The 55,370-nt window shown below is 34.8% G+C and carries 49 protein-coding genes, 2 tRNA genes, 2 rRNA genes and 8 pseudogenes (2 of these 61 running past the window's edge); 33 read left to right on the forward strand and 28 right to left on the reverse strand.

Annotation, left to right across the window (positions count from 1 at the left end; translation table 11 throughout):
• From RRF69_RS08540 to RRF69_RS08560, 5 genes and pseudogenes are all read left to right on the forward strand, one after another.
• Nucleotides 1-179: the 3' portion of a tetratricopeptide repeat protein gene (locus RRF69_RS08540; RefSeq protein WP_316939399.1), read on the forward strand. Its footprint begins 1,192 nt before the window's first position; the window shows 179 of its 1,371 coding nt (coding positions 1,193-1,371); the start codon falls outside the window, past its left edge; its stop codon occupies nt 177-179.
• 96 nt (nt 180-275) lie between these two features.
• Nucleotides 276-1,199 carry a DUF368 domain-containing protein gene (locus tag RRF69_RS08545; protein ID WP_316939400.1) on the forward strand — a complete coding sequence of 308 codons (924 nt, stop codon included), beginning with the start codon at nt 276-278 and terminating at the stop codon, nt 1,197-1,199.
• A pseudogene (locus RRF69_RS08550) lies at nt 1,200-2,211 on the forward strand (DUF368 domain-containing protein).
• The gene (aroE, locus tag RRF69_RS08555) at nt 2,189-2,947 is read left to right on the forward strand and encodes a shikimate dehydrogenase (RefSeq protein WP_316939401.1); all 759 of its coding nucleotides are present in this window, start codon (nt 2,189-2,191) and stop codon (nt 2,945-2,947) included. Before RRF69_RS08550 ends, aroE begins: the two are co-directional and overlap by 23 nt.
• A gap of 129 nt (nt 2,948-3,076) precedes the next feature.
• Nucleotides 3,077-4,978, forward strand: a complete 1,902-nt coding sequence (locus RRF69_RS08560; protein WP_316939402.1) for a DUF349 domain-containing protein — start codon at nt 3,077-3,079, stop codon at nt 4,976-4,978.
• Nucleotides 4,979-5,049: 71 nt separating this feature from the next.
• On the opposite strand, the gene RRF69_RS08565 is transcribed toward RRF69_RS08560, so the two are convergent.
• The 4 genes from RRF69_RS08565 to RRF69_RS08580 are packed head-to-tail and all read right to left on the reverse strand — an operon-like array spanning nt 5,050 to nt 8,565.
• Nucleotides 5,050-5,952, reverse strand: a complete 903-nt coding sequence (locus tag RRF69_RS08565) for an exopolyphosphatase (RefSeq protein WP_316939403.1) — start codon at nt 5,950-5,952, stop codon at nt 5,050-5,052.
• Nucleotides 5,953-5,958: 6 nt separating this feature from the next.
• Complete coding sequence (locus RRF69_RS08570) at nt 5,959-6,447, reverse strand: histidine phosphatase family protein (RefSeq protein WP_316939404.1); 489 nt, start codon at nt 6,445-6,447, stop codon at nt 5,959-5,961.
• A 34-nt stretch (nt 6,448-6,481) separates the two neighbouring features.
• Entirely contained in the window at nt 6,482-7,129 is a 648-nt protein-coding gene (pdxH, locus tag RRF69_RS08575) for a pyridoxamine 5'-phosphate oxidase (protein ID WP_316939405.1), read from the reverse strand.
• Between the two features lie 2 nt (nt 7,130-7,131).
• Nucleotides 7,132-8,565: a sodium:solute symporter gene (locus RRF69_RS08580; RefSeq protein ID WP_316939406.1), complete on the reverse strand. Its 1,434-nt coding sequence runs from the start codon at nt 8,563-8,565 to the stop codon at nt 7,132-7,134.
• A 118-nt stretch (nt 8,566-8,683) separates the two neighbouring features.
• On the opposite strand from RRF69_RS08580, the gene recR reads away from it, so the two are divergent.
• On the forward strand, nt 8,684-9,301 hold the full coding sequence (gene recR / locus RRF69_RS08585; protein ID WP_316939407.1) for a recombination mediator RecR: 618 nt from the start codon (nt 8,684-8,686) through the stop codon (nt 9,299-9,301).
• Nucleotides 9,302-9,317: 16 nt separating this feature from the next.
• Here recR and RRF69_RS08590 read toward each other — a convergent pair whose 3' ends face one another.
• The 7 genes from RRF69_RS08590 to RRF69_RS08620 form a co-directional block, all read right to left on the reverse strand.
• Nucleotides 9,318-9,737: a hypothetical protein gene (locus RRF69_RS08590; RefSeq protein ID WP_316939408.1), complete on the reverse strand. Its 420-nt coding sequence runs from the start codon at nt 9,735-9,737 to the stop codon at nt 9,318-9,320.
• A gap of 112 nt (nt 9,738-9,849) precedes the next feature.
• The gene (locus RRF69_RS08595) at nt 9,850-10,164 is read right to left on the reverse strand and encodes a hypothetical protein (RefSeq protein ID WP_316939409.1); all 315 of its coding nucleotides are present in this window, start codon (nt 10,162-10,164) and stop codon (nt 9,850-9,852) included.
• A gap of 47 nt (nt 10,165-10,211) precedes the next feature.
• Entirely contained in the window at nt 10,212-11,000 is a 789-nt protein-coding gene (locus tag RRF69_RS08600; RefSeq protein ID WP_316939410.1) for a lectin-like protein, read from the reverse strand.
• Nucleotides 11,001-11,108: 108 nt separating this feature from the next.
• On the reverse strand, nt 11,109-11,690 hold the full coding sequence (locus RRF69_RS08605) for a CopD family protein (protein WP_316939411.1): 582 nt from the start codon (nt 11,688-11,690) through the stop codon (nt 11,109-11,111).
• Between the two features lie 140 nt (nt 11,691-11,830).
• Complete coding sequence (gene hemH / locus RRF69_RS08610; protein ID WP_316939412.1) at nt 11,831-12,847, reverse strand: ferrochelatase; 1,017 nt, start codon at nt 12,845-12,847, stop codon at nt 11,831-11,833.
• Nucleotides 12,848-12,907: 60 nt separating this feature from the next.
• Entirely contained in the window at nt 12,908-13,426 is a 519-nt protein-coding gene (locus tag RRF69_RS08615) for a TrmH family RNA methyltransferase (RefSeq protein WP_316939413.1), read from the reverse strand.
• Between the two features lie 18 nt (nt 13,427-13,444).
• A complete protein-coding gene (locus RRF69_RS08620) occupies nt 13,445-14,329 on the reverse strand; it encodes an AraC family transcriptional regulator (RefSeq protein ID WP_316939414.1) in 885 nt (294 codons plus the stop codon).
• Nucleotides 14,330-14,533: 204 nt separating this feature from the next.
• Between RRF69_RS08620 and hemA the strand changes: the two genes are divergently transcribed.
• From hemA to RRF69_RS08720, 20 genes and pseudogenes are all read left to right on the forward strand, one after another.
• Nucleotides 14,534-15,769, forward strand: coding sequence for a glutamyl-tRNA reductase (gene hemA / locus RRF69_RS08625; RefSeq protein WP_316939415.1), 1,236 nt, complete (start codon nt 14,534-14,536; stop codon nt 15,767-15,769).
• 9 nt (nt 15,770-15,778) lie between these two features.
• Nucleotides 15,779-17,367, forward strand: a pseudogene (gene hemC, locus RRF69_RS08630) (hydroxymethylbilane synthase).
• Nucleotides 17,368-17,415: 48 nt separating this feature from the next.
• Nucleotides 17,416-18,379 (forward strand): annotated as a pseudogene (gene hemB / locus RRF69_RS08635) (porphobilinogen synthase).
• Nucleotides 18,380-18,435: 56 nt separating this feature from the next.
• Nucleotides 18,436-19,731: a glutamate-1-semialdehyde 2,1-aminomutase gene (hemL, locus tag RRF69_RS08640; protein ID WP_316941125.1), complete on the forward strand. Its 1,296-nt coding sequence runs from the start codon at nt 18,436-18,438 to the stop codon at nt 19,729-19,731.
• Between the two features lie 4 nt (nt 19,732-19,735).
• Nucleotides 19,736-20,764, forward strand: a complete 1,029-nt coding sequence (gene hemE, locus RRF69_RS08645; RefSeq protein ID WP_316939416.1) for a uroporphyrinogen decarboxylase — start codon at nt 19,736-19,738, stop codon at nt 20,762-20,764.
• A 1-nt stretch (nt 20,765) separates the two neighbouring features.
• Nucleotides 20,766-21,110 (forward strand): 5-carboxymethyl-2-hydroxymuconate Delta-isomerase, encoded by a 345-nt coding sequence (locus RRF69_RS08650; protein ID WP_316939417.1) that lies wholly within the window; start codon nt 20,766-20,768, stop codon nt 21,108-21,110.
• 3 nt (nt 21,111-21,113) lie between these two features.
• Nucleotides 21,114-22,018 (forward strand): annotated as a pseudogene (gene hemF, locus RRF69_RS08655) (oxygen-dependent coproporphyrinogen oxidase).
• 333 nt (nt 22,019-22,351) lie between these two features.
• On the forward strand, nt 22,352-23,668 hold the full coding sequence (locus RRF69_RS08660; protein WP_316939418.1) for a dihydrolipoamide acetyltransferase family protein: 1,317 nt from the start codon (nt 22,352-22,354) through the stop codon (nt 23,666-23,668).
• Nucleotides 23,669-24,223: 555 nt separating this feature from the next.
• On the forward strand, nt 24,224-24,931 hold the full coding sequence (locus tag RRF69_RS08665) for an RHS repeat-associated core domain-containing protein (RefSeq protein ID WP_316941126.1): 708 nt from the start codon (nt 24,224-24,226) through the stop codon (nt 24,929-24,931).
• A 23-nt stretch (nt 24,932-24,954) separates the two neighbouring features.
• Nucleotides 24,955-25,287 carry a hypothetical protein gene (locus RRF69_RS08670; RefSeq protein WP_316939419.1) on the forward strand — a complete coding sequence of 111 codons (333 nt, stop codon included), beginning with the start codon at nt 24,955-24,957 and terminating at the stop codon, nt 25,285-25,287.
• A gap of 12 nt (nt 25,288-25,299) precedes the next feature.
• Nucleotides 25,300-25,752, forward strand: coding sequence for a hypothetical protein (locus tag RRF69_RS08675; RefSeq protein ID WP_316939420.1), 453 nt, complete (start codon nt 25,300-25,302; stop codon nt 25,750-25,752).
• Nucleotides 25,753-25,754: 2 nt separating this feature from the next.
• On the forward strand, nt 25,755-25,973 hold the full coding sequence (locus RRF69_RS08680) for a hypothetical protein (RefSeq protein ID WP_316939421.1): 219 nt from the start codon (nt 25,755-25,757) through the stop codon (nt 25,971-25,973).
• 27 nt (nt 25,974-26,000) lie between these two features.
• Nucleotides 26,001-26,567, forward strand: a complete 567-nt coding sequence (locus RRF69_RS08685) for an REP-associated tyrosine transposase (RefSeq protein WP_316939422.1) — start codon at nt 26,001-26,003, stop codon at nt 26,565-26,567.
• An 81-nt stretch (nt 26,568-26,648) separates the two neighbouring features.
• Complete coding sequence (locus tag RRF69_RS08690) at nt 26,649-27,725, forward strand: RHS repeat-associated core domain-containing protein (RefSeq protein WP_316941127.1); 1,077 nt, start codon at nt 26,649-26,651, stop codon at nt 27,723-27,725.
• A 3-nt stretch (nt 27,726-27,728) separates the two neighbouring features.
• Nucleotides 27,729-28,148 (forward strand): DUF3828 domain-containing protein, encoded by a 420-nt coding sequence (locus tag RRF69_RS08695; protein ID WP_316939423.1) that lies wholly within the window; start codon nt 27,729-27,731, stop codon nt 28,146-28,148.
• 4 nt (nt 28,149-28,152) lie between these two features.
• On the forward strand, nt 28,153-28,389 hold the full coding sequence (locus RRF69_RS08700; protein ID WP_316939424.1) for a hypothetical protein: 237 nt from the start codon (nt 28,153-28,155) through the stop codon (nt 28,387-28,389).
• A 49-nt stretch (nt 28,390-28,438) separates the two neighbouring features.
• On the forward strand, nt 28,439-29,005 hold the full coding sequence (locus RRF69_RS08705; RefSeq protein ID WP_316939425.1) for an REP-associated tyrosine transposase: 567 nt from the start codon (nt 28,439-28,441) through the stop codon (nt 29,003-29,005).
• Nucleotides 29,005-29,471, forward strand: a pseudogene (locus RRF69_RS11805) (M23 family metallopeptidase). Before RRF69_RS08705 ends, RRF69_RS11805 begins: the two are co-directional and overlap by 1 nt.
• A gap of 15 nt (nt 29,472-29,486) precedes the next feature.
• Nucleotides 29,487-29,729 (forward strand): hypothetical protein, encoded by a 243-nt coding sequence (locus tag RRF69_RS08715; protein ID WP_316939427.1) that lies wholly within the window; start codon nt 29,487-29,489, stop codon nt 29,727-29,729.
• Between the two features lie 374 nt (nt 29,730-30,103).
• Nucleotides 30,104-30,547 (forward strand): transposase, encoded by a 444-nt coding sequence (locus RRF69_RS08720; RefSeq protein ID WP_316939428.1) that lies wholly within the window; start codon nt 30,104-30,106, stop codon nt 30,545-30,547.
• A gap of 320 nt (nt 30,548-30,867) precedes the next feature.
• On the opposite strand, the gene RRF69_RS08725 is transcribed toward RRF69_RS08720, so the two are convergent.
• The 5 genes from RRF69_RS08725 to RRF69_RS08745 all read right to left on the reverse strand — a co-directional run bounded on the left by RRF69_RS08725 (nt 30,868) and on the right by RRF69_RS08745 (nt 35,781).
• The gene (locus RRF69_RS08725; RefSeq protein WP_316939429.1) at nt 30,868-31,554 is read right to left on the reverse strand and encodes a GNAT family N-acetyltransferase; all 687 of its coding nucleotides are present in this window, start codon (nt 31,552-31,554) and stop codon (nt 30,868-30,870) included.
• 131 nt (nt 31,555-31,685) lie between these two features.
• Nucleotides 31,686-33,317 (reverse strand): pyruvate dehydrogenase complex dihydrolipoamide acetyltransferase, encoded by a 1,632-nt coding sequence (locus RRF69_RS08730; protein ID WP_316939430.1) that lies wholly within the window; start codon nt 33,315-33,317, stop codon nt 31,686-31,688.
• Nucleotides 33,318-33,320: 3 nt separating this feature from the next.
• Nucleotides 33,321-34,310 carry a pyruvate dehydrogenase (acetyl-transferring) E1 component subunit alpha gene (gene pdhA, locus RRF69_RS08735; RefSeq protein ID WP_316939432.1) on the reverse strand — a complete coding sequence of 330 codons (990 nt, stop codon included), beginning with the start codon at nt 34,308-34,310 and terminating at the stop codon, nt 33,321-33,323.
• Between the two features lie 130 nt (nt 34,311-34,440).
• A complete protein-coding gene (locus RRF69_RS08740) occupies nt 34,441-35,109 on the reverse strand; it encodes a hypothetical protein (RefSeq protein ID WP_316939433.1) in 669 nt (222 codons plus the stop codon).
• Between the two features lie 78 nt (nt 35,110-35,187).
• Entirely contained in the window at nt 35,188-35,781 is a 594-nt protein-coding gene (locus tag RRF69_RS08745; RefSeq protein ID WP_316939434.1) for a M15 family metallopeptidase, read from the reverse strand.
• Nucleotides 35,782-35,904: 123 nt separating this feature from the next.
• On the opposite strand from RRF69_RS08745, the gene RRF69_RS08750 reads away from it, so the two are divergent.
• The gene (locus tag RRF69_RS08750) at nt 35,905-36,315 is read left to right on the forward strand and encodes a DUF2721 domain-containing protein (RefSeq protein ID WP_316939435.1); all 411 of its coding nucleotides are present in this window, start codon (nt 35,905-35,907) and stop codon (nt 36,313-36,315) included.
• 92 nt (nt 36,316-36,407) lie between these two features.
• Here RRF69_RS08750 and RRF69_RS08755 read toward each other — a convergent pair whose 3' ends face one another.
• Genes RRF69_RS08755 through RRF69_RS08765 form a run of 3 tightly spaced genes read right to left on the reverse strand, consistent with a single transcriptional unit; the run spans nt 36,408 to nt 38,876 of the window.
• Nucleotides 36,408-38,084, reverse strand: a complete 1,677-nt coding sequence (locus tag RRF69_RS08755) for a PspC domain-containing protein (protein ID WP_316939436.1) — start codon at nt 38,082-38,084, stop codon at nt 36,408-36,410.
• Nucleotides 38,077-38,421, reverse strand: coding sequence for a PadR family transcriptional regulator (locus RRF69_RS08760; RefSeq protein WP_316939437.1), 345 nt, complete (start codon nt 38,419-38,421; stop codon nt 38,077-38,079). The genes RRF69_RS08755 and RRF69_RS08760 overlap by 8 nt, the downstream gene beginning before the upstream one ends.
• Before the next feature lie 20 nt (nt 38,422-38,441).
• On the reverse strand, nt 38,442-38,876 hold the full coding sequence (locus tag RRF69_RS08765) for a DUF4870 domain-containing protein (protein WP_316939438.1): 435 nt from the start codon (nt 38,874-38,876) through the stop codon (nt 38,442-38,444).
• A gap of 250 nt (nt 38,877-39,126) precedes the next feature.
• Between RRF69_RS08765 and RRF69_RS08770 the strand changes: the two genes are divergently transcribed.
• Nucleotides 39,127-39,579: a DUF4442 domain-containing protein gene (locus RRF69_RS08770; protein WP_316939439.1), complete on the forward strand. Its 453-nt coding sequence runs from the start codon at nt 39,127-39,129 to the stop codon at nt 39,577-39,579.
• 158 nt (nt 39,580-39,737) lie between these two features.
• A complete protein-coding gene (gene prfA, locus RRF69_RS08775; protein WP_316939440.1) occupies nt 39,738-40,814 on the forward strand; it encodes a peptide chain release factor 1 in 1,077 nt (358 codons plus the stop codon).
• An 89-nt stretch (nt 40,815-40,903) separates the two neighbouring features.
• Here the strand turns inward: prfA and RRF69_RS08780 are convergent.
• The 9 genes and pseudogenes from RRF69_RS08780 to thrS all read right to left on the reverse strand — a co-directional run bounded on the left by RRF69_RS08780 (nt 40,904) and on the right by thrS (nt 52,284).
• Nucleotides 40,904-43,312: pseudogene (locus RRF69_RS08780) on the reverse strand (glycoside hydrolase family 31 protein).
• Nucleotides 43,313-43,558: 246 nt separating this feature from the next.
• Nucleotides 43,559-45,466, reverse strand: a pseudogene (gene glgB, locus RRF69_RS08785) (1,4-alpha-glucan branching protein GlgB).
• Between the two features lie 9 nt (nt 45,467-45,475).
• Entirely contained in the window at nt 45,476-46,738 is a 1,263-nt protein-coding gene (locus RRF69_RS08790; RefSeq protein WP_316939442.1) for a glucose-1-phosphate adenylyltransferase, read from the reverse strand.
• A gap of 3 nt (nt 46,739-46,741) precedes the next feature.
• Nucleotides 46,742-48,142 carry a glycogen/starch synthase gene (locus tag RRF69_RS08795; protein ID WP_316939443.1) on the reverse strand — a complete coding sequence of 467 codons (1,401 nt, stop codon included), beginning with the start codon at nt 48,140-48,142 and terminating at the stop codon, nt 46,742-46,744.
• A 109-nt stretch (nt 48,143-48,251) separates the two neighbouring features.
• Nucleotides 48,252-48,830: a hypothetical protein gene (locus RRF69_RS08800; protein WP_316939444.1), complete on the reverse strand. Its 579-nt coding sequence runs from the start codon at nt 48,828-48,830 to the stop codon at nt 48,252-48,254.
• 82 nt (nt 48,831-48,912) lie between these two features.
• Nucleotides 48,913-49,256, reverse strand: a pseudogene (rplT, locus tag RRF69_RS08805) (50S ribosomal protein L20).
• A 130-nt stretch (nt 49,257-49,386) separates the two neighbouring features.
• Nucleotides 49,387-49,581 (reverse strand): 50S ribosomal protein L35, encoded by a 195-nt coding sequence (gene rpmI / locus RRF69_RS08810; RefSeq protein WP_316939445.1) that lies wholly within the window; start codon nt 49,579-49,581, stop codon nt 49,387-49,389.
• A gap of 118 nt (nt 49,582-49,699) precedes the next feature.
• On the reverse strand, nt 49,700-50,197 hold the full coding sequence (infC, locus tag RRF69_RS08815; RefSeq protein WP_316941128.1) for a translation initiation factor IF-3: 498 nt from the start codon (nt 50,195-50,197) through the stop codon (nt 49,700-49,702).
• Between the two features lie 146 nt (nt 50,198-50,343).
• Nucleotides 50,344-52,284, reverse strand: coding sequence for a threonine--tRNA ligase (gene thrS / locus RRF69_RS08820; protein ID WP_316939446.1), 1,941 nt, complete (start codon nt 52,282-52,284; stop codon nt 50,344-50,346).
• Nucleotides 52,285-53,199: 915 nt separating this feature from the next.
• Here thrS and RRF69_RS08825 point away from each other — a divergent pair.
• The 4 genes from RRF69_RS08825 to RRF69_RS08840 all read left to right on the forward strand — a co-directional run.
• A 16S ribosomal RNA gene (locus tag RRF69_RS08825) occupies nt 53,200-54,718 on the forward strand.
• Between the two features lie 84 nt (nt 54,719-54,802).
• Nucleotides 54,803-54,876 (forward strand) — tRNA-Ile (locus RRF69_RS08830).
• Nucleotides 54,877-55,013: 137 nt separating this feature from the next.
• Nucleotides 55,014-55,087 (forward strand) — tRNA-Ala (locus tag RRF69_RS08835).
• A gap of 177 nt (nt 55,088-55,264) precedes the next feature.
• Nucleotides 55,265-55,370: ribosomal RNA gene (locus tag RRF69_RS08840) — 23S ribosomal RNA — on the forward strand; it runs 2,812 nt beyond the window's last position.
• The 16S and 23S rRNA genes sit together here with 2 tRNA genes alongside, the layout of an rRNA operon.

Consider the following 55,370-nt stretch of genomic DNA (forward strand, 5'->3'; position numbering starts at 1 on the left):
ATCGTTTTGCTGGTCTTTTCTTAATTTTAAACAAGCAAAATTACGGAATTACACACCTGATCAATGGAATGAAGATCGACTTCGAATACCACATCGTTTTAAAAGAATTGCATCCAACAGTCTATTTTAATGAGGGAATTCAAAAATTATTGTCCGATTTTGAAAAGGCAATGGAATAAGGAGTAACTACTTTTGGTACTGAATGCTTCTGGCTAAAAAACCGATTTTCTTCAAAATTATTTTATCTTCGTCTTCTCAAAAAAAGAAGCGTTCAAATGGATAGAAAACGAAAAGACTATTTTGTTATTGGTTTAAAAGGGCTGGCTATGGGTGCTGCAGATGTTGTGCCTGGAGTTTCAGGAGGAACCATAGCTTTTATTTCTGGCATCTATGAAGAGTTGTTGGGATCTATTAGTAACGTGAATATGAACTTATTCAAAACACTAAAATCTCAAGGAGTCAAAGCTGCATGGATTCAATTGAATGGCTCTTTTTTATTGGCTCTTTTTACAGGAATCTTTGTTAGTATTGTGTCCTTAGCGAAAATCATTAAATATTTATTAGAAAACGAACCTATTTTAGTGTGGTCCTTCTTTTTTGGATTGGTTTTAGCAAGTGTCATTTATATTGCAAAGCAAATTACAAAATGGAATTTGTTTGCATTTGTGATTTTAATTTTAGGAGCTATTTTAGCCTATTACATCACTACTTTAAATTCTTTGATTTCTGAAAATTCTTCTACCCCATTTATTTTCTTAGCAGGAGCTATTGCCATTTGTGCTATGATTTTGCCCGGAATTTCAGGTTCTTTTATTTTGGTGCTATTGGGTGCTTATAAACCCGTTTTAAACGCTTTGAATGATAGAGACATCACAACAATTTCTGTGTTTTTAGCAGGGGCAGTTGTTGGTTTACTTAGTTTTTCTAGAGTGTTGAAATGGTTGTTCAAACATTATAAAAATCAGACATTAGCAGTACTTACAGGTTTTATTGTAGGTTCCTTGAATAAAATTTGGCCATGGAAAGAAACCCTTACTTGGCGTATCAATTCTCATGGATTGAGTGTCCCTTTTCAACAACAAAGTGTTTCTCCTTTTTCATTCGGTGAAGACAGTCAGTTAGCAGTGGCAGTTATTTTGGCTTTGGTGGGTTTTGTACTTATTTTAGGAATGGAAAAATTGGCTATAAAAAAACAATAAATGTACCAAAAACGCACTTTGCTGGATAAACTCATCCTATTTTTAAAGGGGTTGGCAATGGGCGCGGCAAATAAAGTACCTTGGTGTCTCTGGGGGGACGGTTTCTTTTGTGTTGAATTTTTATGAAGAGCTCATTTATTCATTTCGGAAAATAAATTTAAAAGCCCTAAAGTTTCTACTTGGAGGTCGATTTAAAAGTTTCTTTCAGTACGTAAATGGTTCCTTTCTTTTACTCATTATGGGAGGAAGTATCTTTAGCTATTTTAGTATTTCATTAGTGTTGGATTACTTCTTAGTACATTATGAATTATATGTTTGGAGCTGGTTTTTTGGAATGATTATCGGTTCAGTTTATTATATTGGAAAAGGTTTTGGTGAATGGAATTCTAAGAATATGATCTCTTTAATTGTTGGAGTTTCAATAGGTCTTGGAATCAGTTTTTTAACTCCAGCAAAAGAAAACGATAATTTATGGTTTGTCTTTTTATGTGGAATAATTGGGGTTTCAGGAATGACTTTGCCAGGTTTATCGGGCTCTTTTATTTTAATTTTATTAGGAAATTATGTGCTTCTTTTGGTAGATGCGGTAAATGTTTTATTTGGTGTTGTTACAGATATTTTATCTGGAAATTTTTTGGTTTTAAAAGATGCTGTGAAAGTACGATATCTTAAAATTATAGCTGTTTTTACAGGTGGGTCATTATTTGGATTGGTTTCCATTTCACACGTTTTGGGCTATGTTTTAAAACGGTGGAATCATATTGTAATTTCCGTAATTATAGGTTTTATAACAGGTTCTTTGGGCATCGTTTGGCTCTGGAAGAACACAATTTTTTTAAAAGAAAATGGTGCATATGTTCTGGACAGTAAGCATCAAAAAATAGTTGAAAATTACGAGCGGTTTATTCCTGATTTTTCAAATCAAGAAACTTGGTTTGCCATTTTCTTCATTATACTAGGCCTCGGGCTGATTTTAGCAATAGATTTTTATGGAAGTATCAAAAAAAAATAAAGTATACGGACTTTTAGGAAGAGATATAGGATACTCTTTTTCGAGAGGATACTTTACAGAGAAGTTCGAGAAATTAGGAATTGAAGATTCGGAATATGTAAATTTTGATATTCCTTCCATTGAAGATTTTTCGGCATTGATAAAAAAGCAACAATTTCAATTGCATGGAATGAATGTCACCATTCCCTACAAGCAAGAAGTTATTCCTTTTTTAGATAAATTAGATAATACCGCTAAGAAAATTGGGGCTGTAAATACTATAAAATTCACTAAAAAAGGATTGCTTAAAGGCTACAATACGGATGTTGTTGGTTTTGAAAATTCACTAACTCCTTTTCTTAAGAAGCATCACAAACGGGCATTGATTTTAGGAACAGGTGGCGCTTCAAAAGCCATTGCTTTTTCACTAAAAAGATTGGGTATCCAATATCGTTTTGTCTCAAGAAGTCCATTAAAAAAGAAGGAAATTTCTTACGAATCTATTACACAGAAGGTGATGGAGCGTTATACCATTCTCATCAATTCATCTCCAGTAGGCACGTTTCCTAATGTGCATTTAATGCCTCAAATTCCTTATATTTGGATTACAAAACAACATCTTTTATTTGATCTAATCTATAATCCTTCTGAAACTTCATTTCTGAAAGAAGGAAAAATGAAGGGGGCTTCAATAAAAAATGGATTACAAATGCTTGAATTACAGGCAGAAGAGTCTTGGCGCATTTGGAATCAGTAATGCAATGAGGTGATATTGCAATTTAAAACCCCCTAATCTTTTTTGGAATAATTGAAAAATTACTTTGAAGATACTGTAAGATGTACCTATCTTTATGGACATTAATTTAGAACCTTAAACATTGTACATATGTTAGATAACAATCAAGAAGAAGTAGGAGAGAGCAATAATAATGAAATTCATGATGCTGCATCCTCTGCCTCTGAATTTAAGGAGGAAGTGCAAGAAGTATCTTCTTCACCTGAAAATGATGAGGTCTCTGATGCTGTAAATGAAATAGAAGAAAAGGTTGCTGAACAAGCTGAGGAAGTCAAAGAGGTTTCCGTAAAAAAAGAAGTCGATTATACGACTTTGGCCCTAGAAGATTTGGTTGCTGCCCTGGAAACGGTATTAAAAGAAAACCCTCCTAACAGAGTTAAAACTCAAGTTGATGCTATCAAAAATGCATTCAACCAAAAATTTGGTGCAGTTTTGGCTGAGAAAAAAGCTGCTTTTATAGAAGCAGGCGGTGATAGTATTGATTTTCAGTTTTCAAGCCCTGTAAAAACAGCATACAATTCGTTGTTATCTCAACACAAAAAGGAGAGAGACGTGTACTATCGAGAGCAAGAACAAACTCTAAAATTAAATTTAGAAAAGCGTTTTGAAGTTATTGAAGCGTTGAAAAATTTAATAGCAGATGCAGATACCAATACCATGTACAAGCAGTTCAAGGAGATTCAAGATTCTTGGCGTGCCATTGGACCCGTTTCAAAAACCAAATACAACGATACCTGGAAAACATATCACCACCATGTAGAGCGTTTTTATGATTTATTGCATTTGAGTAATGATTTTAGAGATCTCGATTTTAAAAATAATTTAGAAGAAAAATTAAAAATTATTGAAAAAGCGGAAGCTCTAGTAGAAAAAGAGGATATCAATACTTCTTTTAAGGAATTACAAGATTTACATAAAATTTGGAAAGAAGATATTGGACCTGTGGCGAGAGAGTTGCGTGAGGAAATTTGGGGGAAATTCAGTGATGTCACCAAGAAGATTCATGACAAACGTCACGAGCATTTCCGATCAATGAAATCGAAGTATGATGAAATTATTCAGGAAAAATTAGCAATAGTCTCACAAATATTTGCTCTTGATACTTCAAAAAATAAAAACCACAACGATTGGCAGCAAAGCATTAATGAAGTAGATAAGTTAAGACAAGCCTACTTCAATGCTGGGAAACTTCCCTATTCTAAAAGTGAAGAAATTTGGCAGCAATTTAAATTGGCTACCAAAAAATTCAACAAGGATAAAAACAATTTTTACAAGAGAGAGAAAGTTAGTCAGCAAGAAAATTTAAATAAAAAAAATGCACTTATCGAGCTAGCAGAGTCTTTAAAAGATAGTACGGATTGGGAAACTTCAACAGAAATCTTTAAGAAGCTTCAAGCAGATTGGAAAGAAATTGGACATGTGCCTCGAAAGTTTTCAGACGATGTTTGGAAGCGCTTTAAGAGTGCTTGTAATCACTATTTTGATCAATATCATAAGAGTAAAAATGCTATTAGTCCAGAAGATCAAGTAATTATCGATGCTAAAAAAGCTCTTTTAGAAAAAATTAAAACGATAGAAATATTTTCAAAGGAAGATGTTTTAGATGCAATTCAGGAATGGAAAAACATTGGGCATCTTCCAAGAAGTGTTCGTCATTTGGAGGGAAAATTTAACAAGCAAATAGATCGTTTAATTTCTACATTATCTATTGATAAGAATGAGATTGAAATGTTGAGATTTAAAAATAATATTGATGGTTTTGAAGCTAATAATGATACACGAAAGTTAGATTCTGAACTGATATTTGTTAGAAAGAAAGTTGATGAAATTGTAAAAGAAGTTCAACAATTGGAGAATAATTTAGGGTTCTTCTCGAATGCAAAAGATGACAATCCATTGGTTTTAAATGTAAAGGCTAGAGTAGAAGAGTTTAAAAAGGACTTGGCTCTGTGGAAAGAAAAACTGAATTATATTAAAAATATAGACTACTAAAATCGATTGATTTTTGAGATTAAGTTCCGTAATTTAAAAGGCAGCAATTTTGATTGCTGTTTTTTTTTGTTTTATGAGAGTTTGTTGTAAAACAAGCTTTTGATAATTCCGTCTGAAAGACCAATTTTTGGCACATAAATTTTTCTTGCCCCACTCCATTTCATTGCCGACAAATAAATTTTTGTTGCTGGGATGATAACATCTGCTCTATCTGGATTCAAGCTCAATTCAGAAATTCGATCGTCAAAACTCATGTGTTTTAAAAACTGGTATTGAGCATTTAAATAGATAAAGGAAATGGGTTTTCCTTCCGTTCTACCAGACATTTTAAAAAGTTTATTGATATTTCCTCCAGAGCCGATTAATGAAATTCTTTTTAGGTCTTTTGTTTTCTTTTTAATCCATTTTTCAACCTCAGCAAAAATTTCTTTGTTTACAGCCTTTTTATTATTCAGTAACCGGACAGTCCCCATCTTAAAGGATTTAGAATGTACGATTTCGCCTTTAGTAAAAAGTGTAAATTCGGTACTACCTCCACCTACATCAACATATAAATAGGACTCATCTCCTTCAATCAATTCATTGAGGTCGGTAAATGAAATAATGGCAGCTTCCTCTTCACCACTGATCATTGCGATTTCTACTCCTGTCTTTTTGAAAATTTCATCGATAACTTCTTTCCCATTGGCAGCTTCTCGCATTGCTGAAGTCGCACAGGCTTTGTAACGTTCTACTTTGTGAACCTTCATTAAAAGTTTAAAGGCTTCGATTGCGTCAATCATTCGTTGAATGTTGTCTTCACTAATTTTGCCTTCTCTTACAAAAGCATCTGCTCCTAAGCGAATGGGAACACGTACCAAAGATGATTTTCTGAATTGAGGCTGTTTATTATCAGAAAGAATAACATTGGCGATTAAAAGTCTAATTGCGTTGGAGCCAATATCTATAGCGCCAAATTTTTTAATTTCCATCAAAGTGATTTATTTGTGATTTTTTGGAAATTCAGCCATAAAAGTTTTTCCTTTTTTTAGATTTTTCCAATGCTTTTCTTCAAACTGAATTCCAATAACTCCACAAGTTGGAACATGCGCAATAGGCTTGTTGCCAAATTTATTTACAAAGGTATTAATGCCATGGTCGTGGCTAAAAATAATGGCTGCATCGAAGTTGTCATCCAAGGCATGAACTGTTTTTACCAAGTATCCGTCACTAAAACTATAGAGTTGTTTTCGGATATAAAGGTTGGAAAGTGGATATTTTAAATTGTCGCAAAAGATGACTGCAGTGTGTAAAGCTCTGTTTGCACTACTTGAAATAAACACATCGGGTTTGTCGATGTGTTCAGAGAGGAATTTAGAGATTAAATGGGCATCTTTGATTCCTCTCTTACTCAATGGTCTGTCGATGTCTTCAATCCCATTGTACTCCCATGAAGATTTTGCGTGACGAACAATGTATAGCGTTTTCATTCAATTTTTAGTATTGTCTAGTAAATATAAAAAATTATGGTGCTAATCGATCTAATTTCCATGAAAAATTTTCTAATAAAGTATACCGAATTCGATCATGCATTCGATTAGGTCTTCCTTGCCAGAATTCGATCGAAATAGGTTTGACGAGATAGCCTCCCCAATGTTTTGGTCTCGGAATTTCTTTTCCTTTATATTCTCTTTCTAGCGATGATAGTGTGTCTTCTAATTCTTTTTTTGAGGCGACTACTTTACTTTGTGGGGAAGCCCAGGCGCCTAGTTTGCTTCCATCGGGTCTGGATTCAAAATAGCCATCTGATAAATTCTCTGCCAATTTTTCTGCAACTCCTTTAATGATGATTTGCTGTTCTAGTCCGGGCCAAAAGAAAGACAAGCAAATTTGATTGTTTGCTGTAATTGCTTTTCCTTTTTCGGAGGTATAATTGGTGTAAAAAATAAAGCCTTCCCAAGTGTATTTTTTTAAGAGTACCACTCTGCTTTTAGGAAATCCATCATTCCCAATAGTCGCAATTGTCATGGCGTTGGTTTCTTCTACAGTCTCAGATGCATCAGCATTTAAAAACCAGTCTCTGAACAATTCCATCGGGTTTTCAGGACAATTACTCTCTAGGAGTTCTTTTTGTTCGTAGGATTTTCGATAATTACTTAAGTCTTTTGACATTTCTATTTTCTTTGAAACAAATATAATCCAACAAATGTTATAAACCCATTTAAAATGAGCAATGAAAATCCAAAATCAAAACCAGAGGTTGTGAGCGTGAAATAATTTACAACATAGGTAAGGAATGGAGCTGTGAGGCATATGAACGGAACTGCCTTGTCCTGAACTTTTAATTGGGTAAACAGACCAAAGGCATACAAACCCAATAGGGGACCATAGGTGTAGTTTGCAAAGGTGAATATTTTGGCAATGACACTTTCATCTGCAATAAAATATTTAAAGACCAAAATAGTAGCGATTAATATTAGTGAAAATAAAACGTGTATTTTTTTCCGAATGCGAACCTGTTCCGTAGTATTTTTCTTTTTGTCAATTTCTAAGATATCGATGCTAAAGGAAGTTGTCAAAGACGTAAGGGCTGAATCTGCGCTAGAATAGGCTGCTGCAATCAATCCTAGTATAAAAAACATTGCTGTCGCTAGTCCTAAAGTTCCTCTTGTGGCTATGATTGGAAATAACTGGTCTTTATGAGCATCAATTCCGTTTTTCTGGGCGTAGTCGGTTAGTAAAACTCCCAAAGCCAAAAAGAAAAAATTGACAATTACCAATACTAAAGTAAACCAAAACATATTCTTTTGTGCATCTTTCAGACTTTTGCAAGTCAAGTTTTTTTGCATCATATCTTGGTCTAATCCAGTCATTACGATTGCGATAAATACGCCTGCTAGAAAGCGTTTCCAGAAATAATTTCCACTATTTACATTGTCAAAAAAGAAGGTTTTAGATAATTCATTATCAGCCACATAGGTGAATAGGTTTGTAATTTGTAGTTCGTCAGAAATGGTATAAATACAAACTCCCACTGCGGTAAGCATAAAAAGTGTTTGCAGCGTATCTGTCCAAACTATCGTTTTGATTCCTCCTTTGAAGGTATATGCCCAAATCAATAGAATGGTAATCGAAACTGTTACCCAAAAGGGGATTCCGTAGGCGTCAAATAATAAAAGTTGCAGTACGTTGGCGACTAAAAACAAGCGAAATGCAGCACCAATAGTTCTAGAAAGTAAAAAGAAGCTAGCCCCTGTTTTGTAGGAATGCTCTCCAAAACGATCCTGCAAGTAAGTATAGATTGAGGTCAAATTGAGCCTGTAGTACAGCGGCAATAGTAGCAAGCCAATAACTGCATAACCGACGATGTATCCTAAGACCATTTGAAAATAACTCATTCCTTGTGCTTCTACCCACCCCGGCACAGAGATGAAGGTCACACCAGAGAGAGAAGCGCCTATCATTCCGAAAGCAACCAAATACCAAGGAGAAGAGTTGTTTGCTTTGAAAAAGGTTTTGTTGTCTGCTGATTTTCCAGTGAGGTAAGAAATGAAAATTAGAACACTAAAGTAGCCGACAATTAATAAGAGAATATATGCTGGATTCATAAAGTAAATGACAAATTGAAATCGATGTGTGTTGAGTTGGAAATAATCAATTACGAATATATGTTTTTCTGTTGTCTTTTTGTGTTTTCATGATTCATAATTCGTAATTTTGTTGCTTATGGATTTTTCATCAAAATTATTAGAAAATGCAGTAAACGAAGTTTCTCGTTTGCCCGGAATTGGAAAGCGAACTGCTTTGCGATTGGTTTTGCATTTATTGAAACAGCCCAAAGAAAATACAAGCTATTTATCTGAAGCTTTAGTGCATTTAAGAAATGATGTAGAATCTTGTCAAAAATGCCATAATATTTCCGATACTGTTTTGTGTGCTATTTGTAAAAATCCAAAAAGAAACCCAAGTATTATTTGTGTTGTAGAAGATATTAGAGATGTAATGGCTATTGAAAGTACTTCTCAGTACAACGGATTATACCATGTTTTAGGAGGAAAAATTTCTCCAATTGAAGGGATTGGTCCTCAAAATCTACAAATTGAATCTCTTGTGAATAAAGTCAAAAATGGCGATGCAAAAGAATTGATTTTTGCGTTGAGTTCGACCATGGAAGGAGATACTACCAATTTCTATATTTTTAAACAAATAGAGAAATATGAAGTTACGACTTCTACCATTGCCCGTGGAATTTCAGTAGGTGATGAATTGGAATATGCAGATGAAGTGACTCTTGGTAGGTCAATCGTAAATCGAATCCCTTTCGAACAGAGTATTCGGAGCTAAGGGTGTCTTTTGACAATTAGGATTCTATGTATTTTTGTAAAATATGTTTGAGTTCCATTCTTTTTATGGAATAGGTTTTAGATTTGTCATTTAGACTATTTATTAATAAAACACCTTTTTTTGCTAATTCTATCTGGTTATATTTTTTTGCTATTTCAGGAGTATTCATTTTCTTAATGATTTCACTTAATAATTCTGCTAACTTTTCAATGTGAATTTCATTCAGTTCTTTTAATTTGTTCATGAAATTAAATTCTGAAAAAGTGACTATTTCTTTTAATGAGAGATCCCATTCTTTACGGATAAAATCATCAGTTTCTCTAATACCATTTTCTAGCTCATTCTTGTTTGAGGTAGAGATGTTACTGATAAGATTCGTTATGAAATTCGTCAACCTTTTTACTTCTCGTAAATTAAAATCTGATTCTTGTTCCATATTGATTGTGGATATTCTGAAAAAGCTTCGCTTATTGAACTATTATTGTAGCAACCTTGTTGTTTTTTGAGGTAGGATTTCAGCTACTGCAAATGGCTATTGGCATTGTAAACTATTCCACATCCTCCTCTAAAATTTCTTTTTCAGCTTTTTCCCAGCTTTTCTTTTCTCGAATTGATTTGTACAATTTGATACCTAGCATTAGTAAAATTCCAAAAAGCAGAATTCCTACGACGCCCCAAACCCAACTGACGGCATTTTTTACAGTTACCAAAAAAACAATGGCAAACAAAAGAATGGTTGACACTTCATTGAAGATTCGCAGGGTGAATGCAGAGTGTTTTATGCTGTCTTTTTGAAGATGTCGTGACAAAATCCATGGTAAAAATATAAGGCAAAAACAAAGGCCAATTTGACCAGCATCCATCGTTTTTGTATATCAAATGGATCTAATATTGACGAAACAAAATTTGTTTAAAATTCAATAAGAAAATAAAGTGTGTTATCCTTGTTTAAATCATTCCATTCACCTGAAGAACCATTTGGCCAATTGGTCAAAGCCAATCCTAGAGCATCCTGATTATTTAAGTAATCGTCTGGTTCCAAAAGGCGAATACTGTCTTTTCCCCAGTTATTATAGAGTCCTCCAATGGCATTTCCATCAAATCTTCCATACCAAAAAAGTGTGTAAGTGCTGTTATTATCACCGTTCCAAGCCCAACTACTTTCAGTAAGCATGTCATTTCCACCAATCCAAACATAAGCAGCGTTACCACCATCTGGAGCAGTAGTGTTGCTTGTAGTTATAGTTGCATTATTAGAAAGTTCATTGAAAATTGCATTTTGTTCTGAAATATCATTAATTTCGGATAGATAACCTCCTCTTGCTACTGCGCAAGCAGCAGCCTCTTCCCAAGTTTTATTCTCTTTCACTAGTTCGTAATTCTTATTATTGTAAGTAAAAGAGTAAATATTAGAGCTATTCGCACATTGACTTACTGGCGCATTATTACTCTTACAGCCCGACCACGCATTGTTTTCGTAAAAGTTAAAACAGTTTAATGAAATATCATATACGATCATTCCATTTATTGGGTTTCCTATTGTTTGAAGTGACACATTTGCTACCCGTGGTACAATAAAACCATTATTTGTAGAGAATACATCCAGAGCCCCTTTTGGGTCATTTGTTCCAATACCAACTTGCGCAAAACTTTTAAAGTAAACACAAATTACTATTAAAGTTGTTCCAAATTTTTTCATTTTTATTTTTTTTATTTTTAAAGCATTGTGATGACAATTTTTAAGTGTTGCTTTAGTTTTTTTTTCAAATATAAAAAATAAAAGTAGATGTATTAATATTTTTATTAATTATTTATGCTTCTCCTCTAAAATTTCTTTTTCAGCTTTTTCCCAGCTTTTCTTTTCTCGAATTGATTTGTACAATTTGATGCCTAGCATTAGTAAAATTCCAAAAAGCAGAATTCCTACGACGCCCCAAACCCAACTGACGGCATTTTTTACAGTTACCAAAAAAACAATGGCAAACAAAAGAATGGTTGACACTTCATTGAAGATTCGCAGGGTGAATGCAGAGTGTTTTATGCTGTCTTTTTGAAGTTTTTTGAAGATGTTGTGACAAAATCCATGGTAAAAATATAAGGCAAAAACAAAGGCCAATTTGACCAGCATCCATCGTTCTTGTAAGTAATACGGGTTTTTATACAGCATCCAAAATGCAAAGACACTTGCTAAAATTGCTGAAGGCCATGTGATGATGTACCACAGTCTTTTACTCATTAATTTGTATTGGGTCTGTAAAATTTCTTTGGCTGGTTCTGATTTTTTTTCAGCCTCTGTTTGATAAATAAATAAACGAACAATATAGAATAAGCCAGCAAACCAAGTGACAACGAAAATTATGTGCAACGATTTTACGTATAAAAAATCCATTTTTTTAATATTTAATGTTTGTTAGATTCTAGGTTGAACGTATTATACCTCACTTACAAGAACCTTCAATTTTCTCTGTAGATAGTTATTTTTAGAAATTTAAAGATTCAATGATTTTTTCACTATGGATTGATAAAGGGTTACTTGTTTTTCCATTCATTTATCCAAGAAACCATCACGTCTACCCAATCGTCATTGTCGTTCATACAAGGAATGTGTTTGTAATGTGTTCCTCCAGCTTCCAGAAATTCCTCCTTACCTTCCATTGCAATTTCTTCTAAAGTTTCCAAACAATCAGAAACAAAAGCAGGGGTGATTACGGCTAATTTTTTCTTACCTTCATTTGGAAATTTTTCCAATTCAAAATCGGTGTAAGGTTTCAACCACGGATCTTTTAACAGTCGCGATTGAAACGAATTACTATAGCTTCCTTCTTCTAATTGTAAGTATTTTGCAATTTCTTTTGTTGTTTCAAAACATTGATGTCTATAGCAGGTGTAATGTGCTACCGAATTTCGTTCACAGCATGAACCATCAAGTTTACAGTGACTTTTTGTTGGATCTGATTTTTTGATATGACGTTCTGGAATTCCGTGGTAGGAGAACAGGATATGATCATAATCAAAGTCCTTTAAATGATTTGCAATATTATCGCTCATCGCTTTGATGTATTCCGGTCTGTTGTAGAACGGAGGCAAGGTATCTAAGGTTATTTGTGGGAACTTTTTGGCTAAAATTTCCTCGGCTTGCACCACTACGGTCTCGTAAGAAGACATGGCATAGTGAGGGTACAAAGGAGCGAGAAATATTTCTGTAACCCCTTTATCGACTAGGTTTTGAATTCCTTTTTCCATACTCATAGAGCCATAGCGCATTGCCAATTCAACAGGGATATCAGTTTTTTCGATTACTTTTTTGGTAAATCGTTCAGAGATCACTACTAAAGGAGAACCTTCTTTCCACCATATCTTCTTGTAGGCAGCTCCCGATTTTTTGGGACGAATCTTTAGAATGATTCCTTTAATCAATATCCAACGTTTCCAAAATGGAATGTCGATGACCCGTTCGTCCATTAAAAATTCACCCAAATATCTTTTAACATCTTTGGTTTCTGTACTGTCTGGTGATCCTAAATTATTTAATAATATTCCTTTCATTTAAAAGAGTTTCAAATTTTTATTTTAACTGCTCACTGCTTACTGCTCACTGCCTACTATTTATTGTTCACTGCTACCTCTAGAAATCTGATTCGTAACTTCATACAAGGTAATTGCAAGACTATGAATTACATTCATTGAAGAATTTCTTCCGTACATTGGGATTGCAATGGTGTGATCGACCAGGTCGATGTTATTAATTCCATTTCTTTCACTTCCCAAAAGTAGAACGATTTTCTCATGATTTTTAAATTTAAAATCTTGAATTTTGATACTTTGATCAGTAATTTCTATTCCGATGATGGTGTTTCCTGCTGCTTTTAATTTGTGAATGATTTCTGTAAAATCACTATATACTTCCTGTGCTATTTGTTCTTGAGTATTCCTTGCTGTTTTTAGAACAATTCTATTCTCTGTTGTTGGAGAACTCTCGTGAAAATATATTTTTTGAACACCAAAACTTTCTGAAATTCGAAAGCACATTCCAATATTTTCTGGAGTTCTTATCGCATCACATACAATAGTAATGGGAAAGTCTTTCTGACTGTTTTGGATGTCGTAATGAGTTAATTGCTTCATAGGTATTGAATTGGATCTCTAATTGTTAAGACTCATCACATATTTCTTGGGAGTGGTTCCAAATTTCTTTTTAAATGCTGCAATAAAATGACTTGCAGTACTATAACCGACTTGAAGTCCAACTTCATTGACGTTGAATTGATTGCTTTCCAATAGTTTTCGTGCTTGCTCCATTTTGTAGTCAAACAAAAAACTATAGACGGTATCACCATAAATTTGTTTAAAACCCTCTTTGAGTTTTTTTAAATTCAGTCCAATTTCAGTAGCCAATTCCTGTAAGCTGGGCGGCTCTGCCATTCTAGAAATAATAATTTCTTTTGCTTTTCGAATTTTTAAGACATTTTGTTCATCTACTAAAAATGGACAATATTCCCCTGTGGCACTTTCTTCTTTTTGAAAATGCAAACTCAAGAGTTCATAAACCTTTCCTTTTACATATAATTCTCTAACAGAGCTGTTGATGTTTGAATTGATAATTTGTTGCAAAACCATCGCAACCGTGGGTTTTATTTCGGTATCGTCATAGTATTTTTTATTGCTATTTTCATTACTTAAAAAAGGAATATATCCCGATTCCTTTGAAAACAAAGAATGAAATTTCTCAATAGAAATCATCAATGATACTAGGGTAGTTTTGGGTTGAATTTCTAAATTGATGGGCAAAACTCGTTGGGGATTGTAGAGGAGTATTGACCTGTTGTCCAGAACATCAAAAGTGTAAGAACCGTTGTTGAATAGAAATTTAGAATTTCCGCGCAAACAAAAATGAATTTGAATAAAAGTACTGTCAATTTCCCTTTCAAAATGGTCAATTTGATCACTTTCATTCTGAAAATGAAGCACATAAAACCCTTTTTCTAAAGTAATTTCATCTAAAGAACTTTCTCCGACATTTTTAAACATTTAAATTGCTTTAATAATTTTCTTTTTATTTAGAATCATTCTAATTAAATAAATTCTAAATCCCTAATTGTATAGCAAAAATAAGCCTTTTCAGATGTATGGCAAAAAAAAAGTCCTAAAAAACATTCAACGGTATTAAAAGTACTTTGAGCGACATTTTTATCTTTCTGAAGTTTCTATTTTTGACCCATCTTTAAAAGAAGTATGCAGCAAGACATTCAGAAGCACTTTTACAATATTGGAGTTAGTTATAAAAAAGCGGACGCAAAAACACGTGGGAAATTTTCTTTGTCAAAAGAGAACCAAATTGCACTGTTAGAAGCGGCAAAGGAGCAAAGCTTCGAAGGTGTTTTTATTCTTTCTACTTGCAACAGGACTGAAATTTCAGGTTTTGCAGAACATCCTTACCAATTGATTCAATTGTTGTGCCATTTTTCAGAAGGAACTGTTGAAGAGTTTGCCGATATTTCTAATGTGTACAAAGATCAGGAGGCCATCAGTCAGCTTTTCCGAATTGGTACAGGTTTAGAAAGTCAGATTCTAGGAGATTACGAAATTGTGGGGCAGCTTAGACAGTCTTTTAAGATGGCAAAAATACACAAAACCACCAATGCTTATATTGAACGTTTGTTAAATTGCATCATGCAAGCCAGTAAAAAGGTCAAGAATGAAACCAAATTGAGTTCTGGAACCACTTCGGTTTCCTATGCTGCAGTTCAATATATAATTGAAAACTTACCCGATTTCAATTCTAAAAATATTTTAGTGTTTGGTTTGGGGAAAATGGGAAAACATACCTGTAAAAATCTCGCAGAATACACCCAGAATAAATCAGTCTGTTTGATCAATCGAACTGAAGAGAAAGCAGCTGATTTTGTAAAGGAGCATCCTTCAATCCGAAAGTCAGAAATAGAGCATTTATCGTTAGAAATAGCAAAAGCAGATGTATTAATTGTTTCTACAGGTGCAGACAAACCCACTGTGATCCAAGAACATATTTCTAAAGACAAAACCTTACTGATTTTAGATTTGTCGATGCCAGAAAATGTGGCAAAAGACGTTTCTGATCTCAAGGGAGTTACTCTCGTAAATGTAGATGAACTCTCCAAAATTACTGATGAAACATTAGCTGTTCGTCAACAAGAAATTCCAACTGCAGAAGCAATAATAGAGACACATAAAAAAGAATTCAACGATTGGTTAAATCACAGAAGGTTTACTCCAGCAATAGCTGCTTTAAAAAAGTCTTTAGAAATCATCAAGAAAGATGAAATCAACTTTCAGAAGAAAAAAATATCTAATTTCGATGAGGATCAAGCGGAAATCTTAACTTCTCGATTTATTCAGAAAATCACGACTCAATTCGTCAAGCACTTAAAAGAAGAGGATACTTCAGTTTCTCAAAGTTTACAAGTTATTCAAAAGGTATTTCAACCCTAACAACAAAGCATGCACAAAATAATTAGAATAGGAACACGTGAGAGTCAATTAGCTCTTTGGCAAGCAAACAAAGTCCGCAAAGAATTAGCTGAATTGGGTTATGAATCCGTTTTAGTTCCTATAAAATCTATGGGAGATATTGTCTTAGACAAGCCGCTATATGAGTTAGGTGTCACTGGTGTTTTTACCAAAAACCTTGACATTGCAATGCTTAATGGTGATATTGATATTGCCGTTCATTCATTAAAAGACGTGCCTACTTTATTGCCAGAAGGAATTGTTCAAGCTGCAGTTTTGAAAAGAGCCAATTACAACGATATTCTAGTTTTAAATGGAACCGAGGAGTTCTTCGGTGAACCCGAGGGAATTATTGCAACGGGTAGTCTTCGAAGAAAAGCCATGTGGTTGAACCGTTATCCAACACATCAAGTAGTGGAGCTAAGGGGGAATGTCAATACCCGTTTGGAAAAGGTTGAAAACAACAATTGGAACGGAGCTGTTTTTGCAGCTGCAGGGTTGGAGCGAATCGGGAAACGTCCAGCAGGAGCTGTGAACCTTCCTGGATGATTCCTGCACCAGCACAAGGGGCAATTATGATAGCTGCTTTAGAAAATGATGAATATACCAGAGATGCTTGCGAGCAATTAAATCATCCTGATACACAAATCTGTGTAGGGATTGAACGTGAATTTTTACGATTGTTGGAAGGTGGTTGTTCTGCGCCTATTGGCGCATTAGCTTATATAGATGATAAAACGGAAGAAATTAATTTTAAAGGAGTCTTGCTGAAAAGTGATGGTTCTAAAAAAATAACCGTAGCAAAAACGGCTAAAAAAGGAAGTCACGAGTATTTGGCAAAAGACTGTGTCGATTATATCATCAATCGAGGTGGAAAAGAATTGATGATTTCCGATGGAGCGGTTTCGCAAACAAAACATGAAATCTATTCTACTAAAAAACTTTCGGAGTCACAAAAGAAAATAATTGACGATTCTATTGGTATCAAAGACAGTGATTTTATTAAAATCCGGTTCAATAGAATTCCTGCCAAAGTGATGAAAAACACACATGAAAATGTCGTGATTACCAGTCAGAATGGTGTAGAAGCGATTTTAAATTCATTTACAAAAGACGAAATCAATTTTAAGAATATTTACTGTGTAGGTCGAAGAACCAAAAAGCTCATAGAAAATAGAATAGGAAAAGTGACTCATGTTGCTAAAAATGCTACAAAATTAGCGGATTATATTTCAAAAGAAACTTCCATTAAAAGGCTAACGTATTTCTGTAGTGACTTACGACTTGACGATTTGCCCACTATATTACAGGCACATGGCATCGTAGTAGAAGAAGTTGAAGCTTATAAGACAATGTTGAGTTCTGTGAAAATAGATACTGATGTTTCTGGAGTTTTATTTTACAGTCCTTCGGGAATTGACAGTTATTTACGAGAAAACAGTACGGATAAAATTGCATTTTGTATTGGTGAAACCACAGCTGTAGCTGCAAGGAAACATTTTACAAATGTACAAGTAGCTTATATGCCAGATGTAGAGAGTGTTTTAGAAATGGTAAACCAGCACTTTTTAGAAGAATAATTGTATTGACAAGCAACGTACAATTTCTAACTTTTTAACTAAATAATTATGTTTAGAACAAGAAGATTGCGAAAATCAGAGGGAATCAGAAGGTTGGTAAAAGAAACCAAACTTTCTGTTGAAGATTTTGTATACCCTCTTTTTATAGAAGAAGGAGAAAATATTGAAACTGAAATTGTTTCGATGCTTAGGAATCAAACGTTTTTCATTGGATCGAATTTCCAAAGAATTGGACGAAGTAGTTTCTTTAAAAATTCCTGCAGTTTTACTCTTCGGAATACCTTCAAATAAAGATGAAGAAGGAACAGAAACTTGGAACGACAATGGAATCATTCAACAGGCCATTCGTTTTATTAAAAAGAACTATCCAGATCTGTACGTTATTACCGATGTATGTTTTTGTGAATATACTTCTCATGGGCATTGCGGAATTATCCATGACAATGATGTCGACAATGATTCTACTCTAGTGAATATTGCCAAACAAGTTATTTCACATGCAAAAGCAGGTGTAGATATGGTAGCTCCTTCGGGAATGATGGACGGAACCATTGCGATGGTTCGAGAATCGCTAGACAATTCAGGCTTTGCAAACCTACCCATCATGGCATATGCCGTAAAATATGCTTCTGCATTTTATGGTCCTTTTAGGGATGCTGCAGATTCTGCACCTACTTTTGGTGACCGAAGAACCTATCAAATGGACCCTTCTAATAGAGATGAAGCACTTCGCGAAGCAACTTTTGATGATCAAGAAGGAGCCGATATTTTGATGGTAAAACCTGCCTTATCGTATTTGGATATTATCAGAGATTTAAAAAATAATTTTGACAGACCCATTGCATGTTATAATGTAAGTGGTGAATATGCAATGGTAAAAGCAGCAGCAGAAAAAGGTTGGATAGATGGAGAAAAAGTGATGATGGAAAGTTTACTCTCGATGAAAAGAGCCGGTGCAGACATTATCATCACCTATTTTGCCAAAGAAGCAGCATTGGTGTTGAAGCGATAAAAAGTTAAAAGGTTAGACTGTTTAATTGTTACAATTAAGCATATCCACAATTTCATATTATGTTTAAAAAATCAGAAGAATTATATAAGAAAGGATTGGTTCATCTTGTTGGAGCAGTTAATTCCCCGGTAAGAGCATTTTCTTCCGTTGGCGGAAATCCATTGTTTATCAAAAAAGCAAAGGGAAGTAAGATCACGGACGTAGATGGCAACGAATATATCGATTTGGTATTGTCATACGGTCCGATGATTATTGGGCATCGTCACAGAAAAGTACAGCGAGGTGTAGCCAAAGCATTGAGAAATGGATATTCTTTTGGAGCTTCCACGGAAAATGAAATTATACTAGCCAAAATTGTTTGTGATGCTTTTCCAGAAATGGACAAAGTCCGTTTTGTGAATTCAGGAACAGAAGCTGTTTTAAGTGGTGTTCGATTGGCAAGAGCATTTACAGGAAAGGACAAAATCATCAAATTTTCAGGCTGTTATCATGGGCATCAAGATGCTTTATTGGTTGCTGCAGGATCAGGGTTAGTTACTCTCAGTATGCCAGGATCTAAAGGTGTTCCAGAAGGAGCAGTCAAGAATACATTGGTTGCAGAATACAATAATTTAGAAAGTGTAAAAAAGCATTTTGAAACTCACGATGACATTGCTGCGGTAATTATTGAGCCTATTGGAGGAAATATGGGGGTTGTGATTCCGCAAAATAATTTCCTTAAAGAGCTGAAAGATTATCTAGAAACAAAAGGAGCCTTATTAATTGCTGATGAAGTAATGACGGGTTTTCGTTCTAAATTTGGAGGGGCACAAGAACTTTTAGGCGTCACTGCAGATATTACTTGCTTAGGAAAGGTTATTGGAGGTGGTTTTCCTGTAGGAGCGTACGGAGCTAGAAATGAAATCATGGAGCAGGTTGCACCATTGGGTGGAATGTATCAGGCAGGAACCCTTAGTGGAAATCCAATTGCAATGGCTGGAGGAATAGCAACATTGACGGAGTTAAAGCGACAAAATCCTTATCAGAATTTCGAATCTGTTGGAAAGAAGATTGAGGATATCTTAGTAGGAGCAGCTAAAAAGTATCAGGTAGATATCGTGGTGAACAGATTTGGTTCCATGATGAATCCATTTTTTACAAAATCGAAGGTGACCAATTTTGAAGAAGCACAAACATCAGACACGAAAAAATTTGCAATATTCTTTTGGGAGATGATTCGAAATGGAGTGTTTTTACCTCCCTCTCAATTTGAAGCATGGTTTTTATCTTCAGCAATAACAAAGAAGGATATTCAAAAAATAGCAATAGCAGTAGATCGCGCCATGCAAAAAGTAGCGGTTAGCAAAAAGTAATAAAATGATAAAAAACGATTTATTTTTACGAGCCTTAAAAGGAGAAACGGTAGACAGACCCCCTGTTTGGATGATGCGTCAGGCAGGAAGGTATTTGCCAGAATTTCAAGAGATCAAAAAAAAGTATGATTTCTTTACCCGCTGTAGAACTCCTGAATTGGCCTCAGAAATCACAGTACAACCCATTCGTAGATACGGAATGGATGCTGCAATTTTGTTTTCAGATATCTTAGTGGTTCCACAAGCAATGAATGTAGAGGTGCAAATGAAGCCTGATTTTGGACCTTATTTGCCCAATCCAATTCGGACACAGAACGATGTAGATCGAGTTGTTGTTCCTGATGTAAAGGTCGAATTGGACTACGTCTATCAAGCCATCAAAGCGACCAAAGAAAAATTGAATGATGAAATTCCTTTAATTGGTTTTGCTGGTTCCCCATGGACAATTTTATGTTATATGGTGCAGGGGCAGGGTTCTAAAAATTTTGACAAAGCCAAAGAACTTTGTTTTACAAAACCTGTGGCAGCACATCAACTATTACAAAAAATTACAGATACCACTATTGCCTATTTAAAGGCGAAAGTAGCGGCAGGTGTTAATGCTGTACAGGTTTTTGATTCTTGGGGCGGTATGTTGTCTCCAGTAGACTATCAAGAATTTTCATGGCAATACATTCAGCAAATAATTAATGCCTTAAAAGAAGAAGCACCAGTCATTGCTTTTGGAAAAGGATGTTGGTTTGCTTTGAATGAGATGTCAAAATCGGGTGCAGCTGCTCTTGGGGTTGATTGGACTTGTTCTGCAAGAAACGCACGTTATTTATCTGGTGGAAATATCACATTGCAAGGTAATTTCGATCCTTCAAGATTGTTGTCGCCTCCTGCAGAAATAAAGAAAATGGTTCACCAAATGATAAACGATTTTGGGAAAGACAAATACATTGTAAATTTAGGACATGGGATTTTGCCAAACATTCCACTAGAAAACGCAAAGGCCTTTGTAGATGCTGTGAAAGAATATAAAGTAAATTAGAATGCCACATTTTATTTTAGACTGTTCAGAAAATATTTTAACATTAAAAGAACCTAAAAAAATCCTTCAAGCTGTTTTTGAAACTGCGTTTTCAACTGGTTTGTTCAAGGAAATGGATATTAAGGTACGATTAAATCCGTTCAAATATTCTTTGGTTCAATCTGGTGAGGCTGATTTTATTCATGTTTTTGGATATATTATGGAGGGAAGAACAGTCGAGCAAAAAGCAATGCTTTCTAAAATGATTGTTGCTAAATTAAAGTCAATGTTTCAAGAAGTCCCCGTTATTTCTATGAACATTAGCGACTTTGAAAAAAAATCTTATTGTAATCAAAAAATGGTTTAAGTTATGAAAGATCAATTTTATCAATACATTCAAAAGCTACAAGATCAAATCACTTCTAAGCTAGCTACTGTTGATGGAGAAGCTACATTTCAAGAAGATTTATGGACCCGTTCAGAAGGCGGTGGAGGAAGAACACGCGTGATTGAAAATGGAGCAATTTTTGAAAAAGGAGGCGTTAATATTTCAAAAGTTTTTGGAGAATTGCCAGAAGCGTTAAGAAAGCAATTTGGTGTGGAAGAGGGTAATTTTTTTGCCTGTGGCTTGAGTCTGGTTTTGCATCCCGTAAGTCCTTTTGTGCCGACTGTTCACGCAAATTGGCGTTATTTTGAAATGTACAACGATAACGGTGAGGTGGTGAATCAGTGGTTTGGAGGTGGTCAAGATTTAACTCCATATTATCTGTTTGATGAGGATGCGGAGCATTTTCATAGGGTTTGTAAAGCAGCTTGTGATGAGCATAATTTTTTTTTTATCCACAATTTAAACAAACTTGTGATGATTATTTTTGGAATGCCCACCGAAATGAAGCTCGTGGAATTGGAGGTTTGTTCTTCGATTATTTAAAAGAAACAAAAGAGTTTACGATTCAAGATCGTTTTGATTTTGTTACAGAAGTGGGGAATAGTTTCTTGGAAAGCTATGTACCTATCATTCAGAAGAGAAAAGACATTTCGTATACAAGAGCTCATAAAGACTGGCAAGAAATCCGAAGAGGTCGCTATGTAGAGTTTAATTTAGTACATGATCGGGGGACTTTGTTTGGACTCAAGACTAATGGACGGATTGAAAGTATATTGATGAGTTTGCCGCCAATAGTCCAGTGGAAGTATGACCATCATCCCGAAGAAAATTCAGATGAAGAACGGTTGCTGAAGGTTTTGAAAAGTCCTAAAGCGTGGGTGTCATAAAATCTTCAATTCTCCTTTAGATATTTCAATATAGATTGTAGCGAATTAAAAATGACTAAAAGGGTAGGCAAGTAGATTGCAATCTTTGTTGAGATATCTGCTGATACTCTGTAGGAAATCAAAGAAATTTTTAAATCATGATTTTGAGAGTTAATTATTAAATAATCTATAAATAGGTTTTTAAAGTGTGTTTTATTTAATTATGTTGTATTTTTAAGCTTAAAAATTACGAATAATTTAAATAAATAGAATATCCCTAATTTTTTTCTATTGGAATTAGTAGTAGAAAACCATCCCTTTTTAGTACTTTTGCAATCTATATAAAAGACAGTAATGGCAAGATTCGAATTGAAATTACCTAAAATGGGAGAAAGTGTTGCGGAAGCGACCATCACCTCTTGGTTAAAAGAAGTAGGAGATACCATTGAATTGGACGAAGCTATTGTTGAAATTGCTACGGACAAAGTGGATTCTGAAGTACCTTCTGAAGTAGAAGGAACCTTGGTTGAAATCTTATTTTCAAAAGACGAGGTGGTTGCTGTTGGCGCTACCATTGCTATTATAGAAACAGAAGCTGTTGAAGGTTCAGAAGTCGAAGTTGAACCTGTACCTAAAGTCGAAGATAAAATTGTGGCTGCAGCGAGTGAGATTGAAAAAGCAATCGAATCAGTAGCAGTGCCTATTTCTAAAACTTCTGAGAGTGGTAAATTTTATTCACCATTGGTTCGAAACATTGCCAAAACAGAAGGTGTTTCCATGGATGAATTAGAAACCATTAAAGGTTCTGGAAAAGATGGGAGAGTGGCAAAAAATGATATTTTAGCCTATATAGAAAACAGAGCAACTGCTTCAAAACATATTTCAAAAGTACAACCAGCAGAAAATGAAATTGCATCTGTTCCAAAACATGCACAAAAAGCAGCTCCAGTTTCTGTAAACGGAGAAGACGAAGTGATTGAAATGACCCGAATGGGAAAATTAATTTCAAAACACATGGTCGATTCTGTGCAAACTGCGGCTCATGTTCAATCGTTTATTGAAATAGATGTAACCAATATTGTAAAATGGCGTGAGAAAGTAAAAGATGCTTTCTTTAAACGTGAAGGTGAGAAGTTAACTTTTACTCCAATTTTTATGCAGGCTGTAGCATCGACTATAAAAAAATATCCATTAATTAATATTGCTGTTGATGGTGACTTTATTGTCAAAAAGAAAAACATCAATCTAGGTATGGCAGCAGCTTTGGCAGATGGAAACTTAATTGTACCCGTTATCAAAAATGCAGATCAATTGAACTTGGTAGGAATGACAAAATCTGTAAATGATTTGGCAAACCGTGCAAGAAATAATGCCTTAAAACCCGATGATATTCAAGACGGAACCTACACCGTCACAAATGTTGGTGGATTTGGATCTGTGATGGGAACCCCAATCATCAACCAGCCACAAGTTGCTATTCTAGCCCTAGGAGCAATTCGTAAAGTACCAGCTGTGATTGAAACTTCTGAAGGTGACTTTATCGGAATCAGACAAAAAATGTTTGTCTCTCATTCCTATGATCACAGGGTGGTCAATGGAGCTCTTGGAGGAATGTTTATCAAAACCTTAAAAGAGATTTTAGAGGCCTGGGACTTGAATCAAGAATTTTAGAACCGTTTCTTTTAGGTGATCTATGTTTGTTATTTTTTCTACAATTTTTTTATTTTTAATAATTTTTTAATAATTTCACGAACAGATTGAAGTCGTGAAAATCAAAATCTAAGTACATTTAGGTGCATTTTTTTTATATATATCTTCTTAAGCAAGATTTATTTTTAAAAAATACTGCTAGTATTTCACGTCACTTATATCGTGAATTATGAACCATAGTATGGTGTTCTGCAAGAGTTTGTGTCACGCATTCTATAGGTTTATTTAATGAAAATTATTTTTGGCAATGCTTTCTCTTTTTTGAAAAGTAATATTGTGTTGGTGAAAAGAAATCTAATTAGTTATTACTATATATTTAATATAAAAACGAAAGTATTTTTTAATTTTATCCAGAAGAAGAAAATAAAATTACTTTTTTAAGACATCCCGATTCCTATTCAAAATTCCCCGATTTTATTATTAAAACGGGGAATTTGTGTTTTGTAGTTTTATTTGTCAACAATTAACCGAGGCTATACAGGGCATGAGCATTTTATATCCGTAGGCTTGATACACATGAATGGCAGGATGTACGATGCCAAACTAGGTCGTTTTCTCAGCCCTGACAACTACATCCAAGAGCCGTTTAGTACTCAAAGTTTTAATAGATACGGATATGTTTGGAATAATCCATTAAAATTTACTGATCCCAGTGGAGAGTTCTTTTGGGTAGCTGTAATTATTGGAGCAGTTATTGGAGGCACAACAGCAGCAATTAAAGGAGGAAACTTTGGAGAAATATTATTAGGTGCCCTGATAGGAGGTGTTGCTGCAGGTGTTGGTGCAGGTGTCGCCAATTTAGTAGCAGGAGGGGCTTTCTTTGGGTCTCAAGCCTTAACAGTCGTCGGTTTTTGGAGTGGAGCTGCTGTAGGAGCGGCAAGTGGCTTTGCTGCTGGTTTTACTGGAGCTGCTCTTAATACATGGACTGGTGGTGGGAGTTTTATGGATGGCATAACTAATGGTTTTAAATCGGGTATCCAAGGTGCTTTAATAGGAGCAGCAATAGGTGGGATTACCGCAGGAATTAAAGCTAATAAATATGATGGAGATTTTTGGTTGGGTAAAACAGAATTGGACTTATCAAAAGGTTTTGGTGCTCATGGTATTGAAAACACAGATCAAAAGATATTTGGTAAGTATGCAGGTAAATTTGAAGGGGTAGACGTTTTTGAATCTGCTGATTTAGGTAATGGTTATAGTAGTGGTGGAATTACTTTACTATAAAAGGAATTGTTGTAGGAACAAACGTGATTAAAGGAGCTAAACAAAATGCATGGTTATTAGAGCATGAATTTGGTCATATTCTACAAGCTAGAAAAGTTGGAAACCTAAGATTCTATTCTATAATAGGAAAAGAAAGTTTATGGAGTGCTTCTGTAAACACTCCCCAAGGTCATGGTAAATTTTGGACAGAAACTTGGGCAAATTATTTATCAGCTGACCACTTTGGGCAGAATAATTGGCTTAATGGTTTGTCATTACACAATAACCTATTTGGTTATCCTTTACTTAAAGAGCCTTTAAGTACTTGGAATTGGTTGAAGTTTAGAGCTCATGCCCCATGGACACCTTTGAAATAAAATAAATAAATTATGAAAAAACTAATTAATATTTTAATAGTAGTCATATTAGTATCTTGTGTTTATGATCCACAAAAGAAAATGAAGAAGTTGAAAGTCATAAATAAAACCAATCAAACTTACTATGTTTATACAAACTGTTCGGACAGTTTAAAAAAGATCCCTGCCTTAAAGTATTTTATTTATGGAGGGGAAGAAAAAAATACAGTTGTTGTGGGAGAAAAAATAGTAAAAGGGTTTAAATCTGAATCAAATTCAGAAAATGGTTCAACTTATATTTATGATTATAATATTATTTCTTTTTTTAAAAATTGTAAGAATAATAAATTGAATATTTTTCTTATAGAAGAACAAGTTTTAAAAGAAAATACTTGGGAAAATATATATAAAAAACAAATGTATAATATAAAATTTTCTTTAGATGAGAATTATTTTAAGGAGAAAAAATATATTTTAATTGATTAAATATGAGAAAAGTAATACTTATATTAAGTACAATATTTTTTTCCTGTAGTTCAGGAAATAATAATATTGTAGAACCACAAGAAGAACAATTTGTAGTAGAGTTGGTTGCTACAAGCACAAACGTAAATATAGATGAAGTAACTACCTTTGAAATAAAAACAAATAACCCCGCTGCCGCACGAATCCTTTCGTGTGGTAAAGTGGCAAAAGTTTTAAGATAAAAGAGAAGAATGAAAAAAGAATAAAAAATGAGTAGAAACTATAAATTTCATAATCCAGAAGGTTTATATTTTGTAAGTTTTGCAGTGGTAGATTGGTTAGATGTATTTACAAGAACTCAATACAAAGACATTTTGATAGAGAGTTTAGCATTTTGTCAAACCAAGAAAGGAATGGAAATTATAGCATGGTGTATTATGACAAATCATGTGCATTTGATATTTAGAAGTATAAAGGGAGAAAAACCAGAACAATTATTAGGCGATTTTAAAAGATTTACGAGTAATAAAATTGTAAAAGCAATACAAGAAAATTTGCAAGAAAGCAGAAGAGAGTTTTTGTTGGAGCAGTTTAAAAAAGCAGCAAAAAAGTCTTCTAATGTTGAGCATCATCAGTTTTGGAGACACGATAATAAACCAATAGAATTATGGAGTAATGAAGTAATAACAGAAAAGATAAATTATATACATCAAAATCCTGTCGAATCAGGATTGGTATACAAAGCAGAAGAATATGTGTATAGTAGTGCAAAAGATTATGCAGGAGAGCAAGGCTTATTGGAAGATATAGTAGTCTTTAATCTGTTTAAAGTATGATGGATAATAAACAAAAACCACACGAAAGGATTCGTGCGGCAGCGGGGGCATGAGCATTTTATATCCGTAGGCTTGATACACATGAATGGCAGGATGTACGATGCCAAACTAGGTCGTTTTCTCAGCCCTGACAACTACATCCAAGAGCCGTTTAGTACTCAAAGTTTTAATCGGTATGGGTATGTTTGGAATAATCCATTAAAATTTACTGATCCCAGTGGAGAGTTCTTTTGGGTAGCTGTAATTATTGGAGCAGTTATTGGAGGCACAACAGCAGCAATTAAAGGAGGAAACTTTGGAGAAATATTATTAGGTGCCCTGATAGGAGGTGTTGCTGCAGGTGTTGGTGCAGGTGTCGCCAATTTAGTAGCAGGAGGGGCTTTCTTTGGGTCTCAAGCCTTAACAGTCGTCGGTTTTTGGAGTGGAGCTGCTGTAGGAGCGGCAAGTGGCTTTGCTGCTGGTTTTACTGGAGCAGCTATTACTTCTTGGGCCAGCGGACATCACTTTATGACTGGATTTATGAGAGGATTAAGGGGCGGTATACAAGGAGCTTTTATTGGCGCGGCTATCGGTGGTGTTACCGCAGGTATAAAAGCTAATAATAATGGTAGAGATTTCTGGAGTGGAGATGTTAAAAACCCACCACAACCTATTAGGTTAACTCCAGTTGGTATCAAATCACTAAATCCAAAAATTGAAATGAGTACCGATATTATTGATGCTAAACCAACTCTTAATAAAACATCTTCTGTTAGTAGTATAAAAAGTAGTGCAACTAAAGCGGGGCTGAATATAGATGATGCTATTGATACTTTGAATAATAACGGATTATCTAAATCTTCTGGGTACTGTGCTAGATATGTAAGAAAGGCATTAGAAGGAGGTGGATTAGATACGTCTGGAAGACCTGTTTATGCTAAAAATTATGGAAATTTATTGCTTAAAAAAGGATTTGATAAAATAAGTATAGATAATTATATTCCTTTAAGAGGAGATATAGCTGTATTTGAGTCTTTTAAGGGACTAAGAAACCATATTTATGGTCACATACAAATGTTTAATGGTAAACAATGGGTGTCTGATTTTTTTCAAAAAGGTTTTTGGGCTGGATCAGATTATAGTAAATTTAAACCTAGTTATTCAATCTTTAGATGGTAAAATATGAATATTAAAAAAATAATTTATTTAGCAAACATTTTTCTAATTTGTGGTTGTTTACAGTCACAAAATAAGTTTTCAGAATTAAAAGCCAAAGAAACTTTAGAAATATTTTATTCAAAATATATTGAAGAAGCTTCTAAATGGCCTTCAAATAAAGATAAGTTAGATGAAATTATTAAGGAGTTTTGTACAGAAAATTTTATTAATAATAATAAAAACTTGAGTTATGATCCTTTTATCAAAGCTCAGGATATTGATTCTAGTTGGATAAATAGTTTAAAGGTTATAAAAGACACTGTTAGATGTAAAACTTTTACAGTCTCTTTTTATGACAAATCTAGCGATACTTTTATTTCAATTAAATTATCTTTAGTTTTAGATTTGAATAAGAACTATAAAATAAATAATATCATAGACTGATTTTATGAGAAAAATATTTTTATTTATTTTATTAGCTTTTACTATTAAAGCTTATAATCAAGAAATCGAAAAACAAAATGATGCAATTACTTTTTTGAATTGTAAGCAAAAAGAAAAAACAAACTCGTTATTTTTTTTAAGAGATTTAAATAATGATAATATTCTTGAGGTTGTTGAGATAACAAATCAGATAGAAATAGAATGTAAGCCCCGCTGCCGCACGAATCCTTTCTTGTGGTAAAGTGGCAAAAGTTTTAAGATAAAAGAGAAGAATGAAAAAAGAATAAAAAATGAGTAGAAACTATAAATTTCATAATCCAGAAGGTTTATATTTTGTAAGTTTTGCAGTGGTAGATTGGTTAGATGTATTTACAAGAACTCAATACAAAGACATTTTGATAGAGAGTTTAGCATTTTGTCAAACCAAGAAAGGAATGGAAATTATAGCATGGTGTATTATGACAAATCATGTGCATTTGATATTTAGAAGTATAAAGGGAGAAAAACCAGAACAATTATTAGGCGATTTTAAAAGATTTACGAGTAATAAAATTGTAAAAGCAATACAAGAAAATTTGCAAGAAAGCAGAAGAGAGTTTTTGTTGGAGCAGTTTAAAAAAGCAGCAAAAAAGTCTTCTAATGTTAAGCATCATCAGTTTTGGAGACACGATAATAAACCAATAGAATTATGGAGTAATGAAGTAATAACAGAAAAGATAAATTATATACATCAAAATCCTGTCGAATCAGGATTGGTATACAAAGCAGAAGAATATGTGTATAGTAGTGCAAAAGATTATGCAGGAGAGCAAGGCTTATTGGAAGATATAGTAGTCTTTAATCTGTTTAAAGTATGATGGATAATAAACAAAAACCACACGAAAGGATTCGTGCGGCAGCGGGGGAAAGGATTCGTGCGGCAGCGTCGGGTTCAAGTCCTCATAAAGGAGTAGACTATGCAGTTCCAGTAGGTACTGAAGTAAGGGCTACTGCTGATGGGATTGTTTCTAAAGCGTATTTTTCAAGAACTTATGGAAAACTGTTATTATTAATCATGGACTATCACCTAATGGAGGAGGTAATGTTTACACCTTATATGCTCATGGTAATAAATTAAATGTTTCTGCTGGTCAACCTGTTAGTTTTGGGGATGTAATTTTTAATTCAGGTGCGACTGGTTCCGCAGCAAATGGTGCCCATCTACATTACGAAGTTATTAGAACTTTATTTTCTCCCACTAATAGTAGTACAGCTAATGCTTTTTATAATACTTTTAGCATACGTCATTCACCAGAATCTTTAGGAGGATTATTAGGTTTTTAATTTTAAAAAATGATTATGAAATATATTACAATTTTTATTATTACATTTTGGTCTCAATTTGTTTTTGGACAGTTTGAAAAAACAAACAAAGCTTTAATCTTTATAGATAGCCTAAAAACAGAAAAAAATAAAAAATCAAAGCAATATCATTTACCTTCTAATAGGTATCTTTTAACGGATTTAGATAATGATAGTATTGTTGAAATTATTGAAATAGTAAATAAAATTGAGGATGATATTCCTATTTTTTACCAATAGAACTGTCATTTGCTTTTGATTATCACATATTATATTCTTTTGACAATAGATTAAATAAATTTGTATTAAAAAATACTTCTGATTTTAAAATTTATCAAAAAGAAAGAGAGTATTTTTATAAAGCTTGGTATAATTTGATTTCCAATAATCCTAAGAGTTTAAACCAAAATTTAAGAAATTTGATAAACGAAAACAAAAAGTATTTCTTGAATGAATTAAATAAACTCTTGATAGAAGTGAAAAATTAATGATTTAAAACAATAATTTATTATGAAATATAAAATAATACTATCCCCGCTGCCGCACGAATCCTTTCGTGTAGTAAAGTGGCTAAAGTGTTAAGATAAAAGAGAAGAATGAAAAAAGAATAAAAAATGAGTAGAAACTATAAATTTCATAATCCAGAAGGTTTATATTTTGTAAGTTTTGCAGTGGTAGATTGGTTAGATGTATTTACAAGAACTCAATACAAAGACATTTTGATAGAGAGTTTAGCATTTTGTCAAACCAAGAAAGGAATGGAAATTATAGCGTGGTGTATTATGACAAATCATGTGCATTTGATATTTAGAAGTATAAAGGGAGAAAAACCAGAACAATTATTAGGCGATTTTAAAAGATTTACGAGTAATAAAATTGTAAAAGCAATACAAGAAAATTTGCAAGAAAGCAGAAGAGAGTTTTTGTTGGAGCAGTTTAAAAAAGCAGCAAAAAAGTCTTCTAATGTTGAGCATCATCAGTTTTGGAGACACGATAATAAACCAATAGAATTATGGAGTAATGAAGTAATAAAAGAAAAGATAAATTATATACATTAAAATCCTGTCGAATCAGGATTGGTATACAAAGCAGAAGAATATGTGTATAGTAGTGCAAAAGATTATGCAGGAGAGCAAGGCTTATTGGAAGATATCGTAGTCTTTAATCTGTTTAAAGTATGATGGATAGTAAACAAAAACCACACGAAAGGATTCGTGCGGCAGCGGGGGGATGGTACGTTTAAAGGAAAAGCCTTGCCAGCAGATGATTATTGGTTTTATATAGAATTACTTGATAATAGAAACAATTTTAGATCAAGATCGGGAAATTTCAGTTTATTGAGATAGTATTTTTGTCATAAAGTAACCACTTCACCTCATTACACTCTTCTGTAGAGCCACCAATTCATGTCTCTAGTGAGTTTGTATCCTAATTTTTCATAAAGAGGGATGGCGGTATTCCCTTTGTTGGTATGTAGAATTGGGAGCTTATGTTCTTTTAAGATTTCTTTTGTGGTGTATGCAATAAGTTGTTTTGCGTAGCCTTTTCGAGTGTATTCTGGATGGGTAACTACAGAGCTAATTTCTATAAAGTCATTCGTTTGCATGCGTTGTCCACAAATTGCAATGAGTTTTTTATTTTTAAAGATGCCAAAAAAGTCGCCCATTTCAAAACCTCTTTTTCGATAGAAGTAAGGCATTACCAACCAAATTAAATTGTAAACTTCGTCTAGGTGTTTTTCTGTGAGGGGTACAATATTTTCAGTAATTTTAACATCGGCCAATTTTTCTAAGACCATCTGGCAGCCTTCAATCTTTTTTTCTAAAACAATTTTATCTGAATCGATAATTGGGGTTTGATTTTCAGAAACTAAGAAAAATTTATCAACTCTTTTTGCATACTCATTTAGGGCAATAGGAGTTTTATTGACATCGTAAAAAGCGCCAAAAATGCAAACCTCTGGATGGTAAAATTGCACTCCATTGAGCTCGATGAGGAACTTTTTGTGAGTTTCACGTAAGGAATACCAAACAGGGTTTTTTAATTTTTCTTCTATTGGGGTCATTTAGAATTATGGGTAACAAAAAGGCTGTCTAAAATAAATTGAAAATTAAGCCTCTTAGATGCTGAAATAAATTCAGAGAGACAGTTTTTCTACTTTTAGACAGCCTTTTAATATCAAGTACTATGAGAATACTAGGCTAGCATTGTAACCGGATTTTCAATAAAGGTCTTTAAGGTTTGTAAAAATTGTGCACCTACGGCTCCGTCGACTGTTCTGTGATCGCAGGCTAAGGTTAGCATCATGGTGTTTCCAACTACAATTTGTCCATTTTTAACAACTGGTTTTTCAACAATGGCACCTACTGATAAGATCGCAGAGTTCGGTTGATTGATAATCGACGTAAAGCTTTCGATACCAAACATCCCTAAATTAGAAACAGTAAAAGTACTTCCTTGCATTTCATCCACTTTGATTTTTTTCTGTCTTGCTTTTCCAGCCAAATCTCTAACAGCAGCTCCAATTTGAGTTAAACTCATTTGGTTGGTGTGCTTTACAACAGGAACCACTAGGCCCTCATCTACTGCAACTGCAACACCTACATGAATATGACTATGGAACAAGGTATTGTTATCGGTCCAAGAAGTATTCACTTGAGGATGTTTTTGTAATGCCATTGCACAAGCTCTGACTACCATATCATTAAATGATACTTTGGTATCTGGGATTGCATTGATGGTTTTTCTAGAAGCCATGGCATTGCTCATGTCTACTTCAATATTTAAGTAGAAGTGAGGTGCTGTGAATTTAGAATTCCCTAAAGACTTCGCTATTGCTTTCCGCATTTGAGAGTTCTTTTCGTCTCTTGTGTGTTCTTCTCCAGCAATTGCAAAGTTTGTTACTACTGCTGTTGCGGTCGATTGTGACGGGCTGTCCGCTACTTGAACAGTTGCAGGAGTATAATTTTCTACATCTTTTTTGATAATACGACCGTTTTCCCCAGAACCTTTAATTTCTGAAAGTGCATACCCTTTATCAGAGGCAATTTTTTTGGCTAATGGAGAGGCAAATATGCGTCCATTAGTAGTGTTTGAAGCTGCCACTGTTTTTGGCTCTTCAATAATTTCTTCTTTCTTTGCTGCTGGTGCTTCTGCATTATCAGAAGTTACATTTGCAGTTGGAACTCCTCCAGCAACAATTGCGGACACATCCGTTCCAGCAGGGCCAATAATCGCTAATAAGCTATCTACAGGAGCAGTTTCACCTTCTTGCACTCCTATGTGTAAGATGGTTCCTTCATAGAAACATTCAAATTCCATAGTTGCCTTGTCCGTTTCAATTTCAGCTAAAATATCGCCTTCTTCTACGGTTTCGCCAACTTTTTTAAGCCAAGTAGCAACGGTACCATCAGTCATGGTATCACTCAAACGGGGCATAGTAATTACTTGTACGCCATCAGGAACACTAGCTGCTTCTGAATTATTTGTTGCTACAGCAGATTCTTCTACTTTACTTGAAGTTTCTTCTACTTTTGGTGCTTCTTTAGCTGCTTCAGCATTCCCACTAATGAGGGCAGAAATATCTTCACCTTCTTCACCAATTATTGCCAATAAAACATCCACAGGAGAAGTTTCACCTTCCTGCACTCCGATATATAATAAAGTCCCTTCATGGAAAGACTCGAATTCCATGGTTGCTTTATCTGTTTCAATTTCAGCTAAAATATCGCCTTCCTCAATTTTATCTCCAACACTCTTTAACCATTTTGCCACAACACCTTCTTCCATGGTGTCGCTTAAACGCGGCATATTTACAATTGTAGCCATATTTTAACTTATAAAAGGATAATCTTCTTGTTCGTATACCATGTCATACATTTGTTGAGGTTCTGGATATGGAGAATCTTCTGCAAATTTTTCACATTCACTCACTCGTTCTTTTACTGCTTTATCGATAGCAGCAATTTCTTCTAATGTAGCGTAATTCTTCTCTAAAATAATATCTTTTACTTGCGTAATAGGATCTATTTTTTTGTATTCTTCTACCTCATCTTTTGTTCTGTAATGTTGAGCATCAGACATTGAGTGCCCTCTGTATCGGTAGGTTTTCATTTCTAAGAAGGTAGGTCCATCTCCACGTCTAGCTCTCTGAATTGCTTCGTCAATTGCTTCAGCAACTTTAATAGGATTCATTGCATCTACAGGACCACAAGGCATTTCATAACCTAAACCAAGTTTCCAAATATCGGTATGGTTCGCAGTTCTTTCAACAGAAGTTCCCATGGCATAACCATTATTTTCAACAATAAAAATAACTGGTAATTTCCAAAGCATTGCCATGTTGAAAGCTTCATGCAAAGAACCTTGTCTTGCAGCACCATCCCCAAAACAGGTTAGAGTTACCGCATCACTTCCTTTGTACTTGTCTCCAAAAGCAATTCCAGCTCCTAATGGAATTTGACCACCCACAATTCCGTGACCACCATAAAAACCAAATTCTTTAGAAAAAATATGCATAGAGCCCCCCATTCCTTTCGAGGTACCAGTAACTTTTCCATACAATTCTGCCATCACTTTTTTAGGATCTTCTCCCATACCAATCGGTTGTACGTGATTTCGATATGCGGTAATCATTTTATCTTTAGATAAATCCATTGCATGTAGGGCACCTGCCAAGATAGCTTCCTGGCCGTTGTATAAATGCAAGAAACCTCTTACTTTTTGTTGTATGTAAACTGAAGCTAATTTGTCTTCAAACTTTCGCCAAAATAGCATGTCCCTGTACCAATCTAAGTAGGTTTGCTTAGTGATTTTTTTCATTCTGAATTATCGGTGTTTATTTTTTTAGGATGATTGTGATCTTCAATAATCGAAGAACAAAAATAACTGTTTTAAATAGAATAAAAAAACAGTAATTTTTGAATTCAACTTAAACGATTTCGTGTCTGTTTTACTGCTCTTTAGCGATGAGTAGCGTGGCTTTAGCACCCGTTGCCAAATTCCATTCATTTGAAGAAAGTAACATTCCAGCATCATTAAAGACTTTAAATGCAGCTGTGTTTGGTCCAGAGGTACCTTGATTCAAGGCTAAAATTATAATTTTATTCATCCCTTTTTCCAAGGGGATATTAAATTTTTGGTACTGTTGGCGCAATACAATATTGACTACCACAGGAATTTCGTTGACAAAAATGGTCACTCGATCTCCATCGGGATACTGAAAATCTCTACAAATGATATTGACACTTTTGGAATCTGTTCTAAAACTTCCCAAATCTTGATCAATAACCGGATATTGGTACATCCCATTTATTTTTTTAAAGGATTTTAAAAATCGTTCTTCACTGAGTTTTGCTGCGCTAATAATCCCTTTGTTATTGAAGTCGGTTTCTTTCTCTTTCTCTTTGATGTCTTTCTGTTCTTTTTCAAAAGCTTTTTGAAACCCGCTTGTAGCATCTATTTTAATAGGGTTGGGGCGCTCAATTTCTGACGCATTGGTAGAAATAATAGTGCTGATTTTTCCTGTTGTATTACCGCTATTTGAATTCTCGAATTGCGCTTGCGCTTCTTTTGAATAAAGGAGAAGGAGAAAGGGAATGTATATGATGATAGATTTCATGAAGTGGGTTTAACGAGCAACTTGCAACAAATATAATGCCGATTTTAGACTTTGCTGTTTAGAATTTGTTAAATCGTATTATTTTACTGGAAAATTAAAATAGGTAGTGGGAAAGGGTTCTTTCAGCAAGGTAAAATGCCACCACTCATTTTCGTAGGGTTTGAACCCGTTTTCGAGCATTACTTTTCTTAAAAAAAGTCTGTTGGCAAGCTGCGCTCTTGAATTTTTTTTATAATGGGGATGAGATTCATTCCCAAAGAAATCATAGGGACTTCCCATATCTAGTTCTTGGTTTGTTTCAATATTGACTAATGTCAGATCTACTGTACTCCCTCTACTATGTCCCGATTTAGAAGCGATGTACCCAAGCTGAAATAATTTACTTTTAGGGATTCTGGGGTAGTATTTCTGTTTCATCAAGGTGTCCTCGAGTACCGATGCCCATTTTACAAAATGATCGACTGCTTGTTGGGGCCTGTAAGCATCAAAAATTTTCAGGCTATACCCTTCTTTGAGGACTATTTGTTGAATTCTATGAAGTGCTAATGCAGCCTTTTCAGTTACGATCAAAACATTTTTTTGATAGCCATTTATGGGTTTTCCAATAAAATTTTGATGGCTGAAATATTTAAGCTCTTTTTTAATACTTGTGTCGATTGTTTCTAAATACACAAATCCTTTTGGTAAGTTCTGAAAACTTGTCAAAAATGAAAAACAAAAAAGCAAAAGGATGCCAGTAACTTTCATAGATCAAAAGTACGAAAAAATAAAAGTATTCCTTAATTTTGCCGCCATATGGAAGAACTATCACTTACTACCCCAGCATTATTGTTTTCTGCAATTTCGTTAATTATGTTAGCTTATACCAATCGTTTTTTAGCCTATGCTTCTGTGATTAGAAATTTGCATGACAAGTTTTTAAAAGAAAAAGATGAATCATTATTACGTCAGATAAAAAACATAAAATTACGACTCAACCTTACAAGATGGATGCAGATTTTTGGCATTACAAGTTTATTGTTTTGCGTACTGACCATGTTTTTAATTTATGTTGGAAAGATGTACGTCGCTGTGTGGGTTTTTGGTTTTGCCCTTATTTTATTAATTTTTTCGCTAGCACTTTTGATTAAAGAAATTCAAATTTCTACTCAAGCATTGCAATATCATATTTCAGATATCGAAGAGTATTTAGAGAATAAAAAATAAGTCGCCGTTTTTTACAAAAACGACGACATCCCTATAGCACTATAAAAACCAAGTATTAGTGCTCCTACATAGAAGTTAGCTTTCCAATTAGGTTATTCATTCGGTGTGATGTCTAAATTTCCAAGTGCTTTTAGCTCTTTGCTATGTAGTCCTTTTGCTGTCATTAAAAAATAATGTCCTGCCATCTTTTTATCATAAGTGTCTGTCGTATTGTCTATGCGATGTAAAAAGTTTGTAGATGAACGATCGAAGTATACGGTAACTCCTTCGGCCAGAAAAACAGTTATTTTGACTTCTTCATCTTTAAACATATTTTGGTAGTCTGAAAGAAAAAAGGCATCCAATACAATTGTATTTCCTTTTTGATTGAAATGATATTGTATGGCTTCTGCATCCCTTTTGGCCGTGATTTTATTTCGACCAAAGGATAATTTCTCAATCGTAAAATAACTTTCATTTGAATTGCTTGTCTCAACGTCAATACTAATGTTTGTACTATAAAGTTTTACTTTACCATGGACTTCAACTTGTTCTTTTTCATTGCGATTTCTGCGTAAAGTCTTAGTATAGAAAAGGGTATCATCGTTGATAACTTTTATATTGAGGGTGTCATTTTTGACAAGATCTAAGGTGGTTTTCTCAATATTTATTCCTTCTACTGCATGCGAAGTTCCAAATTCAATTCCTGCGAAACCAATGCCCAATAGAGCAATGATCCAAATTCCAAGAAGAGTCAATGAGGTCGCTTTATTCATTTTTTGTACACTGCTTGACAAGATTCGAAGACCTAAAATAAATAAGATTAAAAACGGAATTCCGATAAGAATAAAAAGGAATGCGGTCAATAGCCACATAGGTAAAAGAGATCCATAAAAGAATGGAGGGTAGCTAAGTAATTGGCTGTCTATATTTAAGAATTCTAGGCTCCCAATCGAGAGTCCTCCAATAATGATTCCTATTAGGCTAACCGCAGAAATGATGATTAAAAGTACTCCGATACATTTACCAACAACTTTAAATATTGCCAATATAATATTACCAAGAGCGTTTATAAAATCCTGAAAGCCATCATTTTTGTTGCTCGATCGTTTCCATTTTTGGTTGATTTTTTCTGAAATTTCATTTGCACCATCTTTTATTTTATCAGATGCTTGATGGGCTGCATTTTTTACACTTTCAGACACGTTGTGAAACTCCTCACGAATTTTTTTTTCAATATTATCGATATTGACTGGTTCGCCTTCCATTTGTAATTTTTCTGCAGTTGTTTTGGCTTCTGAGAGTAAAACCCAAAGAACGATATAAACCAAAACTCCAGTTCCAAAGCCAGCCAAAGTGGTTACTAAAAACGCCAAACGAATCCAGATCGCATCAGTATCGAAGTAATGTGCAATACCCGCTGCAACTCCTCCTAGAAATTTGTCATCACCATCTCTAAATAACTTTTTTCCTTTACTGTGGTTTCTTTGATGCGAATAACTTGCGTTGTTATAGTTTTCTTCTGCTTCCGCATAATCTTCGGGTTGTCCCATGATAGTGATGATTTCATCGATATCTGCCTCGTTGACAACCTGTCTTGCATCTGTAATTCTTTCCGATAGCAACTCACTTATTCGTGCTTCGATATCAGCAATAATTTCATTTTTACCTTGTGGATCGTCGCTCAACGATTTTGAAATTGCATCTAAATACCTTCTTAGTTTTTGATACGCACTTTCATCGATATGGAAAAAGAATCCGCCTAAATTAATATTTATTGTCTTATTCATGTGTGGTTTTTTTTGTACTTGTTACTAGGGTGACTGCAGCTACTAAATTGCTCCATGTTTTACTCAATTCTTTTAAAAACATACTACCGTTTTCTGTTAAAACGTAATATTTTCTTGGGGGGCCAGAGGTCGACTCTTCCCATCGATAGGTGAGTAGTCCTGAATTTTTAAGTCGTGTTAATAAAGGATAAATGGTGCCTTCAACGACGATGATTTCAGCTTTCTTCAAACTGGATAAGATCTCAGAAGTATAAGCATCTCCATTTTTTAAAATGGATAAAATGCAAAATTCCAATACACCTTTTCGCATTTGTGCTTTTGCGTTTTCTATCTTCATTTATTGGGATTTAGAGTTCATTACTTAATAAATTTTATCGTAAAAGGATACTGATAGTTTTCTCCATCTTTTGCTTTTAGGGCTGCAATGATTACAAGAGCAACTCCAAGTAATGTTACAATTCCTGTGAGGGTTCCAATTCCTATAAAGCTAAAAATAGTTCCCGAATGAAAACTAAAATCAAGCAAATTAAAATCGTTCCATGATTGAAGGTTTTTAAAGATGTTTCCAATAAAAAAACCTCCTACCACCAAACTGATGATCCCAGCATATAAGGTATAGCTTAAATTAAAATTGACAGCCTCTTTTCCTTGAGCATCTAAAAAAGGACTTCGGTCTTTTAATGTCTGCCAAGCAATAAGCGGGGTGATAATTTGTCCAAACGGAAAAATAAACCCTGCGAATGCTGAAATATGGATCAGAAAAGCATTGGTATTTGTCGGATTTTGTTTCATGTTTATTTTTTAATTACTACTTTCTTATGCAAATATATGTCTTTAAAAAGGTATTATGCAATACATAGTACTAAATTTAACATTTTTTAACATTTTTTAACGCTATTTAACAGTTGTACCTTTGAAATTAATTCTGAGAAAAAACCTGAAAACAATGATTCATATTGACTTTGTATGTTTTTTTAAGTATCTTGTGTGCCAATCTTGAATAATTCAATTTTTTCTTGATTTAAACGTTGAATTTGAAAAAATGAAATTTACACCAACTAAAGTGAACCTTTTTACCCTTGTGAAATTGCCATTGGCATATTTTGGTGGGGTACGAGTACAATCCATATCAGATGAAGAAGTGACTGTTGCGATTACCCATCGATGGAAAAACCAAAACCCTTTTAAGAGTATGTTTTGGGCAGCGCAAGGAATGGCAGCAGAATTACCTACAGGTGTTTTGGTTATGAAAGCGATTCGAGATTCAGGAAGAAAGATTTCGATGTTAGTGACCCATCAAGAAGCTGATTTTTATAAAAAAGCAACGGGAAAAATCATATTTTCCTGTAAGGGAGGTGATGTTATCCGCACTGCTATAGAAAGGTCTATTCAAACTGGAGAAGGTCAGGAAATCATCCTTACATCAAAAGGTGTAAATTCGGAAGGACTGATAGTTTCTAAATTTGATTTTCACTGGAGTCTTCGCGTAAAATAGTTCGTAAGCGCTCTTCTCTTATCGCGACTCCTTTTCGCACAAGGTAAATTTTAGATTCATTCTTGAATTATGGAGATTGATTGGTAAATTTACTTAAAACGAACGAATTAACTTTCCGATAAAAATTGTAAATTCGCAACCCAAGAAAAGAACAACAGATGTTAGATAAAATAAGAATTGTAAAGCAGCGTTATGATGAGGTTTCTGATTTAATCATTCAGCCAGAAATTATCATGGATCAAAAGCGGTATGCGCTATTGAGCAAAGAATACAAAGACCTAGGAGATGTTGTTAGAAAGGGAGAGGAATATCAAACGTTATTGGATAATATTGTTGAAGCAAAAGAGATTCTTTCTGACGGGTCTGACGCTGAGATGAATGAAATGGCTAAATTGGAGATTGATGAAGCCAATTTGAGAATTCCTCAATTGGAAGAAGAAATCAAGTTGTTATTAATTCCGAAAGACCCTGAAGATTCTAAAAATGCAGTAGTTGAACTACGAGCTGGAACAGGTGGAGATGAGGCGAGTATATTTGCAGGAGATTTGTTTCGTATGTATTCAAAATATTGTGAAAGCAAAGGTTGGAAAGTTTCTACAGTAGATTATTCTGAAGGAACTAATGGAGGCTTTAAAGAAATTCAGTTTGAAGTATCTGGTCAAGACGTGTATGGAACGCTTAAGTTTGAAGCAGGAGTTCACCGTGTACAAAGAGTCCCACAAACCGAAACACAAGGTAGGGTTCATACTTCTGCAGCAACTTGTATGGTGTTTCCAGAAGCTGAAGAGTTTGATGTAGAAATCAACCCCAAAGATGTACGAATCGATTTCTTTTGTTCTTCAGGTCCAGGAGGTCAGTCGGTAAACACCACCTATTCGGCTGTTCGTTTAACACATGTTCCAACAGGTTTGGTTGCTCAGTGTCAAGATCAGAAAAGTCAGCACAAAAATAAAGAGAAAGCTTTTAAAGTACTGCGTTCGCGTTTGTATGATATGGAGTTGGCAAAGAAAAATGCGGAAGATGCCTTAAAGCGCGGTTCTATGGTTTCTTCTGGAGATCGTAGTGCAAAGATTAGAACCTATAATTATTCTCAAGGAAGGGTAACTGATCATCGAATTGGATTAACCTTATACGACCTTTCTAATATTGTCAACGGAGACATTCAGAAAATTATTGATGAATTGATGATGGCAGAGAATACAGAAAAACTGAAACAATTGAGTGACGGTTTTTAAACCCAAATATGATTCCAATAAAAAACCTCAAAATTATAGTTTGAGGTTTTTTAGTTTTATAGATGGGTATAGCTTCACAAAGCTTCGTATTATTTTTCTATCGACAAATGCAATTCTGTAAATTCTTTATCGACAATAATTGAGTTCTTCCCGTTCGTCTTTAATTCTTCAAGAGGGATTTTTACATTATCAACTTCTATTGAATTGATTGTAAAAGGCAAATTGTGGAAGTTGATGATAAACTGTGTATAATCGGCATTGAAGTTTCCTTGCTTGTGTTGTTGTAAGATAAATTCGTCCTTTTTACCAGTTACTTTAAAGGTACGTAAACTGTACCTTCCTTTCTTATAATCAAAACCGTCGTGGGCATCGTCATACAATTGAGATTTTTCTTTTCCGTCTTTGTAGTATACTTCTAAAGTGATTTCATTAAATTTCTTTTCACCCACATATTGTTGTACAGGATACTTAGGAATCACTGCACCTTCTTTAATAAAGATAGGGATGGTGTCTAGATCTGCATCGACCCAAATTTCTTTTCCACCTTCGACGACTTCATTGGTCCAGAAATTATACCAGTTCCCTCTTGGAATGTACATTCTTCTTCCTTTAGCATTCGGCTCAATAATTGGACAAACTAAGATTTTATCCCCATAAATAAATTCGTCACTTCTGTAGTGTGTTGCATGATCTTCTTGATCATATAAAACAAGTGATTTTAAAATCGGTGTTCCGTTATTGATGTAATTCCAAAAAGCAGTATATAAATAGGGCAAGAGTTGGTATCTCAATTCTACATACTTTCGAACAATATCAGTAATTTCATCTCCAAAAACCCAGGGCTCTTGATCTCCATGATCTCCAGAAGAATGAACTCTACAAAAGGCATGAAATACGCCTAATTGAATCCATCGTGCAAATAATTCTCCTTGTGGTTGTTCTGCAAACCCACCAATATCGCTTCCGGCAAATGAAAAACCAGACATTGCCATACGTTGTGCTTGCACATTTGCAATCCATAAGTGTTCCCATGTTGCTACATTGTCGCCCATCCAAGTAGAGGTATAACGTTGTGCACCTGAATAGGCTGATCGAGTAATGACAAAAGGTCTTTTTGGATACGCATATTTTTTCACCCCATGATAGGTTGCACGTGCCATTTGTGTACCATAAACATTGTGTGCTTTTCTATGAGAACAAGGATTTCCATCATAATCGTGGCGAACATCATCAGGGAATGTTTTGTTAGGAACATCCATAACTGCAGGTTCGTTCATGTCATTCCACACTCCTTTGACTCCTATATCTTCAATTAATTCTTGAAACAATCCCGACCACCATTCTCTTACTTCGGGTTTGGTAAAATCTGGAAAATAACATTCACCTTACCAAACCTTTCCTTTCATATAAGGACCATCTGCTCGTTTACAAAAATAATCTTTGTCCAATGCTTCTTTAAAAACATCGTATTCTAAATCAATTTTAATTCCAGGATCGATAATTACAACGGTTTTAAAACCATCGTCTTCCAATTCTTTTACCATTCTTTTTGGGTCAGGAAAATGTTCTTTATCCCAAGTGAAACAACGAAAACCTTCCATATAATCGATGTCTAAATAAATAGCATCACATGGAATTTTTAAATCTCTAAAGGTTTTTGTGATTTCTTTTACATTGCTTTCTGGATAATAACTCCATTTACATTGATGAAATCCTAATGCCCATAAAGGGGGTAAAGTATGTGGCTTTCCTGTTAAGTCGGTATAGTTGATTACTACATCTTCCATTTTTGGACCGTAAATAAAGTAGTAATTCATCTCACCACCTTGTGCCCAAAAACTGGTTATATTTCTTCTTTCTTGTCCAAAATCGAATTGAGTCTTAAAGGTATTGTCAAAGAAAATTCCGTAAGCTTTATCATTTTGTAATGCAGTATAAAATGGGATTGCTTTGTAGATGGGATCCGTATCTTTTCCAAATGCATAGGAATCTGTTGCCCAGTTTTCAAAACGTTTTCCTTTCAAGTTGACTGCTACAGGTTTGTCTCCCAATCCATAATAGCTTTCAGATTTTTGACAGATTTTACTCATTTTCACAATGTCGCCTCCATATTCATAACTCTCTTCCCAATGAAAACCAATCTCATCCTGGTTAATAAGAGTGAGGTCTAAAGCGTCATAGATTGAAACTTGTAAACTAAGCTTTTCAACTTTACAAATTAACTTTGAAGTTTTAATGATGTAATGTTCTTTATCCTCAGTTACATCTAGAAAAAGATAGCCTCTACTAGCATGAACGGTCACACCGTATGAAAAGTCATTTTCAAACTTCCCACTTGTGGCATATCGAAAACGGATGACACTATCGCGTACTACGGTTAGTTGTAGGATGACATTATTCTTAGTGGTAAAATAAAGGGTATCAACGTCCTTTTTGTAGTTAACTATTTCTGATGGAAATAAATTTCCTTTATGTTCTAATTCAGTATTGACAATCATATAAATTTTCTAGTAAGATCTGTGGCACAAAAATCGTAAAAGTTAACGAGAAAATGAAAACTACACTTCCTTTTTTACGATATCGTATTCGTTTGGTTTCCGATCAATAAAAGGATTTATTTTCCTTAAAATCTGATGGATAGCTTTCGTTGTAAAGGACTGTTTACCCGATTTGAAATGCTTGTTTGTTTGGTGAATAATTGAATAAATTCACCATTTTTGATAATGGATGTATAGTGAATTGTTTTATTGATATTTGAATGCAACCATTGCCAGTGGAGGTAATGTCACTGCAATTGAATTTTCTTTTCCATTCCATGTTTTTCGCTGCGAGTTTCTTTGAGTATTTTTAAAGTTATTGGATCCGAAAAAAGCACTTTGGTCACTGTTGAAAATTTCGATAATTGTTCCTTTTTTAGGAAGTCCAATTCGATAATTTTCTCTTGGAATCGGTGTGAGGTTAAGTACAACAATAACCGTATCTTTTTCATCATCACTTTTTCTCAGATACGACAAAATGGATTGTTCGTGATCTCCGTGATCAATCCATTCAAAACCTTCATGTGAAAATTGTTTCGCATACAAAGCAGGCTCGTTTCTGTAAAGTGTATTGATTTCTCTGACAAAATTTTGCGCTCCTTTATGTGCTTCAAAATCAAGGAGGTTCCAGTCCAAACTCTGTTCAAAATTCCACTCAGATACTTGACCAAACTCACATCCTTGAAACATGAATTTTGTTCCAGGATGTGTGTACATAAAACTATATAGTAAGCGCAAATTGGCAAAACGTTGCCACTCGTCACCGGGCATTTTATCTAAGATTGATTTCTTCCCATAGACCACTTCGTCATGTGAAAGTGGAAGCATAAAATTTTCTGTAAAGGCATAATTTAAGCTAAAGGTCAAATCGTTTTGATGGTATTTTCTGTAGGCAGGTTCTTTTGCGAAATATTCTAAGGTATCATGCATCCAGCCCATCATCCATTTCATTCCAAAACCGAGTCCGCCTAAAAAGACGGGGCTTGAAACTTTTGGAAAGGAGGTCGATTCTTCTGCAATAGTTTGAACGTCTGGAAAGTTTTCATAAACGGCAATGTTCATTTCTTTTAAAAAGGCAATAGCTTCTAAGTTTTCTCTACCACCAAACTCATTTGGTTCCCATTCACCATCTTTTCTAGAGTAGTCTAAAAATAGCATCGAGGCAACTGCATCGACTCGCAATCCATCTGCATGGTAGTGTTCTAGCCAAAAAATAGCATTACTAATCAAAAAGGACTTTACTTCATTTCTTCCGTAGTTAAAAATAAGACTCTTCCAATCTTGATGGTATCCTTTCTTTGGATCTGGGTGTTCGTACAAATTTGTTCCATCAAAATTCCCCAGTCCATGTGCATCTGAAGGAAAATGTGAAGGCACCCAATCTAAAAGCACTCCAATGCCTTTTTCATGAAACTTGTCTATTAGAAATTTGAATTCATTGGGATACCCAAATCGCGAAGTAGGAGCGAAGTATCCTGTTAATTGATACCCCCAACTTGGGTCATAAGGGTATTCCATGATGGGCATAAACTCGACATGGGTATAATTCATTTCCTCTACGTAATTTACAAGTTCGTCTGCAAATTCGAGATAACTTAAAAATCGATTTTCTTCAACCTTTTTTTTCCAAGATCCTAAATGAACCTCGTATACAGAATATGGTGCGTTTATGGCATTGTTCTTTTTTCTGTTTTTCATCCAAGAGGTATCTTTCCAAGCATAAGAATCTTCCCAAATGATGGAAGCAGTTTTTGGAGGATGTTCACATCTTCTAGCATAGGGGTCGGCTTTTTCCAATACTTCGTTGGTATTGGAATTTTTGATTTTGTATTTATAGGTATTTCCTTTGCCAGCATGTGGTACAAATCCTTCCCAAATTCCGCTAGAATCCCAACGTACTTGAAGTTGATGCTCCTAGTCGTTCCAGAAATTAAAATCGCCTATCACAGAAACTTCTTTTGCGCTTGGTGCCCAAACAGCAAAATATGTCCCTTCTATGCCTGATACTGAGGTAATATGTGATCCAAATTTTTCGTATAACTTATAATGTTTTCCAGCCTTGAATAAATCAATATCAAAATCTGTAAATAGGGAATGTGTAATTACTTTTGACATCTAATTAATTTATATAACAGTTCCTTTTTCAATTGTTGCTCCTTTTTTAATGACGACGATTCCGTCTTTTATAAAATAGGTGTCGGTTTCTGCTTCTTTCAAATGCTTGCCACCATTTATTCGTACATCATCTCCTATTCGAACATTTTTATCAATAATACAGTTATTGATATAGCAGCGATCTCCAATACCCAATAGAACAGGAATATTATTTTTTTCAATTTCTTCTAGGGTCTCATATTTGTCATTCCCCATCATATAGGTATTTAAAATAGTAGATTGTTTTCCAATCCTTGAGCGGATACCAATCACACATCTTTCAATTTTTGCAGCTAGGATAATACAGCCATCGGCAATAATTGATTTATTTAATAAGGTTCCAGAAATTTTTGAGGTAGGTAAGATTCGTGCTCTTGTATAAATACGATTTTCATCGTACAAATTAAATTTTGGAACATCGTCGGTCAGTCCTAAGTTAGCCTCAAAAAAAGAATCGATATTTCCAATGTCGGTCCAGTAACCTTCGTATGAATAACTAATAGTTTTATGATTATTGATGGCTTGTGGAATGATTTCCTTTCCAAAATCAATGGTTTTCGGGTCATTCATTAATTCAACCAACAAATCCTTATTGAAAATATAAATCCCCATAGAAGCCAAATAGTTTCGGTCTTCTTTTTTCATTTCAGCACTTACTTCTGAGGTCCAATCGGGTAATAGTTTAGCGTCTGGTTTTTCAATAAATGAAGTAATTGTATGGTGCTTATCGGTTTTTAAAATCCCAAAAGATGTAGCGTCTTTCGCATTTACAGGATAGGTAGCAATAGAAATTTCTGCATTGCTTTCTTCATGCCTTTTGATCATGTCTTGAAAATCCATATTGTACAGCTGATCTCCAGAAAGGATCAATGCATATTTGAAATCATTTTGCAAAAAATGATGCATGCTTTGTCTTACTGCATCGGCAGTTCCTTGAAACCATTTATCACTTTGCATGGTTTGCTCTGCGGCTAGAACATCCACAAAGGCAGAACTAAAGAAGCTAAAGTGATAGGTGTTTTTTATGTGTTGATTTAATGACGCCGAATTGAATTGTGTTAGGACATACATTCTTTTAATCCCTGAATTGATACAATTGGAAATAGGAATGTCTACCAATCGATATTTACCTGCAATAGGGACTGCTGGCTTGGATCGGTCAGCTGTTAATGGGTAGAGTCTAGATCCTTGACCACCTCCTAAAATAATGGATAGTACTTTATCATTAATCATAATTTATAATTTTAAGGATTTGTATAATTGAACATATTCTTTTGCCGAATGACTCCATGAATAATCTATGGATAGTATTGATCTTGAGTTTTTTTGAAATCTCTTTTTATCGGTGTAAAATAATGCTGCTTTTGAAATGGCTGCGGTTACTTTATCGATTGAAACCCCGTCATGGCAGATTCCATATCCTCCATCTTCGATGTCGATGACTGTGTCTTTCAATCCTCCGATGGAATTTACAATGGGTGTTGTTCCGTATCGTAGGGCATACATTTGATTTAAACCACAGGGTTCAACCCTGGAGGGCATTAATAAGAAATCAGCTCCAGCATAAATAATATGTGCCAATGTTTCGTCATATCCTATAAATGAATTGTAATCTGCATGTGAATTGAGTGTAGCCAATTGCTGTTCTGTTTCTTTATGTCCTGAGCCTAAGAGTAATATTGAAATTGTATTTTCTTTTAAAGATTTTTTAAAAATATCAAAAAACAAATCAGCTCCTTTTTCTCCAACTAATCTGCCGATAAAACAGAATAAGGGTTTGTTTTTATCCAAATTAAATTTTTCACATAACCATTTCTTATTGGCTTTCTTTCCTGAAACAACGGTGGTTTTTGAAAAGTTTTTGATAAGTTTTGGATCTCTCTCTGGGTCCCAAACATTCCAGTCAATTCCATTGATAATTCCAACACATTTATCACTTTCATGGCTTAGTAAAGCTTCAAGGCCATTTGCGTTTAGCTTGAGTTCTTCCATATAGGATGGAGAAACGGTAGTCACACTCCAAGCACATTTGATGGCGCAAGCCAATGGATTGATGCTTCCATCCCAATCTAATAATCCTATATTTTTTTTATCAAATGAAGGAATTAAAAACGTTTTTTCATGGGAGAACCATCCTTGATATTGTGCATTGTGAATGGTCAAAACCGTTGGAATCTCTTTTAGCGTTTTATACCGAAAACTCTGTGAGATCATAAAAGGAATTAATCCAGTATGATGATCGTGTGTGTGGAGTATATCGGGTTTTTCTTTTAAGGTTAGCAACCAATCTAATGTTGCAATTTGAAAAGCTAAAAAGCGTTCCGTATCATCATTTGAATAAACATATTCTGTATACAGTAATTCTGTAATGTCAACACAAAATAAATCAAAGCCCAATGTGCTATTGAGTAGCTTTAAAATTCGAAACCCATATGAGGTTTCTCCCAATTGAAGGTTGCCAGTGAATATTACTTCAAAAGTATGTTCTTGGTTAAAACGATTGTTAAAGAATGGAATTACAACATTGCTGTTGGTACCCAGCTCTTTTTGATAGTTGGGTAATGCACCTACAACATCGGCTAAACCGCCTACTTTAGCAATTGGAAAACATTCTGCACTTATATGTAATATATTCACGGTTGTGTATTCAAATTAATCTTGAATCTAAATCTACGAAATATTAATACATAAAAAAAGTGCTTTTTAATAATTTAGAGAAATTTGTTAAAATTCAGCAGGAATAAAACTATACATTACGTTGTTTATTTATTTCGTCTTGTAATTGTCTTCTTAGTTTTTGTTCGCGCTCTAGTGCTTTTTTACGTTGAATCGCCAATTCTTCTTCTGCTTCCTTCAATTGTATTTTTGCAGCATTGGTCAAAAAGATATTGTTTTTGTATTTAAAGATAAAGTATATTAAGCTACATAAAAGCATCAGAATTAATGACCACAGAAACAGGCTGTAATTTGTTTTACTTACTGGAGATCCAAAGAGTGAAACGGTATTTTCGTTTTGAATCGCATTTTTCAATGCTGTTTGTGTTTTACTTTCTTTAGCCTTTAAGCTACTAAGGTTCTGTTTTTCAATTTTCAATAGCCCTTTTTCTTCAGCCAATTGTTTTTTGTAAAGTTCTATACTGTCTAAGGTTTGAAGTTTTAAATTTTGAAACAGTTCTTTACTGATTACTTTATATTCTTGATAACTACTTGATTTTTTATAAAGATTATCAAATTGATTTTCGATTGTTTTGGCTGACTCAAGAGTCTCCTGAGCGTTTACGATTCCACTCAGACAAATCGCTACGATGATTAAAATTGTTTTCATTTCAGTTTTTTTAGAGACATAAAGTTAATAAAAAAACCCAAACAAAGGTTTGGGTTTTTTATATATAAGCAAGTATTATTAATTATTTAATTTTCTCGACAACAGCCTTAAACGTTTCTGGGTTGTTTACAGCTAAATCGGCTAAAACCTTTCGGTTTAATTCGATGTTATTTGCTTTCACTTTTCCCATAAACTGTGAATAAGACATTCCGTGTAAACGTGCTGCTGCGTTGATACGCACAATCCATAATGAACGAAAGTTTCTCTTATTGTTTTTACGGTCACGGTATGCATAAAGCATTCCTTTTTCAACCGCATTTTTAGCTACTGTATAAACGTTTTTTCTACGTCCAAAGTACCCTTTTGCTGCCTTCAAGATTTTTTTCTTCTTTTTCTTGAGGCTACTGAATTTACTGATCTTGGCATAATTTAATTGTTTTTTGTAGTTGGCGATTGATTACTTAAAAATTTTGAGTGAACCTCAATACTTCTCTATGCACAATTCTTCTATTTTGCCAAACTCCATGGTTATTGATAAAATTCCCTAATTAACTAATTATATAGCTAATTGTTGTTTGATGTTTGAAACATCTGACTTATGTACCAAGGTATCATGAGTCAATCTTAGCTTACGTTTTTTAGACTTCTTTGTTAAGATGTGACTTTTAAACGCGTGCTTTCTTTTGATTTTTCCAGAACCAGTAACTTTAAATCGTTTTTTGGCACTAGATTTGGTTTTCATTTTAGGCATTTCTCCTTCGTTTTTAACTTGCTTATTATTTTTCTAGTTTTCTATTTGAAATTAGATGTTCAAAAATTAAGAATCTTCTATTTAACAAATTGCTACTTCTCTTTTTTATATTTCAGTACTACTTGGCCTTTTTTGGAGCGATGAACATAATCATTCGCTTTCCTTCCAACCTTGGCAGTTGTTCAACTTTACCGTATTCTTCAAGCTCTTGAGCCAGCTTCAATAATAGAATTTGTCCTTGCTCCTTAAAGATGATAGATCTTCCTTTAAAGAAAACAAATGCTTTTAATTTTGCTCCTTCTTGTAAAAACTTTACTGCATGTTTTTTCTTAAATTCATAATCGTGCTCATCAGTCTGTGGTCCAAAACGAATTTCCTTTACAATTACCTTTGTGGCTTTTGATTTCAGAACTTTTTCACGTTTCTTTTGCTCATACATGAACTTTTTGTAATCTATAATTTTACAAACAGGGGGTACAGCTTTTGGTGATATTTCAACTAAGTCTAACTCTTGCTCAGCGGCAAGTTCTTTAGCCTTGTCCAATGAATAGACACCTACTTCTATATTTTCGCCAACTAAACGAACTTCATTAACGTATTTAATTTTGTCGTTGATTCTGTGTTGGTCTTCTTTGATTACTCTTAAAGGTCGTTTAGACCTTGATCTCCTGATTGCTATGGCTTATGATTTTAAAATTAAACAGTGGTTATTTTGCACAACCTTATTTTTATTAAACTTTGGTAAAGTTAAATCTAAAATAGTTAAAACGCTACTAAAGTCTTACTTACTTCTTTATTGATAAAGATAACAAATTCTTCCAAAGTAAATGTTCCTAAATCTCCTTCTCCGTGTCTTCGTACAGAAATGGTTCCTTCTTCTTCTTCTTTTTCGCCTACAATAATCATGAATGGAATCTTGCTAACTTCTGCATCTCGAATCTTACGACCCGTTTTTTCATTTCGACTGTCTACGAGGGCGCGAATTTCGGAATTTTCTAACGATTCTAAAACTTTTTCCGAATATTTTTGATATTTCTCGCTGATTGGCAATACAATAACCTGTTCTGGGGTCAACCAAAGCGGAAAATTTCCGCCTGTATGTTCCAGCAGCACTGCAATAAAGCGCTCCATTGAGCCAAAAGGTGCCCTGTGAATCATTACGGGTCTGTGTAGCTGATTATCGGCTCCTTTATAGGTCAAATCGAAGCGTTCTGGTAAATTATAGTCTACTTGGATCGTACCAAGTTGCCAATTTCTGCCCAAAGCGTCCTTTACCATGAAGTCCAATTTAGGACCATAAAAGGCTGCTTCTCCTTCTTCAATTACAAAATCCAAGCCCTTGTCTTTGGCGGCATTGATAATTGCATTTTCTGCAATTTCCCAAGTAGCCACATCTCCAATATACTTGTCTGGATTCTTGGGGTCTCTGATCGAAACTTGCGCTGTAAAATCTTCAAATCCTAATGATTTAAATACATACAAAACCAAATCAATCACATCTTTAAACTCTTGATCCAACTGTTCTGACGTACAAAAAATATGTGCATCATCTTGTGTAAACCCTCGTACTCGTGTTAAACCGTGTAATTCACCACTCTGTTCATATCGATATACCGTGCCAAATTCTGCAAAACGCTTTGGTAAATCTTTATAGGAATAGGGTTTGAAATTGTATACTTCGCAGTGATGGGGGCAATTCATGGGTTTCAATAAAAATTCCTCATCCATCTTAGGCGTTTTTATCGCTTGAAAACTATCTTCTCCATACTTTTCATAATGTCCAGAAGTTACATACAATTCTTTCTGTCCTATATGTGGTGTCATCACCATCTCATAGCCCGCTTTCTTTTGTGCTTTTTTTAGGAAATTCTCCAATCGAGATCGCAAAGCGGCACCTTTTGGTAACCATAAAGGTAAACCTGCCCCTACTTTTTGAGAAAAGGTAAACAATTCGAGTTCTTTTCCTAATTTTCTGTGATCACGTTTTTTTGCTTCTTCTAATAATTCCAAATATTCAGTGAGCATTTTTTGCTTCGGAAAAGAAATTCCGTACACACGCGTCAATTGATTATTTTTCTCGTCACCGCGCCAATATGCACCAGCAACATTCATGATCTTAACTGCTTTGATAATTCCTGTATTTGGAATGTGACCTCCTCTACATAAGTCGGTAAAATTACTATGGTCGCAGAAGGTAATCTCTCCGTCGGTTAAGTTTTCTATCAACTCAACTTTATAGGGATTGTTCTCGCCTTGATACAAAGACAATGCATCTGCTTTAGAAACAGCGCGCATGCTAAATTCGTGTTTGCCACGTGCAATCTCTAAAAAGCGATTTTCTAACTGTTTGAAATCATTTTCTGAAATCACTTCTTCGCCCAAGTCAACATCATAGTAAAACCCGTTTTCTATAGCAGGTCCTATTGTTAATTTAGCTGTAGGGTGGAAACTTAAAATAGTTTCTGCTAAAACGTGTGCAGAAGAATGCCAAAAAGCTTTCTTTCCACTGGCATCATTAAATGTATACAATATTAAAGAACCATCTGTCGTCAGTGGGGTTGAAGTTTCAACGGTTACACCGTTAAAATTTGCAGAAATAACATTTCTGGCAAAGCCTTCACTAATGTTTTTTGCAACATCCATTGGAGTACTGCCCGCAGCAAACTCCTTAATACTTCCGTCAGGTAAAGTGATTTTAATCATTGAATCTATTTCATTTGAATCCGCAAAGATATTAGAAAACAATTTTTCACACAATATATATATGTACTTATTATAACACTCATTTTTTTTGGTGTTTCCACGCTTTTTGGCGTGGTCGGGCTTTCCGCACTCGCTTCCTGCTCCTGAGCGGGAGAGCTCAAACAAATGCTTCAATCCCTAACACAGGCTACTTTGTACATGCTAAAAATAGCGAGCATCCCTAGGTTTTTCACGAACAATGCATTTTTTGGTAAAAATATTCTCAATCCAACCCTCCGATTTTCAGTGTTTTAAATGGGGTTGCAAAAAAGGATTCAAAAGAAACGAAAAAAAGTAGTTTAAAAAGGAAAAAGGTGTTGTATCTTTGCACCCGCTAATGGAAAAACGCTGGTAGTGTTTTAAGGATTAGTTGTAGTTCATTGAGAGTGTTGTTTCGTGTGTTGTTTTTTTTGAGAAGGGATTTTTAAAAACGGGAGATTTGTTATAAATTAGTTTTGTTTTTATTAGGTTTTACATCAGAACAAGTAGTATCTTTGCAGTCCGAATTTTCGGCAAGTATTTAGGGTATTGGTAGGGGTTTAAAAAAAGATAAAAAAAAGATAAAAAAAAGAATATTTTTTTATTGTCAGGTTAAAAATAAGTTTTAAGTTTGCACCCGCTAACACAAATAGCACAGACGTTCAGAGAAATTTTGGAATAACAATAAGGTCGGATTATGATTTTAAGGTTAGTTAGTTCGAGTCTAACATTTTTACAAATTACTGGATTCAGGAGATTATTTTAAGGATAATTAAAGGATTGGTAAAAGTTCATTGAAAATATTGAAATTGACAGCGTAAACAAAGAGTAGAATAACCGCATTATTAACGTAATGTAAATTCTTTTGAAACTCATTCATTCATATTATTACAATATACAATGAAGAGTTTGATCCTGACTCAGGATGAACGCTAGCGGCAGGCTTAACACATGCAAGTCGAGGGGTAACAGGGAGCTTGCTCCGCTGACGACCGGCGCACGGGTGCGTAACGCGTATAGAACCTACCTTTTACATAGGGATAGCCTTTAGAAATGAAGATTAATACCTTATAGTATTTCAGATTGGCATCAATTTGAGATTAAAGATTTATCGGTAAAAGATGGCTATGCGTCCTATTAGCTAGATGGTAAGGTAACGGCTTACCATGGCAACGATAGGTAGGGGTCCTGAGAGGGAGATCCCCCACACTGGTACTGAGACACGGACCAGACTCCTACGGGAGGCAGCAGTGAGGAATATTGGGCAATGGAGGCAACTCTGACCCAGCCATGCCGCGTGCAGGAAGACTGCCCTATGGGTTGTAAACTGCTTTTATACAGGAAGAAACCCACCTACGTGTAGGTGCTTGACGGTACTGTAAGAATAAGCACCGGCTAACTCCGTGCCAGCAGCCGCGGTAATACGGAGGGTGCAAGCGTTATCCGGAATCATTGGGTTTAAAGGGTCCGCAGGCGGTCAATTAAGTCAGAGGTGAAATCCCATAGCTTAACTATGGAACTGCCTTTGATACTGGTTGACTTGAGTCATATGGAAGTAGATAGAATGTGTAGTGTAGCGGTGAAATGCATAGATATTACACAGAATACCGATTGCGAAGGCAGTCTACTACGTATGTACTGACGCTGAGGGACGAAAGCGTGGGGAGCGAACAGGATTAGATACCCTGGTAGTCCACGCCGTAAACGATGGATACTAGTTGTTGGGCATTAGCTCAGTGACTAAGCGAAAGTGATAAGTATCCCACCTGTAGGAGTACGGTCGCAAGACTGAAACTCAAAGGAATTGACGGGGGCCCGCACAAGCGGTGGAGCATGTGGTTTAATTCGATGATACGCGAGGAACCTTACCAGGGCTTAAATGTAGTCTGACAGCTTTAGAGATAGAGTTTTCTTCGGACAGATTACAAGGTGCTGCATGGTTGTCGTCAGCTCGTGCCGTGAGGTGTCAGGTTAAGTCCTATAACGAGCGCAACCCCTGTCGTTAGTTGCCAGCATGTAAAGATGGGGACTCTAACGAGACTGCCTACGCAAGTAGAGAGGAAGGTGGGGATGACGTCAAATCATCACGGCCCTTACGTCCTGGGCCACACACGTGCTACAATGGTATGGACAATGAGCAGCCATCTGGCAACAGAGAGCAAATCTATAAACCATATCACAGTTCGGATCGGAGTCTGCAACTCGACTCCGTGAAGCTGGAATCGCTAGTAATCGGATATCAGCCATGATCCGGTGAATACGTTCCCGGGCCTTGTACACACCGCCCGTCAAGCCATGGAAGCTGGGGGTGCCTGAAGTCGGTCACCGCAAGGAGCCGCCTAGGGTAAAACTGGTAACTAGGGCTAAGTCGTAACAAGGTAGCCGTACCGGAAGGTGCGGCTGGAACACCTCCTTTCTAGAGAAAGATGGTGAGTTACAAAAGGTACATTTTACTCTTTGCTGTTAATTTTATAAAACAACAAATAATATAAGCTATTATAGTCTCGTAGCTCAGCTGGTTAGAGCGCTACACTGATAATGTAGAGGTCGGCAGTTCGAGTCTGCCCGGGACTACTAATTTTTAGGTTCAGATTTTGAGTTTAAGAAATAGTTTTGGTATTATTTGAAGGAAATTCTAGAAGTGGTTATTCACCCAACATAGTCGGTTATCGACTGCAGACTCAGCACTGTGGACTGCCCACTAGAAACACGGGGGATTAGCTCAGCTGGCTAGAGCGCTTGCCTTGCACGCAAGAGGTCATCGGTTCGACTCCGATATTCTCCACAAGATATTTTAGGTTCAGTTTATTGGATTTAGAATTGTAAAGTTCATTGACATATTGGTAAAATGATATCGTAAGAATCAAAAAGATAGAGAGTTTAGAATAGAGATATTCTAGACAGAATTTTTATAAGAATTATAAAAGAGCTCGTTGTAGTATTTATACTATAGCAAAAAGTACAATAAGTTAAGTAAGGGCGTATGGCGGATGCCTAGGCTCTCAGAGACGACGAAGGACGTGATAAGCTGCGATAAGCTACGGTGAGGGGCACATACCTTATGACCC

Source organism: Polaribacter sp. HL-MS24 (genome assembly GCF_032758595.1).
In the GTDB taxonomy this organism is placed as follows: Bacteria; Bacteroidota; Bacteroidia; order Flavobacteriales; family Flavobacteriaceae; genus Polaribacter.

Excerpts from the sequence above, each read along its gene's own strand:
- RRF69_RS08545 (WP_316939400.1), top strand. The coding sequence starts at position 276 with ATGGATAGAAAACGAAAAGACTATTTTGTTATTGGTTTAAAAGGGCTG.
- aroE (WP_316939401.1), top strand. The coding sequence starts at position 2,189 with ATGGAAGTATCAAAAAAAAATAAAGTATACGGACTTTTAGGAAGAGAT.
- RRF69_RS08560 (WP_316939402.1), top strand. The coding sequence starts at position 3,077 with ATGTTAGATAACAATCAAGAAGAAGTAGGAGAGAGCAATAATAATGAA.
- RRF69_RS08570 (WP_316939404.1), bottom strand. The coding sequence starts at position 6,447 with ATGAAAACGCTATACATTGTTCGTCACGCAAAATCTTCATGGGAGTAC.
- pdxH (WP_316939405.1), bottom strand. The coding sequence starts at position 7,129 with ATGTCAAAAGACTTAAGTAATTATCGAAAATCCTACGAACAAAAAGAA.
- RRF69_RS08580 (WP_316939406.1), bottom strand. The coding sequence starts at position 8,565 with ATGAATCCAGCATATATTCTCTTATTAATTGTCGGCTACTTTAGTGTT.
- recR (WP_316939407.1), top strand. The coding sequence starts at position 8,684 with ATGGATTTTTCATCAAAATTATTAGAAAATGCAGTAAACGAAGTTTCT.
- RRF69_RS08590 (WP_316939408.1), bottom strand. The coding sequence starts at position 9,737 with ATGGAACAAGAATCAGATTTTAATTTACGAGAAGTAAAAAGGTTGACG.
- RRF69_RS08595 (WP_316939409.1), bottom strand. The coding sequence starts at position 10,164 with ATGGATGCTGGTCAAATTGGCCTTTGTTTTTGCCTTATATTTTTACCA.
- RRF69_RS08600 (WP_316939410.1), bottom strand. The coding sequence starts at position 11,000 with ATGAAAAAATTTGGAACAACTTTAATAGTAATTTGTGTTTACTTTAAA.
- RRF69_RS08605 (WP_316939411.1), bottom strand. The coding sequence starts at position 11,690 with ATGGATTTTTTATACGTAAAATCGTTGCACATAATTTTCGTTGTCACT.
- hemH (WP_316939412.1), bottom strand. The coding sequence starts at position 12,847 with ATGAAAGGAATATTATTAAATAATTTAGGATCACCAGACAGTACAGAA.
- RRF69_RS08615 (WP_316939413.1), bottom strand. The coding sequence starts at position 13,426 with ATGAAGCAATTAACTCATTACGACATCCAAAACAGTCAGAAAGACTTT.
- RRF69_RS08620 (WP_316939414.1), bottom strand. The coding sequence starts at position 14,329 with ATGTTTAAAAATGTCGGAGAAAGTTCTTTAGATGAAATTACTTTAGAA.
- hemA (WP_316939415.1), top strand. The coding sequence starts at position 14,534 with ATGCAGCAAGACATTCAGAAGCACTTTTACAATATTGGAGTTAGTTAT.
- hemE (WP_316939416.1), top strand. The coding sequence starts at position 19,736 with ATGATAAAAAACGATTTATTTTTACGAGCCTTAAAAGGAGAAACGGTA.
- RRF69_RS08650 (WP_316939417.1), top strand. The coding sequence starts at position 20,766 with ATGCCACATTTTATTTTAGACTGTTCAGAAAATATTTTAACATTAAAA.
- RRF69_RS08660 (WP_316939418.1), top strand. The coding sequence starts at position 22,352 with ATGGCAAGATTCGAATTGAAATTACCTAAAATGGGAGAAAGTGTTGCG.
- RRF69_RS08665 (WP_316941126.1), top strand. The coding sequence starts at position 24,224 with ATGAATGGCAGGATGTACGATGCCAAACTAGGTCGTTTTCTCAGCCCT.
- RRF69_RS08675 (WP_316939420.1), top strand. The coding sequence starts at position 25,300 with ATGAAAAAACTAATTAATATTTTAATAGTAGTCATATTAGTATCTTGT.
- RRF69_RS08680 (WP_316939421.1), top strand. The coding sequence starts at position 25,755 with ATGAGAAAAGTAATACTTATATTAAGTACAATATTTTTTTCCTGTAGT.
- RRF69_RS08685 (WP_316939422.1), top strand. The coding sequence starts at position 26,001 with ATGAGTAGAAACTATAAATTTCATAATCCAGAAGGTTTATATTTTGTA.
- RRF69_RS08690 (WP_316941127.1), top strand. The coding sequence starts at position 26,649 with ATGAATGGCAGGATGTACGATGCCAAACTAGGTCGTTTTCTCAGCCCT.
- RRF69_RS08695 (WP_316939423.1), top strand. The coding sequence starts at position 27,729 with ATGAATATTAAAAAAATAATTTATTTAGCAAACATTTTTCTAATTTGT.
- RRF69_RS08700 (WP_316939424.1), top strand. The coding sequence starts at position 28,153 with ATGAGAAAAATATTTTTATTTATTTTATTAGCTTTTACTATTAAAGCT.
- RRF69_RS08705 (WP_316939425.1), top strand. The coding sequence starts at position 28,439 with ATGAGTAGAAACTATAAATTTCATAATCCAGAAGGTTTATATTTTGTA.
- RRF69_RS08715 (WP_316939427.1), top strand. The coding sequence starts at position 29,487 with ATGAAATATATTACAATTTTTATTATTACATTTTGGTCTCAATTTGTT.
- RRF69_RS08720 (WP_316939428.1), top strand. The coding sequence starts at position 30,104 with ATGAGTAGAAACTATAAATTTCATAATCCAGAAGGTTTATATTTTGTA.
- RRF69_RS08725 (WP_316939429.1), bottom strand. The coding sequence starts at position 31,554 with ATGACCCCAATAGAAGAAAAATTAAAAAACCCTGTTTGGTATTCCTTA.
- RRF69_RS08730 (WP_316939430.1), bottom strand. The coding sequence starts at position 33,317 with ATGGCTACAATTGTAAATATGCCGCGTTTAAGCGACACCATGGAAGAA.
- pdhA (WP_316939432.1), bottom strand. The coding sequence starts at position 34,310 with ATGAAAAAAATCACTAAGCAAACCTACTTAGATTGGTACAGGGACATG.
- RRF69_RS08740 (WP_316939433.1), bottom strand. The coding sequence starts at position 35,109 with ATGAAATCTATCATCATATACATTCCCTTTCTCCTTCTCCTTTATTCA.
- RRF69_RS08750 (WP_316939435.1), top strand. The coding sequence starts at position 35,905 with ATGGAAGAACTATCACTTACTACCCCAGCATTATTGTTTTCTGCAATT.
- RRF69_RS08755 (WP_316939436.1), bottom strand. The coding sequence starts at position 38,084 with ATGAATAAGACAATAAATATTAATTTAGGCGGATTCTTTTTCCATATC.
- RRF69_RS08760 (WP_316939437.1), bottom strand. The coding sequence starts at position 38,421 with ATGAAGATAGAAAACGCAAAAGCACAAATGCGAAAAGGTGTATTGGAA.
- RRF69_RS08765 (WP_316939438.1), bottom strand. The coding sequence starts at position 38,876 with ATGAAACAAAATCCGACAAATACCAATGCTTTTCTGATCCATATTTCA.
- RRF69_RS08770 (WP_316939439.1), top strand. The coding sequence starts at position 39,127 with ATGAAATTTACACCAACTAAAGTGAACCTTTTTACCCTTGTGAAATTG.
- prfA (WP_316939440.1), top strand. The coding sequence starts at position 39,738 with ATGTTAGATAAAATAAGAATTGTAAAGCAGCGTTATGATGAGGTTTCT.
- RRF69_RS08790 (WP_316939442.1), bottom strand. The coding sequence starts at position 46,738 with ATGATTAATGATAAAGTACTATCCATTATTTTAGGAGGTGGTCAAGGA.
- RRF69_RS08800 (WP_316939444.1), bottom strand. The coding sequence starts at position 48,830 with ATGAAAACAATTTTAATCATCGTAGCGATTTGTCTGAGTGGAATCGTA.
- rpmI (WP_316939445.1), bottom strand. The coding sequence starts at position 49,581 with ATGCCTAAAATGAAAACCAAATCTAGTGCCAAAAAACGATTTAAAGTT.
- thrS (WP_316939446.1), bottom strand. The coding sequence starts at position 52,284 with ATGATTAAAATCACTTTACCTGACGGAAGTATTAAGGAGTTTGCTGCG.